Below are 57,671 nucleotides of genomic sequence, written 5' to 3'. Positions count from 1 at the left end.
CAGATACCGATTCCGGCTGTATTGTATAGGCAAATGGTAGTGTATATTCAAAAACATCGAATAGGGCCGGAGGAATTTGTTTTTCATCGGAAGGATGGCAGAGCCTATCATGTGGGAACTTTTTGTGTACAGGTAAAGGCGTTATGTCAGAGGTATGGGATTTCCTGTGGAGACTACATTTTTCGTTCACATGACTATCGGCATAGGATGGGGACGAAGTTGTATGCGGGAGGTGCCTCAGTGCAAGCGGTCAGGGATTATTTGGGGCATGTACATGAAAATATGACCCGGCAGTATCTGGATTTGATTCCGGAGACGATTGATCAGGCGAATGAAAACTATTTTCAAAAAGAAAGTAGTTTAGGAAATCAATTTTTGATGAGGAAAGAATTATGAGCCGAATTTATGTAAAAGATCTGGCATGTTATAAAAATGCGAATGCGGGACAACGTCGGGCAGCATTAAAACGGCTCTCGCCTGACAATTATTTTGATTTGGATTTGCTTCCAACGGAGGGTCTAAAGGAGGAGTGGAGAAAATATCTTACGTTTCGAGGTGAGCAGTTATCACTCGGTAGTATTCGGGCGGAACTCTGGCCATACCATGTGCTTTGTCGTTTTCTAAAAGAAGTATATCCAGGATTGGAAAGATTTCTGGATGAGGAATTACTACAAATGCAGAAACAGTTAAAGAAATGGATGATGAAAAACGGGTATAACCTGACGCAAAGCAGATATCGCCGTGAATTGGGGAAAAAGATAGTGGAGCGGTCGCAGATTCCCCGATCTCTGGATAGCATATATGATTTTTTATCAATAGAAGAAATGATTGAAACGGAAAAGGATGTCTGGAATTTGGAGGAATTGGGATTTCCGGTCCGGAATAACCCGGTGCACCGTTTGCAAAGTCTAAATTTTCGTGGAATTGCACAGAAAGGAATCCGTGTTGAAGTAAAACGTGCTGCAGCAGCTACTTTGCATTATCTGGCCGCTGCGACGGTTCAGCAACAACTGCGTGCAGTGAAACGTCTGGCAGAGTTTTTGCAGGTGAGGTATCCGAAGGTTCAATCTTTGTTAGAGATGACAAGGGATCAATGGGAAGATTATCTTGTGTTTCTCAATACGGAGGTAAGTGGAAAAAAATCGTTCCGATCAGAATTATCGAGCTTAAAGAGCTTAATCGAGACAGTTGGGAAAGTTTATGAGAACTCTTCGTTATCGCAGGTGATATTGGCGGGGGACATACCGGCCAGAGAAGGGCTAACACCAAGGAATGGATATACGGATCGGGAATTGCAGAAGCTAAACGAGGAAATCACGCAGCTGCAGGAGCAGATTGCCAGGGTGCTGATTTTACATCAGATACTTGCGAATCGAATATCCGAAACCTTGACTTTAAAACAAGATTGCCTGGTGAAACGAAATGGTCATATGATGGTACAGATTTTTGAAGTTAAAACACAGCGTACCTGCTATAAACCGGTCAATCAGGATACCATTGCATTATTGCAAAAAGCAATAGAATATACGAGACGTAAATATGGGAACACCGAGTATGTTTTTGTGAATGATAGACATCCGAACGAACCTATGAATTATGCATATATTCAGTATCATTTGATGAAAATGATACAAGAAAAAGACTTGAAAACGGATCAGGGACAGCTGTTTGGCGTGTGGACACATAAATTCCGCCATAGTTTTGCAAAGCGGATGACAGAGATGCATGTGGACGATTGTACAATAGCTGAATTGCTGGGACATAGGGGGACGCAGGCAGTGCGCTATTACCGTAAGTTTGGAAACCAGGCGTTGGCGGATGAAACCAGAGAGGTCAGAAGTTCCATAGACGATATATTATCAATTATTGTAAAGGACTGGTAGGGATATGGGAAATAAATACGATGAAATGGTAGCCGTGAATCAGGCGATAAGTGAGGAAAAAACGAGACTGGCTTTGCAGGTCATTCAGGAGATGGTGCAGGAAAATGCGGAGATTACAATAAAAGAATTACAGGAGCGAACCGGGTTATCCAGGGCATTTTTTTATAAAAATGGCAAGGTGAGAAGAGCATTGGAAAAAGCGCGGCAGGAGAGCGATCAGGTTCCGGCCATGAAGCCGCAACAGGTAATTTTAAACCGCGCAATGGAGAAACAACTGCAAATTATGATGCGTCGGATGAAGCAGCTTCAGGAAGAAAATGAAGCGTTAAGAGTGGAAAATATGCTTTGGAAGGCAACAATCGAAAATGCAAAAATAGGGCACTAATTGGGTTATACATAGAATAAGGTTCAGAAATTTCTTTAACTTCATACACAGTGTGTATTCTGTAAAAACATATTATATCTGTTATTTTTTCCATTGAGGTAAATATATTGGTGGTGTTGATTGGACTGGTAGTGATTTTTAAAAAGCAGCTGACTACTCTTGTTAAAAACATCCTGTCGAAGGTTACGAATCAAAGCAACGGCATCTGATCTCAGAAGGGGGCGCGCTATATGCGAGAGTTTTCTATGAAACGGAGTTCTAGCAATCAAGGCAGTATCACGATATATCTCTGCCTGGTGCTTTCCGTACTTTTGTCGCTGATATTTGTAGGCCTTCATTCTGCCTGTATCGCCGCTGGCCGGACAGCGCTGGCCAGCGGACTGGAACAGGGATTGTATTCACTCTTTGCGGGATATGACAGAGAGATGTTTGATACATATGGGCTTCTTTTTATGGATGGCGGATATGGAACCGGGGATCTGAAGCTGGAAGAAATCTACAGGGAGGTACAGGAAGCGGCGGAAGCAGTCGTTGATCCTGACAGGCTCCTGGACATTAAACTGGAAAGAGGGAGTCTGGACGGATATATTCTGGCGACGGATCAAGGCGGGGCAGCCTTCCGCAGGCAAATCTGCGCGGTAATGGAAAAGAAACTGGGAATTTCGGGAATACAACTGCTTTCAGATACTCTGGAAGATCAATTTGGCATCATGAAAAGTCAGGAACAGCAAAAGGAACAGGCTGGAACGGAGGAGGCAGAGTGCGATTATGAAGAACAGAAAAAAACAGCCGCTGAGACCGCGGAAGAAAGAGAACAGGAAAGGAAGGATGTGGAGGTTCCGCCCGATTTTGAAAACCCGATAGAAGTAATTCAAAAGGTGAGAAAGATGGGGATTTTAGGGCTGGTTATTTCCGACATTTCGGATTTGTCAGGATATACCCTGGGAAATGAAGAGCTGCTGGAAGACAGGGAGCTCCAACAGGGCATGGGTGTCGTGTCTGAAACTAAAACCGGGCTGGGGGAAAAGCTCCTTCTGCTGGAGTATCTGAGTGAGTTCTTCCCCTGCTATACCAGCGGGGAACAGAGAGAGGGACTGCGCTATCAGATAGAGTATGCCATTGGAGGCAAGAGGGATGATATGGAAAATCTGAAAAGTGTCGTTTACCGCCTGTTGGCCGTCCGGGAAGCTTCCAACCTGATGTATTTGTGCGGAAGTCCTGCCAGATGTGCCGAAGCAGATGAAATGGCTTTGATTATCAGCACCATACTGTTCATTCCGGAGGCTTATGCGCTGGTTTCTTTCGTCTTGAAGATCTGCTGGGCGTACGGAGAAAGCATACTGGATATCAGAGAATTGCTGGACGGTGGAAAGATCCCTCTGCTGAAAGATGATACGTCCTGGCAGTTATCGCTAAACTCTCTGTCAGGGCTTTTGATACAGGGGGATGAAGAGCGGCACAGCAGTGAAGGATTAGATTATCAATGGTATCTGAGACTCTTGCTGCTGATGAAAGATGAAGACTCACTTACACGCTCGCTGATGAACCTCACGGAATATAATATGAGAATACAAGGCGGAAATCCCGGGTTTTGCCTGGATACCTGTGTGGAATCGGCGTCGGTTACGCTGTCTGCCAGAATACGCAGCAGTAGTTTTTCCATAACCCGGAGCTATGGATACGACATGGATCAATGAAGAAAGGAGGTGCGGAAGGGTGCCCTTTTATCTGACTGCAAATAAAAATAAACTCTCATATCCTATATCAAAAAAATCTAATAAAAAAATCTCTCTTCCAAATGCAGCAATATCCAGAAAAACTTTTCCCTCCCCGAGGGGAAATAACAAGAAGTCCGGTAAAAGGGTAGCCTTCCGCATCTTCCGGAAAGGAAGCTTTACTGTTGAAGCTGCCTGGGCTGTTCCCTTGTTCTTCCTTACGGTGCTGGCTCTCGCAGGTCTGATGGAGATTTACGGTGTTTATGTGAGAAATATGGTCCGGCTTCAGGAAGAGGTTGAAAAACAGGGAATGTATGCGGCTGCTGCCGGAAGTGGTGAAGAGCTGATGATAGACAGGACCGAAACAGTCTATTATCAGCCGCCCTGGCTACCTTTTGCGGTTCCGGGTATTAAGATCACTTGCCGCGGAAGGGTAAGAGCCTGGACAGGACGAAGTGCAGAGAGAACAGAAGCAGAAAACCTGCGGGGCCATAACAAGCTGGTTTATGTTACGGAATATGAGAGTGTATATCATACCACCTCCCGCTGCAGCCATCTTTCACTGAGCATACGCCAGGTAGCTTTTTCTGGGGTAGGCAGCCAGAGGAACAATGGCGGCGGGCGCTATCAGCCCTGTGAAAAATGTATTGGAAAAGGAGGCATCAGCGAATTTGTATATATCACTGACCAGGGAGAATGCTACCATAACTCACTGGAATGCAGCGGATTGAAGCGCCGGGTAAGATTAGAGGAACTCTCTTCGCTGGAGGGATTAGACTGCTGCAGCCGCTGCCAACAACTGGAACGGGAGGGAGGAAAATGAAACCTGAGGAATGGGCAGTTTTGGGGATACTGACGGTTAATGGGTTCCAGGACATCCGGTGTATGGAAATTTTCCCGGTTCCTACGGCAGCAGCGGGTATCGCAGGACTTTTGTGGGAGCATCTGCGCGAAAATATTCCGGTTCCGGTTATTCTGTGCTGCATGCTTCCGGGACTGTTTCTGATTGGGCTGAGCCGGTTGACAGGGGGAAAGCTGGGGATGGGAGACGGGCTCATTGTCTGGGCTGCTGGCATCTGGATCGGTTTTTTTGAACTATTAGAAATGCTGGTTTGGGGATTTTTGCTGGCAGCTGCAGCGGCTTGTCTGCTATTCAAAAAGAGCGGTAAAAAGGAAATGCCGTTTGTGCCGTTTCTTCTGGCAGCATTCCTGGCGGAAAGGATATTTGGATGAATGAATGGAAAAAGGGAAGCTTTACAGTAGAGTCCGCCTTTTTAATCCCGATGGCGGTTATGCTTACGGCATTATTAATTGTATTTACATTTTATGCGCATAACAAAGTTTGGTATACGGCCGCGGCATATGAAGCGGCTCTGGCAGGCAATGGCAGAAGGGAGGGAAATGAATGGGATGCTTCGGCTTCAGCGAGGGAAAAAGCAGAAGAACGGTCAGTGCAGCAGGTAATGCCCGGATCGAAGCCTGATATTTATGCGGGAAGCAGTCCATGGGGAACTGAAGTCCGGTACAGCGGGCAGAGATTTCCGATGTTTTCGGAACATTTGTTTACATATACTGCGGAAGCGAAAGTAGAGAAGGTCAGGCCGGTTAAATATCTTCGTGCCCTTTGGCTGATGAAAGAGCTGGAAGGCAGCATCAGCAGCGAGAATCCGGAATAAGTGGCAGAAAGGAGAACGTAAAATGCAGATCGACTACCGCAGAGACATCCACCACAATTATCTGATCCTGTCGGGAGACGATCCTCCGGATACTGCCTCTTATCAGGTGAGGATGCTGATGGCTAATCAGATAGAAGGATTTTTGCCCTGCAAAGTACATCAGATTGACCAGAAGATGCTGTTTTATTATGATATCACATCCAGACAGCCTTTAAACATGCTGTTGGAGCATCAGCAAATTCAGAAGGACACTTTGGAACTACTGCTTTCCCAGCTCGCTGAGGCGCTTGAGAACATCAGAAATTATCTTTTAGGGCTTAATGGATTCCTGTTGAAACCAGAACTGATATATCTGGATGCTTCTAAAAAGCAGATGTGGTTTTGCTATTATCCTGGAAATAAGATTTCTTTTCAGAATCAGTTGAGAGAATTGAGTGAGTACCTGTTGCCTAAGCTGGACCATGAAGACAGAGATGCGGTTATGATGGGCTATGTATTTTACCAGAAATGCGTGGAAGAGACTATGACGGCAGATGTTTTAATGGAACTTCTGCACCGTGTTTCCACGTCTCAACCGGAGTGGGAGACGAAGGAAGCAGAGAGACGGTTGCAGGAGGATTATGGAGAAAAAAATATTAAAGGCCCTCAAGGGAAAATTCCTGAAACCAGAGAGGAGCTTTTAAATTCCTTTTTTGAGCCGGAAGAAAAAACAGAAAAGGTTCATTTGAGCTGGAAACAGAAAGTGATTGGGGTGGGTGCAGTAGCAGGTCTTACGGGTATTTTGGCAGGGCTCCTAAGAGCTGGGCTTCCGGTTGAAGGATGTCTTCTCGCGGCAGCGGCAGCTGGTATCTGCCTGGTTTGCTGGATAGTCAGAAGAAACATACAGGAAGGGAGAGAACAAGAAGAGGAAATGGAAAAATACCTTCAGCAGAACTGGTTGACCGGTGAAAGTAAAAATGTGGAGGAGGGAGTCCGGAATATACAGGAGGAAGAAGATGAAAAGACCGCCTATCTCGGCCTGGGTAGCTTGATAGAAAAGACGGATGAAGCCAGAGCATGGTTGATTCCATCCGAACCATCCGGCGGGGAACCTGTCACTTTGGAACGGGATGTCTGCCTGATAGGAAAGGGAAAAGCCGCGGCCGATGTTCTGCTTGTCTCACCGGCTGTCAGCAGGCTGCATGCCAGGCTGACATGGGATGGGGAGACATACTGTATTTCAGATTTGAATTCTAAAAATGGGACTTTTATAAATGATAAGCTTTTGTCCGTAGGAGAGACGTATGCCTTGAATGCAGGAGATAAAATTCAGTTTGCTGATTTGACGTATCGCTTTCAAAAGTAGTATACTGATTCTGACGAATATCCAGCGTTGCCGTGGCGGCGTTGATAAAGGAGAACAGACCGAATGCAGAATACGCCGGAGTGGAGATATAATCCAGATGAAGATATTATTGACCGGATGAGACACCGCAGACAAAAGAGTATTGTCAATTATATAATTGTAGCGGCAAATATTCTGATTTTCCTGATTGTGGAGATGACTGGAGGCTCTGAGAATGCGGAGCATATGATACGCTGCGGGGCGTCTTATACACCGTATGTTCAGGCGGGGGAATATTACCGGCTGTTTACGAGCATGTTTCTTCATTTCGGATTGAGGCATTTGCTGAATAATATGGTGCTTTTATTTTTCTTGGGTGACTATATGGAACGTTTCCTGGGGAAAGTCAGATATTTGATTTTATATTTGGGCGGAGGACTGCTGGGAAATGTTTTTTCCTATTGGAATGAGGTGCAGCAGGGAGATAACGTAGTATCAGCCGGGGCTTCCGGAGCAATATTTGCTGTCCTGGGCGGAATGGTAATCCTTCTGCTCATGAACAGAGGGAGACTGGAAGATCTGAGCCTGACGCGTGTACTGCTCATGGCGGTTTTATCTCTCTATGTGGGATTTCAGTCATCAGGAGTTGATGGATTCGCACATCTGGGAGGATTTTTGGGCGGAGCGCTTCTGACAGCAATTATAGGATTGCTGCAGAAGGCTGGAAACCGCCGGAATTATTAACTGGATAACGGCAGCAGAATTGTAAAGACTGTATTGCCGCCGGAAGAGGAGACAGATATACTGCCCTCGTGAGCCTGGATAATTTCCCGGCAGATCGAGAGGCCAAGGCCTGTTCCCTCTTTTTTGTGTGTTACGAAAGGTTCGAAGAGATCCGGCAAATATTCAGGCGGTATGCCGGGGCCACGATTGGCCACATTGACTTGCAGCTCAGTTTCATGTAAAGTCAGAGTGATGCGGATGTCGCCGCCATCAGGCATGGCTTCTGCAGCGTTGCGGATCAGGTTATAGAAGACCTGAAGGAGTTTGGTTTGGTCCAATAACAGGTGTGGGATGTCAGTGTTAGCGTTCACTGTTATGTGAACATTTTGCGGAACCAAAACCGAGTTTCCAGAATCTGCAAGCCCTGAAAGAAGGGCACAAAGATCCGTTTCTTCCCTGTGAAGTCTTGCGGCGTTGTTAAAGCGGGACATTTCATCAAGAAGACGGGTCAGTAAAGTCATATTTTCATTGATCTTTTCATAAAATGGGTAGGAGCTGATCTCAGGGTGTTCTTTCACCAGAAGCTGCAGAAAGCTGTTAATTAAAGTAACAGGATTGCGGACCTCATGTGAAAATTTGGACAACAGCAGCCGGCATTCTTGTTCATTCATAGTATTTACCTCTTTATGGATTGAGTTTAACACCGGTTTTTTTAAAAATCAAATAAAAAAGTGTTGCATGTTTCGACAAAATTTGACAGAATATGTTTAAGCGATGAATTAAATGGAAAATTATTCCATTTTAGAAGGAGGAACGTTAAATGAGTTGTATTTTTTGTAAAATTGCAGATGGGGAAATAGCCTCTGCTACGATTTATGAGGATGATGAGTTTCGGGTAATTCTGGATCTGGGTCCCGCCACAAAAGGACATGCCCTGATCCTTCCGAAAAAACATTATGCCGACCTTTATGAAATTCCGGCTGATCTGGCGGGGAAAGCTATGATCCTTGCTAAAAAAATGGTGAAAGTGATGACTGAAGCGCTGCATTGTGACGGATATAATGTGGTTCAGAACAATGGTGAAGCGGCAGGACAGACAGTCTTCCATTTTCATGTGCATTTGATCCCAAGGTATAAAGGAGACCAGGCAGGCGTCACATGGGAACCCGGGACCTTAACAGAAGAGGATAAAAAGGATATTCTCGAGAAGGTATCCCAGCAAATGTCATAATACGGGCAGAGGATAGAAAATGAATAAATCAGACTTTAACTACGTTTATTACAGATATGTCGACTTGGCACATTATGTTGCAAACAGTGTGGTACATGATTACCATCTGGCGCAGGATGTCTGTCAGGAAATATTTATAAAATTGTATCTCAACATCAACGGCCTTGATGAGGAACGTGTTAAAGGATGGATATTAGTCACAGCAGAGAATACAGCTATAGATTTCCTGAGGAAGCGCGACCGTTTGCGGGAATGCCCAGGCGACGACGGCGGAAATTTATATAAAGGAAAAGTGCCTGATCTTGATGAGATGCAGAGAAGCATTGAGGTAAAAGAATTCGGTCACCGGTTATTTTGTGCATTGCATGAGAAAAATCCGGATTGGTATGAAATTGTTATGGGATTAGATGTTGCTGAGCTTCCGGCGAAAGAAGTGGCGCGGAGGCTTGGCATCTCAATAGCGAATCTGAGAGTTAAGCACCACCGCGCCAGGGAATGGCTGAAAAATAATTTCGGCATAGGTTACCAAGAACTGCTCTGACTTTATTGACGTTCACATTCCTGGATTAAAGAAAGAATTCTGCTGATGGAATCTGTGTGGCTGCTGTTATTCATGGCAGCAATAAAGGTTTCACGGTTTTCATAAAGCTGACGGACAGATTGCAGCAGTGATTCCGGCGTAAGCTCTTCTTCTTCTAGTACCATGCTGTATCCTTGTTTTTCAAAAGAACGTGCGTTGAGAATCTGATCTCCCCGGCTGGCTTTTGCTGAAAGGGGAATCAGAAGATTTGGTTTAGCCAGAGAGCTGATTTCACAGATTGCGTTTGCGCCTGCTCTGGATATAACTACATCAGCGAGAGCGAAGAGGTCAGCCAGTTCTTTTTTAATGTATTCAAATTGTGCATATCCTTCCACACGATCCAATGAAGGATCAAGTTTATCCTTTCCGCAGAGGTGGATGACCTGAAAAGCTTTTAAGAGCTCGGGCAGAACTCCGCGGATCGCATCATTAACCACTACAGACCCCAAACTTCCGCCAATTACCATCACTACGGGTTTATTGGCAGTAAAACCGCAGAATTTCAGGGCGGCCAGCTTATTACCGGACATCAGTTCCTGGCGGATAGGGGTACCGGTCACCACCGCCTTTTTCTGTGGGAGATTTGTGAGAGTCTCAGGGAAATTGCAGCAGACGATAGAAGCGGCAGGGATACATATTTTATTGGCCAGGCCGGGAGACATATCTGATTCATGGATGATTACCGGTATCTTACGGCTTTTAGCAGCCAGAACAACAGGAACGGATACGAAGCCGCCTTTGGAAAAGACGACATCCGGATTCAGTTCTTTCATAAGTTTTTTTGCTTCGCCGATACCCTTCAACACGCGGAAGGGGTCAGAGAAATTCTTCGGATTGAAATACCGGCGGAGTTTTCCGGAGGAAATGCCATAATAAGGTATGTGCATATCCTCGATCAGTTTCTTTTCGATTCCATCATGGGAGCCGATATAAGAGATTGTATATCCCAGCTCCTGAAGGCTGGGGATCAAAGCAATATTGGGGGTGACATGCCCGGCCGTGCCGCCTCCCGTAAGTACAATATGTTTCATAAGTGTCCTCCTGTAGTGCAGATTTCGCATTCTGTTTTTATTATTAGTCGAACTGCTGAAAAAGTCAAGGCGCTATCTGAGAACTGGACCACCAGAGGACGGGCCGGGAACAGACGGAAAAGTAAATTGCGGGGCGCTCAAACGAGCTGAACCATGCGGAGCCGAATAATATGCTCCATTGCCCGGAAAGCCTGCATAATATCATAAAGTGCAGGGATGGAAAGGGTGAGAGGAAAATATATGAGTGAAAAACAAGCAGAAAAAAAAGACAAAAAATTATTAGATGCCCTGCAGGAAGAGGCAAAAGAAATTGAAAAACGTGCAGAATCCTATCAGGGGCAACATCTCACACAGGATGATAAAGATGACATGTATCTGAAAATCATGGAACGATTGAAAGAGATGGGTGAGCTGGAAAAAGACGAAGAAAAGGAATCCGAAGCTACAGGGACAGATGGCGCCGTTGTTATGCCGATGCCTAAGAAAAAGCCTGTCAAAAAACCACTGTGGAGGCAAATTGTAAAATGTGCCGGAATATTACTGGTAGCCGGAAGTGTTGTATTTGCCACGTCGTTGATTAGTGAAGGTAATCGAATGTACTGGATGGAAAAGTGGCAGAGTTTATTTCCGGGGAGTAAGGTTGCTACTTCTGATAATGATGAGGATAGGGTTTTAAAGGATATAACAGAACAAGAGGCTAAGTCGAAAATTGAAACTATATTAGGAATTCCTATGCCAGAGTTTTTTTATTTGCCTGAAGGGACCAAATTTGATGAAGCTGTAATTTCGGTTGATGGCCAATATGCCAGATTAAAATATCTGTGGAAAGAACAGATAATTTATTTACAGGTTACAGGTAATGCAATAGATACATCCGAAGGTAAAGCACCTAATATTGAGAAAGAAGAGACTGTTGAAATCGATGCACCAATGGGTGAGATATCTATATGCTTAATTAAAGATGATACAGGGCGAAATGAAACAGTGGTATATAGAGGGGAATGGGATTACTATAACTGTAAATATGAAATTAGTAGTACTATTGATAAAGAAGAAATACTAAATATTTTAAAAAAAATGCATTACAGTGTGTAATTTTTTGATGTTTTCTGTCGTATTCTTAATGTAGTATAGGGAAATAAGTTGAAAGGAGAGGTATATTGGATAAACATTCACTGAAAAAGCTGGCAGTATTTTTGGGAAGTAGTATATGTGTATTACAAATAGCCGTTATTCCAGTTATGGCAAATGTTTCGGAGGAAAATAATTATCTTTGGAAAAGCTTGGCCCCAGAAGGGGAAACAAGCGTTGAGGATACTGCCACACCGCGCGCACGTGGCGATATTCTAAACAAAGGTTATGTAAGGTTAAGCAATGTTGATGGAAAAGCTGCGATATATGGAGAAACTTTAGGTAATTTTGTTTCATTGGATGAGGTTGGCCTGGAATTATATTTAGAAAAATACGATGGCACTACATTCAATAGTTATAAAGACTGGAGTTATGTTGATTACAATACTTCAGATATTGCAGCAACATTTCTAGAAACCGTAGAAAAAGGATACTATTATTGCCTTCGAGGTTATCATTATGTAATAGATGACGATTTGTATGAAGCAGTAAGTACTACGACCAACGGACTGCCAATAAAATAGCAACTCGTAAACCTGTCCCTAATTGCCGTAATAAAAAAATCTTCCTTATACTACTTACGCAATTAGGGATTCTCAAAGAAAAGCTTATTTTCCATTGGATGGAAAGTCCGGGCATTCTTTGTGTAGCTTTTTATATTCCAGATCAATTTTAATATCGAACACTATGGTAACACCAGGACTGCTATCCCGACGGGCATCGGGATAGCGGTTTTTTTCTGGATTTTACCCTCTTCCGGGCGTATAATAGAATCAGAGGTTAAATAAAACGGCAAGGGGGTTTTTATATGAAGCTTATGTTCTCAGGCGCAGCCCATGAAGTGACAGGCAGCTGTTACTATTTAGAGGCGGCGGGTAAGAGATTTCTGGTAGACTGCGGGATGGAACAGGGGCCTGATTACTACGTGAACCAGCCGGTTCCGGTTCCAGCATCGGATCTGGATTTTGTTCTTCTGACGCACGCGCACATTGATCATTCCGGGAATCTTCCGGCGCTGTATGCAAAGGGGTTCAGGGGGCCGGTTTATACAACGGAAGCAACAGCGGATCTATGCAATATCATGCTCCGTGACAGCGCTCATATCCAGATGTTTGAAGCTGAATGGAGAAACCGTAAGAACCGCCGGGCCGGGAAAGAAGAATTTGTGCCTGCTTATACGATGGAGGACGCGCTGGGATTAATCCGCCAGTTGGTGGGGGAACCATATAATCAGATAATTTCCATTTGTGAAGGAGTGAAAGTGAGATTTGTGGATGCGGGCCATCTGCTGGGATCGGCCAGCATTGAAATCTGGCTTGAAGAAGAGGGTGTGGAGAAAAAAATTGTATTTTCCGGAGATATCGGGAACATTAACCAGCCCTTAATTAATGATCCCACCTTGTTGGAGTCTGCAGATTATGTGGTTATGGAATCTACGTATGGAGACAGAAGCCATGGGGAAGTGCCGGATTATGTGAATGCGCTGGCGGAAGTGATCCAGAGGACCTTCGACCGGGGAGGGAATGTTGTGATCCCGTCCTTTGCTGTCGGCAGGACGCAGGAAATGCTTTACTTCATCCGGCAGATTAAAAAGGATCAGCTGATACATGGACATGACGGCTTTTCTGTGTACATTGACAGCCCTCTTGCAATAGAGGCAACCGGCGTTTTTGATGAACACTATAAGGACTGTTTTGATAAGGAAGCAAAAGAACTGATTGAGCTGGGGATTAATCCGATCCGCTTCCCGGGACTGAAGACTTCCATCACCAGTGACGAGTCTAAGGCGATTAACTTTAATGAGCAGCCGAAAGTAATTATTTCAGCCAGCGGAATGTGTGACGCCGGACGTATCAAGCACCACCTGAAGCATAATCTGTGGAGGCCGGAATGTACGGTGCTCTTTGTGGGCTATCAGGCAGTGGGTACGCCAGGGCGTTCTCTGGTAGACGGCGCGGAGCAGATCCGGCTGTTCGGAGAAGAGATTCAGGTCAGGGCTGAGATTAAAGTACTTCCGGGGGTCAGCGGCCACGCGGATAATCAGGGCCTGCTGCGATGGGCGGCTGCATTTAAAGAGAAGCCTCAAAAGGTATTTGTTACACATGGAGAAGATAAGGTAACAGAGATATTTGCCGAACGTTTAAAGGAAGAATTGGGATATGATGCGTCGGCACCCTTCAGCGGAACAGTCTTCAATCTGGCAGCCGGAGTGGTGGAAGCATCACCGGAACCTGTGAAGGTGATGCGAACGGCAGAGAAAGCAGGGGCCAGGCGGGCCAACACAGTGTTTGAGAGATTGTTAGCGGCGGGCCAGCGCCTGTTGACAGTGATCCGCCATAATGAAGGCGGGGCCAATAAGGACCTGGCGAAATTCACGAATCAGATTAACTCGCTCTGCGATAAATGGGACAGGTAAAGGCGGATAAAAGGAAGCAGTTATCTGTTTTCAAAGAAAAAGGGCGTCCCTCAAGCCAATTCAAGACTTTTGGGATGTCCTTTATTCTGTCTGTTACAATGCTTCTTTTATTGCCTTTGCCAACTGATCCGGGCAGGAGGTGGATTTAAAACCGCAGCGGATGCCTTCCAGCTTGGAAATCACCTCGTTTGCGTCCATTCCTTCAACCAGGGAGCAAATACCCTTTAAATTTCCGTTGCATCCTCCGACAAATTTTAAATTATGAATTTTACCATCCTGCAGGTCGAAGGAAATCTGCTGGGAACAGGTACCATGAGTCTTATATACCATGCTGCACTTCTCCTTTCATGAGATAGACTGCCGTTCGTTCCGGAACCAGTAACGTGCACTACGATGCATATAAATACATGTTTAACAGATTCCGGAATTTCAACGGCCTGGACAACTATGTATTTTGCCACACAATGCTTCGTATAGTGGAGGCGGAAAACGGTTAACTGGGATAGCACATATAGAAACGTAATCAATTTGACGTTCCCTGTCCTACCGTGATATTATAACAAATATGGGAATAATATTCCACATCGAATTACAGGAGGAACAATCAATGAGTTTAGTCGGGATTATCGGGGCCATGGAGGAAGAGGTCAGCAAACTGAAGGAACAGATGATCGATGTGAGCGTCAAAGAAAAAGCCGGTATGGAATTCTTCAGGGGCACGCTGAGTGGGAAACCGGTGGTAGTGGTGCGCTCAGGAATCGGAAAAGTCAACGCGGGTATCTGCACTCAGATTCTCGTGGATGATTATCATATAGATTACGTAATCAATACAGGAATTGCCGGCAGTTTGAAAAGTGTCATTGACATTGGAGATATCGTGGTGTCAACAGATACGCTGCAGCATGACGTGGATGCTATCGGCTTCGGATATCCGTTGGGGCAGATTCCCCGGATGGATACGCTGTCCTTTCCGGCCGATCAGAGACTGGTGGAGCTGGCGCAGGAAGTCTGCAGAGAAGTGAATCCCGAAATCCATGTATATGCCGGAAGAGTGGTCAGCGGTGACCAGTTCATATCTGATAAAGGTGTAAAACAGAGAATCATAGATAACTTCGGAGGGTACTGCACAGAGATGGAAGGGGCCGCAATTGCTCAGGCTGCATATCTGAACAGGGTGCCTTACGTGGTGCTCCGCGCTATTTCTGATAAAGCGGACGACAGTGCTACCGTCGATTATCCAACATTCGAGCGGCAAGCCATACGCCATTGTGTCAATCTGGTGCTGAATATGGTGAAACGTCTGTAAAATCGAGAAAATACACTTAATTTGACGAACGGTTTTTGTTTACAAATCCGCCGCGTTGGGTATATCATGACCTCACAAAAACAAGGAGGTAGTGATTATGCTGCAAGCGATCATGGATCAAAAACTATTCTTATACGGCATGATAGTAGCAGGTATTGTAGGAGTGTGGTGCCTGTTTTGGAGTAATCGCTTTTATCATATTGCAATTAAAGACATGAGCCGGCGGAAAAGTCCCAAAGGTAAATGGACAAGCCAAGTGATGGAATTATACAACCGGCGGGAAACCCCTGTATCAAATTCTCAAGCCTTTGTCCGGGCTCATCTGCAGGAAGGACGGATATTGAAAATGCGGGTTGGGTCTCTTATGAACGGAGTTAACCTGGCTGTGAGCGTCTGCGGAGCCTTCCTTCTCCTGGGAATGTGGTGTATCTTCCTGTTCCAATATGAGCGGTATGTTCTCTATCAATATTTAATGCTGTCGGGTACTGTGATTTCAGCCCTCCTTCTGCTTCGGTTCAGTCTGAACATGAAAGGAAAAGAGCAGCGGCTTGTGGACGGATGGGTAGACTATCTGGAGAATCCCGAGACTCCTAGAGCCGAAAATGAAACTGTCAATGTTGTAACTCTGGATCAAAAACGGAAAACCCGCGGAGAAAAGCGGTCTGAGCAGGAAACGGCGATTACCCAGGTTGAGCAGAAAATACGGGAAAAAGCCGGCCCGAAAAGCAAATTTGCCGAGCTTCTGAATCCAGAGGATGAGAAGCTGATGCGGGAGGTCATTCGGGAATATTTGACTTGAATCCGTGATATTGATTTGATAAACTGGTAACTAAATAGATGTAAGGATTTGTGAAATAATTACACAAAGGAGATAAAAGAAAAATGGGAACAAAAGTGACATTTGATTTTTCCAAAGCAGCAGGTTTTATCCGTGAGCATGAGGTTCAGGCCTTTGAGGGAATTGCGGACGCGGCAAAAGAGGTGCTGGTATCAAGAAGCGGACTGGGCAGCGATTATCTGGGATGGATTGATCTGCCGGTTGACTATGACAAAGAAGAGTTTGACCGCATCAAGAAAGCCGCTGCGAAGATTCAGAGCGATTCCGAAGTCCTGGTGGTCATTGGCATTGGTGGTTCCTATCTGGGGGCCCGTGCGGCCATTGAATTTTTAAGGCACGGATTCTACAACAATATCAAGAAAGACCAGAGAAAGACGCCGGAGATCTATTATGCCGGCAACAGCATCAGCAGCAGCTATCTGCAGGGGCTGATCGACGTGGTTGGAGACCGCGATTTCTCTGTGAATATTATATCAAAGTCCGGTACTACTACCGAACCTGCCATCGCATTCCGTGTGTTTAAGGAAATGCTGGAGAAGAAATATGGCAAGGCAGAGGCAGCCAAAAGGATTTATGCCACGACGGACAAGGCCAAAGGGGCTTTGAAGCATCTGGCAGATGAAGAAGGATATCAAACATTCGTCGTACCGGACGATGTTGGAGGCCGATTCTCCGTACTGACTGCAGTTGGTCTGCTGCCCATCGCAGCCAGCGGAGCTGATATAGATGAATTAATGAAAGGTGCAGCTTCCGGAAGAGAGCTGGCGCTGAATAAGCCCTTTGCGGAAAATGACGCCATGCAGTATGCTGCTGTCCGCAACATCCTGCACCGTAAGGGCAAGTCCGTGGAAATTCTGGCCAATTACGAGCCAAGCCTCCACTATGTATCCGAGTGGTGGAAGCAGCTCTATGGTGAGAGCGAAGGCAAGGACCAGAAGGGAATTTATCCGGCATCTGTGGATCTGACTACAGATCTGCATTCCATGGGACAATTCATACAGGATGGTTCCCGGATTATGTTCGAGACAGTCCTGAACGTTGAAAAATCAAGAGTGGAACTGACAATTGGGGAAGAGCCTGTAGATCTGGATGGACTGAATTATCTGGCAGGGAAAACTGTCGATTTCGTCAACAAGAGCGCCATGAACGGCACAATTTTGGCTCATACCGATGGAAATGTTCCGAATCTCCGGGTGGACATACCGGAACAGAATGAATATTATTTAGGACAGTTATTCTATTTCTTTGAGTTTGCCTGCGGAATCAGCGGATATGTATCCGGCGTGAATCCATTCAACCAGCCGGGCGTAGAAAGCTACAAGAAAAACATGTTTGCCCTTCTGGGAAAACCAGGCTATGAAAAAGAGAGAGAAGAGCTGTTGAAGAGGCTGTAAACTGACCAAAACAGCTCGAAATATGAAAGTGTAAATAGAGCATCTCCATGAAGCGTGGTAGAAATCACGTTCTATGGAGATGCTCTTGATTATGCCCAATCATTCTTCAATAACCTGTATTTCCAGAAAATCAAAATCAATAGCTTCAATGAAATTATCCTGGTAAAAACGTGCCTTCTTGTGGCGCTGAAACTCCTGAATCGTAGCATCCAGCCAGATGGGTTTCCCCAGATCCCAGGCATAACAAATATCCTCCAGCGCCCGGAAGATCTTGTGGGTCCGTGTGTCCTCACTCTCTTCACAGACAGTCATATCCTTAATCATGTGATTATTGTACATTAACTTACCCCATAGACGAAACATGACAGTTGGCCTCCTTCAAGCGGTTTCTCCTTCTACTATACCCTATTTTGTCCAAATAAAAAAGAGCAGAAAACAAAATTACGGTTTTGTGGCGAGGTGGGGGTGGATACCCGGACGAAAAGCAGCGGGGGACCTCCGGCGGTTGTGGCCTGCCAGGCAGACTGGGCTTCGGGTTGAAGTGATTCTAAGACTTCCGGAGGCCACTCTCCAGGGGTACCGGGGAAAGTCCGGTGGAAGGCTTGATGCCTTCCATCCTCCGTTCCCCTCGCCCGCCGTGCATGAGGCACAGCGGACGCCCCCTGGAGAGCGGCCTCCGGAAGTCAAGAATCACTAACAACCCTGCAGAGGTCTGCCTGGCAGGCCACAACCGCCGGAGGTCCCCCGCTGCTTTTCTGGCTGTTCCAGACGGTACAATGGCTCTCGCCAGGGGTGGAACCCCGATAGTCTCAGGCGGTAGATTTCGATATTTAATAAAGAAATACTGGCGCCAGTCGGCCGCGATAAGCCAGTGATTACTGTCTGAAACCATTCTGATGACACTTTCGGAGAACTTGGGTGAAGAGTTTTAGATCACCAGAGAGGCGGGGTATCCAAAACGCCCTCCCTTCCCCGACCAATTGGAAGCAAAACCATAATTGTCTTAAGATATGTGGAAAGGATTTTGTAAAAATGGTATACTAAACATATTAGCGTCCGCCTGACGGTGCCGCTTTTAGAAATTCTTAACTTTTTTCATAACTACAAATAAAGATTTCTTTGTTATGCTTTGATCGTAGCAGGAAAATATGGATCAGGAGGAGGCCCGGCAGGGTTGTATGCGCGGCAAGGCATTGGAACAGAGAATGAGGAGAGGGAACGTATGAATATTTTAGTATGTGACGATGACAGAGAGATTGTAGAAGCGATTGAAATTTATTTGTCTCAGGAGGGGTATCATATTCTGAAGGCATATGACGGAATGCAGGCGTTGAAGGTTATGGAGCAGGAGGAGGTTCATCTTCTGATCATCGATGTGATGATGCCGAAGCTGGACGGTATCCGTGCAACGCTGAAGATCAGGGAGAAGAGCAGTATTCCAATCATTATTCTGTCAGCCAAGTCGGAGGACGTGGATAAGATCCTGGGCCTCAACATCGGCGCTGATGATTATGTGACAAAGCCTTTTAATCCTCTGGAGCTTGTGGCCAGAGTGAAATCACAGCTGCGCAGGTACACCAAGCTGGGTAATATGCAGAATGAGAGTCAGAATACGTATCAGGTTGGCGGCTTGACCATTAATGATGACCTGAAGGAGGTCACTGTGGACGGGGAATTGGTGAAGATGACGCCGATTGAATACAATATTTTACTGCTGCTGGTGAAGAATCCCGGGAAGGTATTCTCCATCGAACAGATTTATCAAAATATATGGAATGAGGAAGCGATTGGAGCGGACAATACGGTGGCCGTGCATATCAGGCATATCCGTGAGAAAATTGAAATTAATCCCAAGGAGCCCAGGTATCTGAAGGTGGTCTGGGGAGTGGGATATAAGATTGAAAAGCTCTGATAAAAGCTTCCCTGGAGAGGAGGTAAATAATGGAGACAGAGGATAGGAAGAAAAGGCTGTATTCAGCTCCTGCGAAAGTAACCGTCACTGTCCTCCTGTTTCTGGGTGCGCTGCTGTGTACGATTTTTGGAAGCGCTTTTTTACGGCTGGCAACGCTGGGAAGCGGTGATCCCACTGCGAGGATGGAGGGAGGCCAATACTATACAACGGCGGGCTGTGCGATCAAAATGCATATAGATCTCAGTCAGCTGTCGGATTATCTGAGCACCCGGAAGGTTTTTGATGTGAATGGGCAGTATGATCCGACACAGCTTGTAGATGTTACGAAGGATTACCACAATGGGATTACGGGAGTAGAGGTAAACAAATATACATCCTATACGTTGGAAGATATGTATCAGATGTATGTGTCAGGCTGTGCGGACAATCTGGACGCAAACGCGGATGAATCGACATATATACAGGAAGATGAGGCATTGGCCAGTGAAAGTTCAGAGGCGGCGGGTTACGGATTATCAGGAGACAGGAGTGATTTGACCGTAGCGTCAGGCTCTGAGTCGGAAGAGCTTGTGCCGCAGGCGGACCTGGAGAATATTGCGCTGGAGTATATGTCTGAAGATACCTGGAAGCATCTGCAGTCGGTAGGAAATTCCCGGAGCTACAGCAGGCAGTTCCTGTATCTGTATGGCTGCGGATACCCGAATGAGATCAGTTACGGCATCAAGACTGCCGCCGGGTCTACTCTCGCGGACTACGCGGCCGCCAATCCGGAGAAGGTCTCTCTGTACGATCTTTACCGGGCGCTTCCTGATCTGGCATCCCAGGTTTCCAGCTATGTCTGGGCAGAGGAAAGCCAGGAACAGTACCTGGGCCGGAATTCCAATCTGCGCTACTATGTGAAAGACGAGACACAGGTATATACAAATATGCAGGACTGGGAGGCGTTAAGTGAAGAAGAGATTCAGAACATGCTGGAATCCTGGCCCATGTATGTGTCGTATACCAGGGAGAATGGAAGGATGGTTGAAGGCCATTTTCCGGAAACAGCCGCCGGATACCGGCTCAGCAGCTACCTGGCGTCGGAACAGATCCTTTCTGGTAATGAGAGAGTATATATCGGCCTAGATACAGCTTATCCAATTGATGACGATTATAAGGAAGCGGCCAGATTTTACGACAGCCTGGCTCCGTATGCGCCTGGTATACTGGCCATTGCAATTATTGGCCTGGTGATGGCGATTGCAGCCTTTGTGATCTGTACCATTCAGGCGGGGCGCAATCAGAAGGATGGGACGGTACGGCTGTACGGTTTTGATTCCTTGCCCACAGAAGTGGCGATGGCGGTCGGGGTTATTCTGGGTATTTTGCTGATTGGCTATTTCGGCTATATAATTGCAATTAATATGTCGGATATGTCAGGGTTCTTCATGGTATTTCTCGGACTTTATGTCTGCATGAGTGTCGGATTGTTTATGCTGTTCTATCTGAGCCTTGTGAGAAGGATTAAGGCACACAATCTCTGGGAAAAGAGTATTCTGCGTGCGGTGATTCATCTGGGAGGCAGGGTTTATGAAGCAAGGCAGGAATCCTCAAAGCTGATTATGGCCGCTCTGGGATTAATGCTGCTGCATTTTATCTTCCTGCCGACGACGGGATTTTTCGGAGTTATGCTCTGCCTTGTTGTGGATATACTGGTGCTATTGTATATGCTCAGGGAGGCAACCGGAAAGAGGACGGTTATAGAAGGCTTACGTCAGCTGGGGAGCGGCGATCTGGATTATAAGGTGGATACGACAGAACTGAAGGGTAATAACAAAGAGCTGGCGGAGGTGGTCAATTCTATGGGTGACGGCCTGAAGACAGCTGTGGAAGTGCGGATGAAAAACGAACGGATGCAGGCCGACCTGATTACGAACGTATCACATGATATTAAGACGCCGTTGACTTCGATTGTTAATTATGTGGATCTCCTGAAACGTGAAAATATTGAAGATCCAAAAATCAAAGGCTATATTGACATCCTGGAACGGAAGTCCCAGCGGCTGAAGCAGCTGACAGAGGATTTGGTAGAGGCGTCGAAGGCCAGTTCAGGCAATGTGAATATGGAATTTGTGACGCTGAATCTGAATGAACTGGTCCAGCAGGTGAATGGGGAATTTGATGAACGCCTGTCAGGCAGGGAGCTGGATATGATTTGCAGCCTGCCGCCGGAACCGGCGCTGGTGCGCGCGGACAGCCGGTACCTGTGGCGTGTGATTGAAAATCTGTATGGAAATGTGGCAAAATATGCGATGCCTGGATCCAGGGTATATGTGGACGTAATCCGCAGAGAAGGCAGCGTTGTCTTCATCATGAAGAACATGTCGGAACAGACGCTGAATATCAGCCCGGATGAGCTGATGGAACGGTTTGTCCGCGGAGACAGCTCCAGAACAACTGAGGGAAGCGGACTCGGATTGTCAATTGCCGAGAATCTGGTGAAGCTCATGAAAGGAACCTTCGAACTTTTTGTGGACGGCGATCTCTTCAAGGTGGAGGTAACCTTCCCGGAGGTGAATAGGGATGTGTTTCGTCAATCTGTCTAAAGAAAAAATGGAATTTTGGTAGATTTGACGGCGTATATTTTAAAAATTAAATAAATCTCATGCAACCGCCGAAAACCCGTTGGGATGTTTGTGGAAAAGTGGCCTGGAAGAAAATGAGAAGGTCCTTTATACTGGAAGCAGTAAAGGAGGAATTCTTATGGCAAGCTTATCACTGGAACACATTTATAAAAAATATCCCAACGGGTTTGAGGCGGTTAAAGATTTTAACCTGGAAATTGCGGATAAGGAATTTGTTATTTTTGTCGGCCCTTCCGGATGCGGAAAATCTACGACGCTGCGTATGATTGCAGGATTGGAAGAAATATCAGAAGGAACACTGAAGATTGATGGAAAAGTGGTAAATGATGTAGAACCAAAGGACCGGGATATTGCGATGGTATTCCAGAACTATGCGCTGTATCCTCATATGACTGTCTATGACAATATGGCCTTTGGCTTGAAGCTCAGGAAGGTTCCAAAGGATCAGATTGACAAGATGGTGAGGGAGGCGGCCAGGATTCTGGATCTGGAACATCTGCTGGAAAGAAAGCCGAAAGCGCTCTCCGGCGGCCAGCGTCAGCGTGTCGCCATGGGCCGTGCGATTGTCCGGGATCCTAAAGTATTTCTCATGGATGAACCTCTGTCCAACCTAGATGCGAAACTGCGTGTACAGATGCGTACGGAGATCTCTAAGCTCCACGAACGCTTGGGGGCGACCATCATTTATGTGACGCATGACCAGACGGAGGCGATGACACTGGGCACCAGGATTGTTGTCATGAAGGATGGCGTGGTCCAGCAGGTAGACACTCCGCAGACACTTTATAATGCTCCGGACAATCTGTTTGTGGCAGGTTTCATCGGATCACCGCAGATGAACTTCATGGACGCTGAGGTGAAGAAGAAGGGCGAAGACGTATATTTGAAGGTGGGAAGCCATTCCTTGCTCCTTCCGCCCGGAAAGGCAAAAGTCCTTCTGGAAAAAGGCTATGAGGGAAAGGTCGTGACTGCGGGCATCCGTCCTGAAAATGTCAGCGATTCAGAGATCATGCTGAGTCAGTATGAAAGCGCGTCCTTTGAATCAGAGATTAATGTATATGAGCTTCTGGGCGCTGAAGTATTTTTGTATTTCGAACTGGAAGGTTTTTCTATGACGGCGCGCGTGGACCCAAGGACGACAGCGAGAACGGGAGATATGGTCAAATTTGCACTGGATATGGAACACATCCATCTGTTTGATAAGGAAACAGAGCGCAGCATTGTTCATTAAGCTTGTTAAAAACGCTGGTTTCGGGCAGTCTGTAAGAAAAAGATTGCTTTACAGGGGTTGTGAAAAATCGTGAAAGGAGCCAATTAGTGGGTTCTTTCACGATTTTTTGCGTACCTCAATTGATGTAGATCATAAAGCAGATGCGTTCTTCCCCTCTGCCCGCTGATTTTTGGCAATATAATTATAAAATGCGGTTTTACCTTGTAAATACGGCGTTTTCCGTCTGTTAGTGTATAGTGTTTATATCGCCAGTGAAACACTTATTTATTTTCTAACGCATTCTTTTTCTTCCATACTGCTAAAATAGTGATACATAATACACTTATTGCGAATAAAGATGAGTATAAGCCTACATTTGTCTGGTCGCCTGTTTCTACTCTGCCTTTATCATTGCTGGGTTTATTCGCATTCGGTTTTTCTGGAGTTGATGGTATTATTTCTTTTTTGGCATTCACAACTACTTTGATTACTTTTCTAGATGAAGCTCCCTCTTTATCTGTTACTTTGTATGTTACTTGATATGTTCCTGGCTTTAATGTATTAACCGTATTTTCTAAGATTTCAATTATTTCAGTCAAATTTCCATCTTCGTTATCTATTGCGGCCACATATTTTCTAGGATCAAATTTATCTCCGACTGTTAATGTAATATCATCCGCCTTGATTATTGGAGCATGATTTAATGTCTCTTCCTTAGGATTTACTGTGACTATACGTTTTACAGTTGTAGTGTTTCCAGCCATATCGCTTACAGAATATTGTAATTCATAAATACCAACAACATTTGTATCCACTGATGGCTGCCCGTTAACTGTTACCCGAATATCTTTGATTGCGCCACACTCATAATCATAAGCAGATACGCCTTCCAGAGGGTCAAAATTTGAACCTTGTACTAAACTAATATCTTTTACACCTCTTATTTCTGGAGCCTGTTTGTCAATATTTTTTACATCCACTTTGATTTTATTTGAGTTTCCTGTCATATCTGTAATTGTAATGTTTTCAAGAGTATTATCCGCATAAACTTTTGTAAATGTCTGTTCATCTACTTTTGTCCATCCCCGGATGTCTTCTATAGGCTCGCTAGTTGTGATAGTTACTGTTACATCCTCATTTGTCCAGTTTCCCTCATGTGAATAAACAACTTTAGCTGTTGGAACTTCATCAACTACAATTGTTGCATTGTCTTTTACCACATCACCATTTACTGTGATATCATTTCCGGTTTTATTTTCAACTGTTACACCATCAGGAACTTGAATTTCTGTAACATTTTGAATAATAGCAATTTTGTCCCCTTTCATTACATGATCTAAAGCTTCTTTGACTTTTTCTTTTCCAATATAATAATTAGTATCATTATTTTTTGTTACAGCAATGGATTCTTTAACTTCAACCACTTTATTCGTAACATCTAAGTCAAAAGCCCCACCATTGACTTGAACATTATTTGTGTTATTGAGTGTTGCGTCTGTTAAACCGCTGAAGTTTCCGCCATTAACAACAATACTTTCTATTCCTGTATTTGTTTTGGCTAATAAGTCACCGTTAAATTCACCATTATTGACAATAATATTTGCAGGGGTATTATAAGTTCCCTTATCAACATCCGCCCTTAAAGCAGCTGTCGTTCCTGAAAAACTTCCTCCTTCAATATTTACTGTTCCTCCTGAAGTATAAATGTATACACCATAACCTTCATTTTCCTTCATAAATTCAGAATCAGCGTGATATTTGCCACTCTTAATTGTTACGTTGGCGCCATAACCAACACCAACTGCAGTTCGTGCCCAAGTGTATCCGCCCTCATAATTACCTGTTACAGTCCAATCATTGTTTGATAAAACTGTATTACCGCCTGCTACTTCAATAACAGGTCCTCTCGCGATAACTGCCTTGGTGTTATCAATTGTGATAGTACTTGTTTCAGCAGTATCAATAATATCAAAATACATTGATCTCATGCCTGTGTAAAATTCAGAATTTCTAATTGAACCACTGTAATTTGTATAAGTTCCATTGTGCCCGATAATTTCATTGTTCGTATTTACAACAATGCCGTCAACATTTATAGTTCCTGTTTTACTCTCAGGAGTATTAATTCTAAATAATCTTCCGTTGTCAGTATTTCCTTGGTATTTACCACCTAAAATAGAAAAATTATTAACATAGGCTTCAACGAATCCATAGGCTTGGTTATTTGATTCTGGAATTACCATTCCGCCATTATTAGCCTTGATTGTAAAATTTTCTGCGCGAACTACAAATGGTCTTTTTGCGGCATTATCTGTAATTGTAAAGTCTCCTAAATCTAAAGTTGTATCTTGTGTAATTTCAATAATTTCATTAACAGATACATCTTTTAATAATGTTACTTCACCACCAACCATTAATGCTTCTTTTAACGTAGCATAAAAAGTTTCACCAATCTTAGCTTCATATGTTACTTCTTTTTCTTTTTTAGTAACACTATTCATAATTTCTTTTTCTACTGCATGATTTGCATTTTCTTCCTGCATTAAGTTTTCTGTTTTTTCAACATTTTTCTGTGCTTGTTCATCATCTACTGATTTACTTTCTACAAAATCTGATTGTGAATTATTTTCAAGTTCTTCAGATAAATAATTGTTTTCGTTCGGAACTGCATTTTCTTCTGCATATGCAGTCGTTGAAAACATCGTCATTATCAAGGAAAAACTTAAAAAAATCCCTAATAATTTCCGCACAAAAATCTCTCCTTTCTCTTTATAAATTATCTGTAGCATTGTGTGTGATAAAAATAAAATCAATGGTTCAAACACACAAAAGCATACCGTGTAATAGTCTACTCCTTCCCACTCACGATTTCAATAGGTAGAATAGAAAATGACTTAATATATAATTTTTTCTTCTTTCCTCAAAAAAAGGAGCCCTTGCTCCAGCAGTTAACTCATCTGCTTTTGCAAGAGCCCCTTCTCCACTTTTCGAAATCGCATATAGTAAGTGGTTTAGAAAAATAATAACCCTGGACCATTTCACAATTGGCTTTACGGAGAATATCTATCTGCTCCTGAGTCTCGATACCCTCGGCAACCACGTGAATACCCAGGTCCTTAGCGAGCCTGATGAATCCGGAAATAATTTTCTGAGCCTTGGTATTTGTAATATCACTGAAAAATTGCCGGTCCAGCTTAATGGTGTCCACATCGAAATCCTTTAGAAGTGCCAGCGCGGAGTACCCGACTCCGAAATCGTCGAGCGAGCAGCCGAATCCATATCTGTGCATCTCTGTTATGGAATCCCTGACCAGACGCCGCTGAAACGTATCAAAAAATATTGATTCTGTCAATTCTATCTCGATGAGGCCGTCAGGAATCTTGTATTTCTTTTTCAATTTCCAAAAAGCCTCAAGAAAGTTAGGGTTCCTAAAATGTACCCGTGAGAGGTTCACGGAAACTGGTATCAGATCTTTTTTTTCTTGTATGCATCGGTTCAGGTATATGCATACTTTCTCGAAAATGTATAGATCCAGGGAACAAATCTTGCCGTTTTGTTCAAACAGGGGAATAAAATCTGAAGGGAAGATCAATCCCCGCTGTGGATGCATCCACCGGACCAGAGCCTCTGCTCCGGCGGTTTTTTCGTCTGACAGGCGGACTTTTGGCTGCAGATATACCTGAAAATCCTGATTTTCCAGTGATGCTTCAAAAAGTGAATTGAGTTCATACTCTGTCTTCATCTTTAATGTCATTTCAGAGCTGTAAAAGACGCAGGAAGTATCACTGTTTTGCTGCCGGCAGGCCGTCCGCGCCCGGTCCTGGACGATTGTTACGTCCAGGGAAGGGTCGTCGACCAGATACACACCCTGACGAATGGTAAGGTTATAAGTGGTATCTGTCCCTTTATTGTAGGAATTAATATTTCCAACAAGTTCCTCCAGCCTGGAACGAACCTTCTCGGGACGGTCTTCCAGAAGGCAGAGGAAGTAACAGTCAGAGGCTGTCTTGGCAGCCAGCTCTCCCGGCCGTATCTGCTCCTGAAGTTTTTGATAGATATACCTGAGAGTCTGATCCCCTGTATGGGTGCCGAAATTCTCATTGATCAGCCGGAAACCTTTTACGTTCAGAAATACGACAGCACAGGCAGGGGGCTGTGGCTGTTCCATCAGCCGCTGGTATCCTATCTGAAAAGCGGCTTCATTCATACCCCCGGTCAGCTGGTCTGTAAAAGCGAGTTTCTCCAGCTGTCTGCGGTTTGCTCTGTAAAAATTAACAATAGATATCAAAAACAGTGTAAATACAATTGTGATTCCTGCGATGATTAAAAAAGTCCGGAATACATAACTGTTTGCCTGGCTGGAAATCAGGTCGGCGGGAACCAGGGTGAGAAGAGACCAGTTGTTGATGTTCAGAGGCTGGTAGGACATAACCAGATGCGAGCCATCAACGGCCTGGAACTGAAAAGTACCGGATTTTTGCTGCTGCAGGTCTTCCTTCATCTGTATCAGAGCATTGCGCGCGGCAGAATTAGAATCAGACTGAAAGATGCTGTCCAGCTGCAGAAAGGGCTTCAGCTCTGTGGGTGAAATGACCACATTGGCGGATGCGTCTACGATACAGGACAAACCGGTGCCCATAAAACTTTTGGGCTGGATCAGCGCCTGGACATTTTCTTTAGTGCTGAGTCCTGCCAGAACCCGATTGATTTTATTGCCTTCATAGACCGGGACTGAAAAAAGGAGATTTTGCCCCTCTGTGTAAACTACGGAGAATTCTCCGTTGAAGGAATTCCGGATTCCCGATATGTCATGCAGCTTCTGAAGGTCAAAGGTTCCGGGAAATGCCGTCCCGTCTCTGCAGATCACAGCCAGTTGATCATAATTGAGAAGCTCTGTTGTGTCTTCAAGAAATTCCTCCAGGCTGGAATCGTCTGGAAGAAAAGGAACAGATTTGGACAGAAGCGTCAGCGTTGTTTTGAGGGACTCGATATGCGCGGAAATTTCGCCTGTCAGCTGGTTAGTGACATCTAAGACATATTCTTCCGTGCTGGTATCCAGGGCCTTTTTCAGGCCTGAAGTGTTCCAGATCATAAAACATATAATAGAAATTAATATGGCGGCAATTACAGCAGAGCGGGGTCCCCAGAGGCTGTGCTTATGTTTGCCGGGCAAAAGCTGGCTTGTCGTTTTCATAATAACCTCCTAACAGATAAGAGAATAATATCATTTCTCAGACGGCGATGCAATATTTATAGGATAACTTAATCGGCACATCCCAATGGCTAGATTGCGGACCATGGAAACAGCACAGCCGTTCTATTATAGTGACAGCTCCTCTGTGCCGCAGCAATCTTTTCTTGATAATTTGGGTAAAATAATATATTATAATGAAAGAGTCAGTAAGTCAGTCGATGGCATTCTCTGCCGGAAAGGAAGTGGACAGAGTGGTTTCAGCCCAGATGCTGAAAAAAGTACTGAAAGAATTACATGAGATTATGCGGGTGGATCTTTGTCTATGGGACAGGAAAGGTTCCCTGATAGCTTCCACATTTTCCGGAGATGATCTGTCAGGCTTGGAGATTGATGTCTTTTTTTCTTCTGCCGCCGACAGCCAGGTTCTTCGGGATTTCCACTTTTTTAAAGTATATAACGGCCAGGTACCGGAATGTGTTCTGGTTGCGAGAGGCAGTGATGCGTATATGGCAGGCAGAATTGCTGTCAGTGAGATTCAGAACCTGATGCTGGCGTATCATGAACGGTTGGATAAGAACCATTTTATTCAGAACCTGCTGATGGACAATCTTCTTGCCACTGATATTCAAGAGCGTGCGAAAAAGCTCCACATCGAGGAAAACGCCTGCCGGGCCGTCTATCTGGCGGAGACGAAGGGGCACAGGGACAGCGGCGCCCTGGAGACAGCCAGGATGCTGTTCGGCGCTGATACGCGAAATTTTGTTGTATCGTTGGATGAGCATACGATAGTCATCGTGAAGGAGCTAAAAGGCGCGATATCCGACAGCAGCTTGGAGCAGACGGCACATATGCTGGTGGATACATTGAACGCAGAGGCAATGACTTCGGTCCGGGTGGCCTACGGGAATCCGGCTAAGGCACTGAAATCGGTGTCACAGTCTTTTAAAGAGGCCAGGATGGCACTGGAGGTCGGGAAGATATTCTATACCGACAGAACGGTAGTATCCTACGGCAGGCTGGGTCTGGGAAGGCTGATTTATCAGCTTCCGGTGCCGCTCTGTGAATTGTTTATGAAAGAGACCTTCAAAGAAAACATATTTCAGGAGCTGGATGACGAAACGCTTATGACGATCCGCCGTTTTTTTGAAAACGACCTGAATATATCGGAAACGGCCAGGCAGATGTATGTTCACCGGAATACTCTGGTGTACCGGCTGGAAAAGCTGGAGAAAACGATCGGCCTGGACATCCGTAAATTTGAAGAAGCTCTGACCTTTAAGATTGCCATGATGGTAGAAAGCTACCTGAAATATACCAGAGAAAATCCCTAGGTTTAACCTCGAAGCGAGGAATGCAACAAGGCAGATACAAAACATGAAGGAGGATATAGAAATGATACAGTTGTTAAACGGAGGCGCCTACCTGGTCGACGGGAAGCAGGTGATCCCGGCCGGCGGAGAAGCCGCGGCTAAACTGAAGGCAGCAGCCGGTGTAAGCCCTGCGCCTGAAGAAGCCAAAAAAAATACCATTGCATATGGAATCCTGAAAGCCCACAATACGTCGGGTAATATGGAGGATCTTCAGATTAAATTCGACAAGCTGACATCCCATGATATCACTTTTGTCGGAATTATACAGACCGCCCGCGCTTCGGGGCTGGAGAAATTTCCGGTTCCCTATGTGCTGACCAACTGCCACAATTCCCTGTGTGCTGTGGGTGGTACGATTAATGAGGATGATCACATGTTCGGACTGACCTGTGCCAAGAAATACGGCGGGGTTTATGTTCCGCCGCATCAGGCTGTCATTCACCAGTTTGCGCGTGAGATGCTTTCCGGCGGTGGCAAGATGATTCTGGGATCGGATTCCCATACCCGTTACGGGGCTTTGGGAACCATGGCTATGGGAGAAGGCGGGCCGGAGCTGGTGAAACAGCTTCTGAACAAGACCTATGATATCCCCATGCCAGGCGTGGTCGGAGTTTACATGACAGGAGCGCCAGTGCCGGGCGTAGGGCCGCAGGATGTGGCTCTGGCTATCATAGGCGCTGTATTTGCCAACGGGTATGTGAAAAATAAAGTGATGGAATTTGTGGGACCGGGTGTGTCGAGCCTGAGCGCAGATTTCCGGATCGGCGTGGATGTCATGACCACGGAGACCACCTGCCTGTCTTCTATCTGGAGAACTGACGATGAGATTAAGGAATATTACGAGATTCACGGCAGAGGCGGGGAATACAAAGAGCTGAATCCGGGCGCTGTAACGTATTATGACGGCATGATCCTGGTAGAACTGGACAAGATCAGGCCCATGATCGCGATGCCGTTCCATCCAAGCAATACGTATACAATTGAAGAGGTGAACCAGAACCTGATGGATATCCTTGAAGACGTGGAAAAACGTGCCCAGGTGTCCCTGGATGGCAAGGTTCCCTATACTCTGAAGAATAAAGTACATGACGGAAAGCTGCTGGTTGATCAGGGAATTATCGCCGGCTGTGCCGGCGGCGGGTTCGAGAATATCTGTGACGCGGCCGACATCCTCAGAGGCCACAGCATAGGAGCGGATGCATTTACTCTGAGTGTCTATCCGGCCAGCACACCGATTTACATGGAACTGGCGAAGAATGGTATCCTGGCAGATCTGCTGGAGACCGGGGCGATTGTGAAAACGGCGTTCTGCGGGCCTTGCTTTGGTGCAGGTGATACCCCGGCCAACAACGCGTTCTCTATCCGTCATTCCACGAGGAACTTCCCTAACAGAGAAGGTTCCAAGATCCAGAATGGACAGATATCCTCCGTGGCTCTCATGGATGCGCGTTCCATCGCGGCTACTGCGGCCAACAAGGGGTATCTGACTCCGGCGACTGAATACGCGGGAGAGTACCGCCATCCGGTGTACCATTTTGACAGTAATATCTATGCGAACCGTGTCTTTGACAGCAAGGGCGTGGCGGATCCCTCTGTTGAGATCCAGTTTGGCCCGAATATAAAAGACTGGCCGACTATGCCTAGGCTGGCTGAGCATCTGGTGCTGAAGGTAGTATCGGAGATTCACGATCCGGTTACCACTACAGATGAGCTGATTCCCTCCGGCGAGACTTCTTCTTACCGGTCAAATCCTCTGGGCCTGGCTGAATTTACTCTTTCCAGGAAAGATCCGGCCTATGTAGGGCGTGCAAAAGAGGTGCAGAAGGCGGAACTGGCCATCGAGTCCGGGAAAAACCCTGCTGAAGCACTTCCTGAGATTCAACCGGTGTTAGCGGCGATTCAGAAGGAGTTTCCGTCGGCAGACAGTCCGAATCTGGGAGTGGGGTCTGCGATCTTCGCAGTGAAGCCCGGCGACGGTTCTGCCCGTGAACAGGCTGCTTCCTGTCAGAAGGTTCTGGGCGGCTGGGCGAATATCGCCAATGAATATGCGACCAAGAGATACCGTTCCAACCTGATTAATTGGGGGATGCTGCCATTCCTGATTCCTTCCGGGGAGCTTCCCTTTAAGAACGGGGATTACCTCTTTGTCCCCGATGTGAGGAAAGCAGTTGAGGAAAAGGCTGAAACAATTACCGCCTATGTGGTGGGAGACAGCCTGAAGCAATTTGAGATGAAGCTGGGAGACCTGACAGACGATGAAAGAGAAATCATACTGAAGGGCTGCCTGATCAATTATTACAGAGGCTGACAGCTGAGTTTGCTGTAAGCTTACACATGAAATCAGCGCCGCAGGTGAATAACATCTGCGGCGCCGTCTGTTAACCATTTAGAAACTGTGGCTTAGAATATGCTGTTCATTGAAAAGTAATCCAGGTACCATTTTCCTTTGACTTTAATGGTATTCAGCTCAGCCTTTTCTTTATTCTCTTCCCCATCCTCAGTGGAATAGAGTGAAACCTTAATTGTATAAGCCTCGCTTATTTTCAGATCGACATCAATATAGTCGCTGTACTGCTCCTCCAGGGTTTCAATATCATCAGAATCCATCTTTTTGGTGCCGGTAATTTTATAGGACGGGTTATATTCTGAGATATCATCCGCCATATCTTCTAATTCACCTGCCAGTTCCTCAACGAATTCTCTTTCCGTATCATATGCGCCATAGTCCTCTATCATGGCGTCTATCACAGGGTCAGGAATCTGATCTACCATCTTCTGGGCGGTTTTCATGTCGTATTTTCCGCTGATCATCGTATCCAGCATGACCTTGACCGGTTTCTCATAGGCTGCGCCTCCGCATCCGCGCAGGAGCAGAACGATAACAAGTACAACTGCAGCAGCAATTCCGATCAAAATGAATAAAGGCGCTTTTGATTTATTCGGCGCGGTCGGGACCGGCTGGCTGAAGTTCGTCGGCTGATAGTCGGAAGCCGGCTGTGATACCGGTTCGCCGCACCGGGGGCAGAATTGTGCACCCGCATTCAGCTGATTGCCGCATTTCTTACAAAAACTCATGTAGAACCTCCTGAAATATGTTCGTCTTAATTATAAACTGAACAGGTCCAGATACCAGCTTCCATCGATCTTGATCACTGTCAGGGAGAGAGATTCAGATTCCTTCTCACCGTCAGCCTTGAAATCCACATCAAGATCTAAATCATATGCGTCGGTGATATCGAGATCCACATCCAGATTATAGGAATAATCATCAATCAGATCATCAATCTCATCATCGTCGAGCTGTTCTCTATCTGTCACTTTGTAAGAAACCTTAATGCTGTCATAGTCTTCAAAATCACTGAAGATATAGCTGGCCAGATCATCTGCCAGTTCTTCTTCATCCTCGTAGTATTCCAGCTGCAGATCTACAATCTCATCAGGAAGGACATCGACGACCAGCTGTGCGTCCTGATCTTCTATCGCGTTCATCAGCTTCTGTACAGGCTTCTCGTAAGCCGAACCGCCGCTTCGTCCCCCGCCGAGAATCCCGGTGGTGAATAAGAGGATTAATATTACAGCTACAATAGCCACAATAGCGATCACCAATATCAGCACCAGCTTACCGGAACCCTTCTTGCCAGGTTCATAGCTGGGGCCGCTATAATCGCTGCCGCCTGAGCTTCCATACTGATTGTAATTAAAAGGCGCCGGCTCAGGCTGCGGTGCCGGATCTACCGGTGGGAATTCACCGGTCACGCCTGGATTCGGAACGCCTGGTTCCGGCGAATTCACCTGGGAAACCATGGGATTCCCGCATTTCGGACAAAACTTGGACCCATCGGGTATGGATGCTCCACATTTTCCGCAAAAACTCATAAATATACCCTCCTTATGCAGAATATGACGGGAGTATTCAGATAAAAGCCCGAATGTAAAACAGAATAACCTCCCTCAAAAAACCTCAATTTGATTATAGCACGGGGCAAAAAGGGAAGCAAGTCAATTCTCCGCAGGCGGTGCGGTACTGCCGTGAATCCTGAATATCCTATTTTTTCAGTTCACCGGCCGCTTTAATCTTTACTTTGTTGGTGTTTCCGGCATAATATTGAAGAGGTACATCCTCTGCCTCGATTATTTCTACGGTTTCCCGGAGTGCGCCGGCTGCAACTGCCAGATCTATGGCATCTGCTTTTGCCTGCTCCAGGGCCTGTTCTCTCGGTATTTCATCATAGCTGATCAGCTGTTCAAAGGTTCCGGATACCTTGGAGATAGCAGAGCCTATGGCATTTGCTATGCCGAAGTGTTCCGGCTTCATCACTGATTTCGCACCGGCCAGCTGAGTGGGGAGGATGATGGAGCCGCCGCCTACCAGGATCAGATCTATATCCTGGCTGGAGACTTTCATGGCGTCTATGGAGTCTTCCACCAGTGTCCTGATGGCGTCCAGAGCCTTGCGTGCGAAGGTTTCATCAAGGCTGGCTGCTTTAGCCGGATCGCCTATGGCAGCCATTCCCAGGCGGACGGCTATGTCAGTGGCGGTGACGGTGTTTCCGCCAAAAACCAGCGCTTTTTCCGTGATTTTATAGCCGACGGAATCCGGGCCGACCGTAACTGTGCCGTCAGGCAGCTGCCGCACAATCGAACCGCCCCCGAGGCCGATGGATACCACGTCCGGCATTCGGAAATTGGTGCGGACTCCGCCGATGGTTACTGCCAGGCTGGATTCTCTGGGGAAGCCGTTCTGAATGAAGCCCAGGTCGGTGGTAGTTCCGCCGACGTCTACGACAATTGCGTTTTCCAGGCGGCTTAGATAAGATGCGCCCCGGATAGAGTTGGTAGGGCCGCAGGCGATTGTCAGAATCGGATATTTCCGTGCGTTCTCCATGGTCATTAATGTTCCGTCATTCTGTGACAGATAAACATCCGCATTTGTAACACCTTCATCATTCAGGCTTTTTGCGAAACCTTCGGTAAATCGTTCGGCCACCCGGTAAAGGGCGGCGTTTAAAATCGTCGCATTCTCACGTTCAACCAGCCCCATGGAGCCTATTTCTGAGGAAATTGACACGTGCACGTCACTGCCCATTATTTCCCTGCAGAGCTGGGCAGCCCGCAGCTCGTGATCATTGCGGACGGTGGAAAATACGCAGGAAATGGCGATGGAATGAATGTCCTTCGCTTTCATGTCCTCAAAGAAGGTTCTGGCGGCCTCTTCATCGAAGGGGGTCAGCTCTTTTCCGTCGTATTCAAAGCCGCCGCCTATGATCTGGCTCCCGGCAGCTATTTTACGTATGTCGTCGGTCCAGTCAGCCATGGGCGGTATGCCTTGGGTAGCAGGAGCGCCGATCCGCAGAATGCCCACGCGCGCCAGGTTTTTTCGTTCCACGATGGCGTTGGTACACTGTGTGGTACCCAGCATGGCCTGGCGGATTTCAGTTCTGTTGATTCTGGACTGGTCCAGCAGCGTGCGGACGGCGCCCATGATTCCTTCATAGATATCACCGGTGGTTGGGTTCTTGATTTCGGCCACCACACGGCGTTCTTCATCAATCAGTACGGCGTCGGTATTTGTGCCTCCTACATCTATACCAAGCTTATACATATTCAGCAGCCCTCCTTTGCGCGTTGTTCGATGGGGATGTAATCAGTATCAATTCCGAAGTAACGGGGGCCGACAAGCTCAAGCCCTTCGGGGGTTCTCCAGAGAGGAAAGCACTGAAGGCCTATTACCATCACACGTTTGCCGTATTTCAGGGCGTCGGTAGGTATGGGGGCAAAGGTTTCTGTGTCTACCAGGCAGATCAGGTCTGGAGTGGTTCCGACGATTTTGCCGTCCACCTCCGCGCAGAGGTTTTCATTCTGGAAGGTGACGGAGGCCTGATGCCCCTTCGCGCTGCCAGTGCCGTCCAGCATCACGCGGCCGAAATTAAAGGCGCCGCGGGTCTCTCGCAGAACATCGGTGATTTTTCCTTTAAACAGGCGTATTCCCTGCGAGAACTCCAGAAAATTATCCTCGGGAGTGCCTTCCTGTATTTCTTTAACTTTGCGGATGGCCGCTCCCAGCCGTTCACTGCGGGTGACAATCCCGTGAACGCCGTACTGTTTCATCTGCTTTCCGTTCATGGTGAACAGGGATACGGATACGGAACCGCCGCATGCCATAGTGACCGCCCGGGCCAGTTCTTCGGTCCACTTATTCGTTATGGTGCGGAAAATCACATGATTGCCCTTTTCATCAGTCAGAGCCATAGGTGTTGCTGAAAGTCCGCCGATGGTAAAGGTCACCATCTGAAGCTCCGGAAATGCCCGTCCCATGCCGTCCACGTCCACCAGAGGAAGGTTCAGGCGGGCGGCTGCGGCTATGGGGAGCATGGAGTTGACGCCGCCGGCCTCTATGGGCATAAACGCGTAAACGGGCTTGCCATAGAACTGAGAAACGGTGTCATACAAAACCTGATATTCTTTTCCGCCGATTCCTTTTTCGCTTAATATGGTAGGCGCTCCCATCATGGCGATGGGGACAATCAGAGCGTCGTCCGGCACTTCTTCAGGGCTGAGCAGAGTGACAGGTCCGCATTCACGGATCGCACTCATGGCCACCAGCTTGCCGATGTAGGGATCGCCGCCTCCGCCTGCGCCCAGCAGGGCGGCGCCGAGGGCGATGTCTTCAATTTCGTGTAAACCAATCTTTCTCACTGTGTTCCTCCTTTTTTAATGAGCTTTGCTAAAATAATATATATAATAAAGGATACGGCAATACCGTTGATGGGGCCGACAAAAAATGGTAAGTTCAGCCAGGGAGCCGCTGTGGTCAGCACCGGGAAAGCGGCAAAGGTACCGCCGGTGATGCAGGCAATGAAAGCACCTGCGAGATAAGCGGCCAGACCGGGGCCGGAAAGTCCTTTTTTCAGCTCGAAGTTTTCTCTTTTTCCTTTCCCAATAACCCAGTAAGCTGCTATGATAACTCCTGCCAGTGGCGGAATAATCGCTGACATCAGGGACAGGAAGGACTGGAACATATTCAGAAGCCCTATAGCTGCCAATACCGTTCCTGCGCCTCCGGCTACAGCTGTGGTGACTTTGAAACGGCTTTCATCAAAGCCTAACAGGTTACTCAGGGCAAGGCCTCCGGAATAGGCGTTGGTAACGTTTGTTGTCCAAGTGGCCAAAACCAGGGCTATAACTCCAATAACCGGAACGCCAAGGCTTGCCAGAATAGCGGAGATATCGTATTGCCCGGTGACGATGCTCATTACTGCCCCCATGAGCAGCATGAACAGGCCGGCCGGAATTACGCCGATGATGGAAGATTTCACGACATCCCGCCGGCTCTTGGCAAAACGGCAGTAATCTGCTGATATCACGCCGCCCAGAGCGAAAGAAGCGACTGTCATGGAGATTCCAAACACCAGTCCTGCCGACTGGGCCGGTGCATAGGCGGCCAGTACCGATGCGCCGTCGTTGCTGATGAAGCTGGCGACGACTCCGTAGATGCATACAATCACCAGAAGAGGTACGGCGATATAATTAAGCCATTTCAGTCCCTTAAAGCCGAAACAGGCGGTAGCCAGCATGATAATGCCCCAGATGAGAGTACAGACGGCAGTCATGACAGGGCCGGCCGTTCCAATGCCCAGCATTCCGGCTACCATAGATGCGAAGGCCGCTCCGCAGGTAGCGGACTGGATGCCGAACCAGCCGATGCATGCGATTGCCAGAATCAGGCTGATGACATATTTTGAACCTTTCTCTCCCAGCGCGCCGGCCGCCATGACGGATACCGGAAGGCCTGTATCGCAGGCCTGCATTCCAATACAGATCATATAGGCGCAGATCAGGCCGTAACCGATCAGGATCGACACCACAATCTGTCCGATGGACAGGCCGCCCTGTGAAAGGACTCCGCCTACCATCAGGCAGGGCACGCAGATCATTCCGCCGGCCCAAACCATAGCGATGGACTGCCAGCTCTGCCGCTGTTCGGGTTTGATTTCAAAACCTGTATTTGTAGTTTTCATAGTATTCCCCCTTCATCATAAAATTTAATTCATTATATAAGAACGAGAAACCCCGGAACAACAGAAGAAGGGACAAAAAAACACCCCTGTCGTTGTCTCTTGGGACAAAGACCAGAGGTGTTGCTATACATCAGCTGATCAGACGGCACAGTGCTGCAGCCCGGTAGAGGGCCATGGTCTCAGGCTGATGTCCGATGTGAAAGCCACATGATTCCGAACAGCGCTGGAGGCGGTATTTAATCGTATTCTTGTGAACAAAGAGACGGGCAGCCGTCCGTGTGATGCCTGATTGTGCGTCCAGAAGATAGGTGCTGAGGGTTTTGAGTAATTCTTTCCCCTCAGGAATATCCAACAAGGGGCCGAGCACAGCGGTTTCCTCCCGGATTGCCAGTTCCCCCTGGTTCAAAATATCCCGGCACTGTTGTGCGAACCGTATTTCAGACAACTGAAATACTTGCTGAGACGGAAAGATTTTCCCGGCGTCTTCCAGACATTCCTGATTGAGAAGAAATGCATTCCTTGCATCTACCGTATGCTCCAGATGGTTGCAGCATGTCATAACAGCGGAAATCTTCCGGGTCTCCAGGGAATTGAGGATTCCCGAACGGATCGATTGCTCTTCCGTCAGAGACTGGCGGCCATCCATGAAGAGGACAAGTACATCCTCGTATACATCGATCAGAACGGAAGCGCTGTAAGGAGAAAGCAGCCGCTGCAGTTCGGCGGTTAGTTCCTCGCATACCCATTCGGAAGCTTTTTGGCAGGCGCTCAGTATCCACATGGTATGGATGGACGCAACGTCTATATGAAAAATATCTGCCAGACGCCGCATCTTGGCAGGTTCATCCTGGAGAATCGCCCGCACAAGTTCGCGGGTGGCAACTTCACCGTGCCTGCGGCTCCAGAGGTTCACTGATAATTGTATGACGTCTGTGAACTGACGGAGTATATTTTGCTCTAAGGGCTTGCCTGTATGGAAGAGATAGAGGTTCATGGGAGAATAGTCTGCGTTGATTACGTAACTGTATATCAGCAGGCCGTTCTTTCTCAGGGGAGTACCCGGCTGTCCGGACAGGCTGAGGGTGGGAAGCAGGGTTTGCAGCTCTCCGGCACGGCTTCGGGGCCAGGCGGCTTCATTCAATATGCGTCCGTCGCTGCCGGTCAGAATGATAGAGACATGCATGCGGTCAGAGAGCATTTTCAGCACAGTATCTATTGTCCGCTGATGTTCGGCCAGCGCGGATACCCGCTCCAGGATCTCTGTTACAAGGGATATATTGCTTTGCTGGTCCTGGAATATTGCTTCCATCACTTCACAGATTACTTCACTATACCTGAGATCCATGCGGTTTTCAGGCATCAGAATCAATGTAAAATCCAGTTCGTCGGCCAACGCGGCCAGGCGCGCGTCCACCCTGGGCATCAGGATGCCTACATAATACAGAATAATTCCCACCTCGCCGGCTTCTGCCAGCCGCCGGATATTATTACACTGTGCGTCAACATCGTCCTTAATATTGGCAAAGGCGGTGATAACGATCTCATTACCGTAGAATTCAATGTGGTCAAAGAGGGCATTTTGTGTGAAAGTAGGATCGGCATATTCCAGAACAGATACAGAAGACAGTATCCGGGTCAGGCCTTTTCGGCCAGCTATTATCTTAGCGCCTTGCAGAGAAGGCAGCTTCATCATATCTGCGACCGTTACACTCATATGGATTCCTCCTGTTTCAAACATTTTTATTCTACCATGAACAGATGGTGGGTTCAATAAATACCCTGGAATGAATAAAAGAAAGTAAATGACAAAATTGGTCAAATTATCTGAATAAAACAGGAAATATATAAAATTAAATGTTAGAATAATCTGAAAATTTTCATAATGGGAAAATAATGAATTTTTTTAAGAAATGTATTGACAAAGATGGGGTAATCTGCTATTATACAATCACAGATAAAAAATACAAAGAACCTGATACAGAAGATCAGGTGAAAGAAAATAAAGAAGGAGGTAAAGTCCAATGGGACAGACAGAATCTAACCTTCAATATGAGAGTGGTATTGCATAGCAGTTCCCCGCAAGAAAGACCTTTTATAAGAGAGAAAAAAGGAAGATCATCATCAATAAGAATTATGATGAATTTAAAATGAAAGGTAATATGAAGCTGGCACTCATATTGAATACATACCACACAGATAATAAAAAGGTTTTTCAGTCCGTGTGAAGAAACGGAATGAAAAAAGCTCTTCCGTTATATGAATCAGAATTGCAGACAGAGGTTGATAAAATTTTAAAAAGTATTAATCCAATATCCGTTAGTAGAAAGAAAAGTCGAAAAGGATCTGCATGAAGAAGCTATATAACAGGAACGGCTGGAAGATTATAAGACGAGAAATTATAATTTGAAACTTTTTATTATTATATAGATCTGCATATGTACTTTCTAAGTAAGAATTCAGATTCTGCAGCATAAGCATTAACAGCAGAAGAATGAAAAGTACTTACGAGGCAGGGAATGAACAATTCATTGAGAGATGAAGATAAAATTTAGAGAAAGAGAACGAGGAAAAAATTGAATAAAGAAGAACATTAGAACAGCCGTTTTATCAGGTATTATCCGATAGGACGGCTGTTAACGTGTGGATTTTCCGTTGACAAGGCGGCAGGATTGCAGCATACTTCTTATGAGATTATAACTGGGAGGAAGATATGCGGATATTTGATAAAAGAAATATTATTGCGGAGGATGAACAGATACTTGTAGTCTATAAACCGTCCGGCATAGCTGTTCAGAATAAGGGGGCGGGCGAGATGGATCTGGAGCATATGCTTCTCAACTATCTCGCATCAAAACTAACGGGAAGGGAGAGGGAGATCCCTTATCTGGCTGTAGTACACAGGCTGGATCAGCCGGTGGAGGGACTTCTGGTATTTGCGAAAACAAAGAAAGCCGCCGCCGTTCTTACGCGCCAGATACAGGAACATATGCTGTATAAAGAATATTTGGCTGTTACGGACGGGGCTCCGGCAGCGCCCATGGGAATCCTGACAGATGAACTGATCCGGGACGGCCGTTTGAATACCTCACGGATTGCCAAAGAGGGAGAAAAGGGAAGGAGGAAAGCCATTCTGGAATATGAGTGTATTCAATCACAGGCGTCCGGGCGGTCACTGATCCGGGTACGGCTGATGACCGGCCGCCATCATCAGATCCGGGTACAGCTTTCTCATGCAGGGATGCCCATCGCATGCGACCGGAAATACAATAAAACCGCAGAAGAAAAAAAAGAATCAGGCCAGCTGGCCCTGTGCGCCAGCCGGCTGATCCTGTATCATCCTGAGACCGGGGAAAAGCAGGAATATCATATAAAACCTAGGGGAGAATATTTTCAGCCGTTTGATTGTCTATGACCGCACCTATTTATATAAATATTTCTGATTTTCTTCCAGTTCCATGTTGCTTTTATCGATCCACTGATAACCTGGATCGATATAGGCATCTACCGTCTGATGGGCTGCAGCCCGCAGGGCTGCTACAACGGATGCGTAACCCATGCCATAAGGATTCTGGCAGACCGTCCCGTACTCACTTCCGTCGGCTATAGCTTTGATTTGCTTTTCCCCGGCGTCAAATCCGACAATTTTCAGATCGTCCCTTTCGAGGTCCAGCGCTATATCCAGCATTTTTTCTGTCATGCTTTCATTCGTACAGAAAATACCCTTAAGATCCGGGTGCGCTTCAAGAAGGGACAGCACCATGTTTTCTATTGTTTCTTCTTCATTTTCATAAAGCACTTCAGCCAATTCAATTTCCGGATGGTTTGCTGTAAGTTCCCGCCGGAATCCTGCCACGCGGTCGGCGCTGGTTTCAGAACTCTGAATATGGGCGATGACGGCTACTTGGCCTTTATCCCCAACTGCCTCGCACAATTTTTTAGCTGCTTCTGCCGCGGCCGATTGATTGTCGGTGATGCAGGAACTGACTGCCAGATCGCTTTCTACCCCTGAATCCAGCATCACAACAGGTATTCCGTTATCCTGGGCAGTTTCCAGCTGTGGCTGACAGGATTTCATATCGATGGCGGCTAGGCACAGAGCAGTTGGATTCTCAGCCAGCACCGCATCAATTGTATTAATCTGTGAGTCTACGTCACTATTATCACCGGGGCCTTCAAAGGTCATACGTATCTCATGGTCCCCAGTGTAGCCCAGTTGTTCGTTAAGATCCTCTATTGCCCGGGATGCTCCTTCCTTAACAGCATCCCAGTATCCGCTGTCCAGGCCCTTGGCAACTACGGCCAGATAGGCTCCGGCTTCAGCGCGGACTCCTTTCACAGTCGTGTAATCCACAGCGAGCTCCTGCTCTTCAGGCAGCGTGATCTCCGGCTCGTCATCCTGGCTGTTTCCTGACGGTGCAGACGATTCCTGATTTTTTCCCGTCGGCAAAGCGCTTCCGGCGGCGTTCACTTCCCCCCTGCTGCAAGACGCAGATATGGCCGTCACCAGGCTCAGTAAAATCGCTCCTGCTAATTTCCTTTTCATGACACATCCTCTCATTCTTTACATGCTGTCATACATTCTTTAATGAACTAGAAATAAATGTAACAGTTCTGTCCTCTGCAATCCTGAGATATACAACTGTGTATCAATTTCCAATAATCATTATACACAAACTTGTAGATTAGTCTATAATACTTCATATAATTTTCATAACTTTGTAAAATTTATCAGCAGTTCGCAGGCTGTTTGGCCGTGAAGCGTCCATTCCCCTGGCTTTTGGTCAGAGGACCGTAATAATCGTACTGCCAGGCAGGGCGGTTTATTCCTTTGATTCTTCTTGTTGTTTTTGGTAGATTTCCGCCACTTCCTGTGACAACTGGCTGCGTACATCAGAGAAGTCCAGGGGATTGGATTCCGGGAAGGCGCCGCTTGTTGGCGCAGGGGTGCCTTCTGACGCTGCGGCATCTGAACGTTCGAGAAAATCAGCATGAGCGGAAGAATCCGCGTATCCGGCGTGGCTCTTGTGTGCGGCAGAATCTATGTTTGTGTCGTGGTCAAAACGTGCGTCGTAATCAGAGCGTGCGGCAGAATCAGAGTGTACAGAAAAATCTGAGCGTGCGTCAGCCGGCTTGTTTTGTCCGGAAGGCTGCTGGTTCTGCCGTCTGGACGATTTTCCACGCCGGTCGTCCTGGCGCTTCTCTTCTCTCTGGTCTTGACGGCGGTTTTCTTTGCGGTCTTTTCTTTTGCGCTTCCGGTTTTGGCGGGCCTTTTTGCGTTTGGCTTTTTTCTTTTGGGCACGGCGCTCACGTTGTTCTTTTAATTCCTGCCGGTTTTTTTCATCCTCTGAATTCCAATATTTCCGATCCTTCCATGGCTTCAGCTGAAGCATGATACCAAGAAGGGACAGGGCGATCGTGATAAAGATCAGCAGTATCAGTTGGTGATGCCCGGTCAGCTGAGAAAAGAACCAGGCGGTGCCCCAGGCGCCGCCTATGGAGGTGGCAAGGGAGACAGTCAGACGTTCTTTGGCGAGGGCAAGTACTCCAACGACAGCCCCAATGACCAGATATACAATCAGGGCAGGTCCCGTATGGAAGGGGAGCAGCTGCCACAGGAAAAAGGCAGACAGTCCGGCGCACAGGAAGAACAGTCCCAGGCGGTATAGCAGGAATGCTAATAGGGCAAAAAATATACCAATGGCAAGGGCCGCCACCAGGGCAACTTTTCCTGATTGTTTTAAGTAAAACGCGAGGCCAAGACCAGCGGCGGCTCCCACGAGGAAGCCGAAGAGCACGCCCCAGAGCTTTCGCAGCTTGTAACCGAACAGACAGTTCAGAAGTGCCAGAATCAGACCAGCTGTCCAGATATATTTTCCATAGGTGTCAAAAAATGCGTCTATCAGACCTAACTGTTTTGCCAGTTCATAGATCGTCGTAATATTTTCCATCATTTCCTCCAATAGTAATTCTGTGTGTTACCGTTCAGAAACCATGTTCCGAGGGGTGTTTCCACGTGAGCATAGCGGAAATCTCAGCAGCTTCTGCTTTACGGGTGATTGTAAACCCCGGAAATAGTTTTGGCAAGGTTCTTCACAGATTTTTAAGAAAATCCACCCTTCACAAAAGCGGCCGGTATGGCATATCATATAGAGAAAACAACGGATAGGAGCCTATCAGATGTTCTATGAGAAGCCAATGCCATTTTACATGGCTTATCCAGTCCCTTACCTGTTTGACCAGGAAAAGGAACAGGACAGAGATCTGCAGGTGATGAAATCCTTTTATTCGGAAACGGCCGCACAGGTACAGGAACTGGTGGAGCAGGAGTGTGACCGGATGGAATATGATGGAAGCATGATGTTTGACGATTATCCGGACAAATTGATGATGCGGCAGATTTGCCGGCGGATTGAGGAAAAGCTGCCGGGAGATGGTAAAGAGATGGAAGCGATGAACCGGAACCGGGGAGAGGGACTAAGAGACCTGATCGGGGTGCTGCTTTACAACGAAATGTACCGCCGGAGATGCCGGCGCAGAAGATGTCGGAGATTTTTTTAAATTTCTGGTTGCCGATTTTACGTAAACCGATTACAATAGAAGCAAGCGAGAGATAGATGCCATAGGTTAGCAGAGGAAAAGGGGAGTCCTTTGTCAACCTATGGTGCTTAATGATATACAGGGGAGCAGTATAATAATGAAAAGATTTCTTATAAAAGCAGGGGTTCTTATCGGCGTTTTTATTGCCGGTGTCATTTTATTTTCCAATATTTTAAACCGAAAAGAGACGGCGAATACGAAGGGGATGGAGTATCCCACGCTGCCGGTCATGTATATGGTGGAAGCGGAAACTACAGTCAACCGGATGTTCGGCTACAGGCAAGAGGTTGAAGAGCGGGCAGAGAGAGAAAGCCTGACGCTGCTTCCGACAGACCGTACGCTGACCCTGCAGCTGCAGCCTTTTGACTGTAAGGTTCAGGGGATCAGCTATCAGGTGACTTCTCTGGAGGATGGATCGCTGGTCGAAAATGGCAAGGTGAAGAATCTGACAGGAGATGGAAGCCTGCAGTTGGCTTCTTTTAAACTGGACACGCCAATTCTCATGAATCAGGAATACATGCTGCGTTTTACGGTGGATATAGGAGCAGAGACGCCGGTATATTACTATACCCGCCTGGTTCAGAGAGGCGGCCTGAATGTGGGCGAATATCTGAAGTTTGTTCAGAATTTCTATGAAACCTGTCTGAATAAGGAGATGTCCGGGGATCTGGCGTCTTATCTTGAACCCGACAGTTCTGCCAGCAACAGCAGCTTCCATAATGTGACAATACATTCCAGCCTGGATCAGGTGACGTGGGGAAGCCTCGGGCCGGAGCTTGTGAAGAAAGCTGTTCCCGTCATCAAGGAGGCCAATGAGACGACTGTCAGTGTAAGCATGGAATATCTCATAAGCGCAAAGGACTCGGAGGGAAATACGGAATACTATGGTGTACAGGAATTTTACCGGATGAGGAATTCACAGGATCAAATCATACTGCTGGATTTCGAACGCAGCGCGGAGCAGGTGTTTGACGGAACTCTTCCGGTTCTGACTGATACGGGGATTAACCTGGGCGTCACCGGAAAGGACGTTCAATACGTCAGCAACCAGAGCGCGGATATCGTGGCATTTGTAACCAGTGGTGAGCTGTGGTCTTATAACAGAAGTGCCAATAAAGCAACGAAGGTTTTTGGTTTCCGCAGCGCCGGAACTCCGGACGAGAGAACAGAGAACCTGAATCATGAGATTAAGATTTCCAAAGTAGCGGAGACGGGAGATATCTCGTTTGTGGTCTTCGGGTATATGAGTGCCGGTGACCATGAGGGAAGGCTGGGAATCTCAGTCTATAGCTACAGCGCGGAGCAGAACGTGGCGGAAGAGAAGATGTTCATCCCTGTCAGTACGAGCTGGGAGGTGATGCAGCAGAGTCTGTCAATGCTCTCTTATGTAAATGGGGCGGACATGCTGTATCTGTATCTGGGAGATTCCCTGTATCAGATCAATCTGCAGGATGCTGTCTGCACTGTTTTGCAGGATGATATGAATCCGGATTGTTTCGTTGTGTCGGACAGCCAGCAAAGCGTCGCCTGGATGGAGGAGATGGATGAAAACAGCTCTTCCCATGTGACGGTGATGAGTCTGGAGACAGGAAAGACGATGGAGGTTTCAGCTCCGGCGGGAGAAAAGGTTAAAGCGCTGGGATTTATAAACGAGGATTTTGTCTATGGGCTTGCCCATGATACAGATATTGTCTCAGATGTGGCTGGCAATATCACCTTTGCCATGTACCGCATTTGCATTCAGAATATTGATGGGGAGATAGCCAAGGAGTATCAGAAGGATGGAGTATATGTGACAGCTGTGAAGCGAAAAGAAGGTCTTCTGGAGCTGGAGCGGGCCACCCGCACCGGCGGGGGATTTACGCCGGCAGACAGCGATCATATCATGAATAATATTCAGAATACTGAAGAAACTGTATCTATCAGGCTGAATGTCAGCGAACGAAAGGGGACACAGGTCGCAATTGTATTTACAGTAAATGGCAAGACCAAAAATCTTCTGGTGCTGAAGACCCAGTACATCGATAAGGAGACGGTGCCGGAGGCGGTGCTTGAGCTTCCTGCCATGAGCGAGGATGTGTATTATGTCTATGGCAAGGGAAGGCTTCAGAATATCTTTACAAAGGTAAATGATGCGGTGAAGGAAGCGGATGAACAGGTGGGAGTTGTTCTGAACGGCCGTCAGCAGTATGTATGGGAACGAGGTAATACAAAAAGTTCAGTCAAGCTGGAGACATCCGGGATACCTGAGGGAATTCTTCAGGCCCCGATCGATGAGGCCTCTGTGCAGCAGTCTCTGGGGGAAGGTTATACCGTATTAAATCTGACAGGCTGCTCTCTGGACAACATTTATTATCAGATCAGCAACGGCTATCCGGTAATCGCGAAGATATCCGCTGAGGAAACGGCCGTGATTATAGGATATGATATATACAATATCTGGTTGTTTACTCCTGCGACGCAGGAGGTGAAGCCTGTGGCATCCGACGATGCGGAGACACTGCTGGCCTCTCTGGGCAATGTATTTGTCAGCTACAGAGAAGACAGTGATGGCTGAGCTGTTATAAAATTTATTTCCGAGGGCAGCAGGCCAGGCGGGCAGCATGAAGGGATGGAGCCGGCCGCATGACTGGAAGGTCTGCGGCCGGCTCTTAAGCATCTGTATGCAACATTATAATGAAACAGGAGGAAGAATTATGGACATAAGAATTCAGGAGCTGGCGCATAATCTGGTCAGCTATTCCTGCAGAGTGGGTAAAGGCGATCAGGTATACATTAATTATATAGGGCGGGATACCAAAGAACTGGCAAAAGCCCTTGTGAGGGAAGTCTATGACGCAGGCGGAATTCCCTACCCGCACTATGAGGAACCAGAGATCCAGCGGGAGGTGCTGTTACATGCCACAAAAGAACAGATGGAACTGATGGCGGCTGCGGACGCGCTTCAGATGGGAAAGATGGACTGCTTCATCGGTGTGAGGGGAAGTGATAATGTGTCGGAACTCGCGGATGTTCCGGCAGAACGGATGAGCCTTTATGAGAAGTATTATTCTACGCCTGTGCATCATAAAATACGGGTACCCAAGACCCGCTGGGTGGTGCTCCGTTATCCCAATAGCGCCATGGCGCAGCTTTCCGGTACAAGCACAGAAGCCTTTGCTGATTTCTATTTCCGCGTCTGCAATCTGGATTACTCCAAGATGGCCCAGGCGATGAAAAGCCTGGTGGATTATATGGAGAAGACTGACCGGGTGCGGATGACAGGCCCAGGCACCGACCTGTCTTTTTCTATTAAAAATATTCCGGCAATCCCATGTGCTGGACATATGAATATTCCCGATGGTGAAGTATATACAGCTCCGGTCCGGGATTCAGTCAACGGAACGATCAGCTATAACGCTCCGTCTTTGTATCAGGGGTTTTCATACGAGGATGTGAAGCTGACTTTTGAGAATGGCAAGATCGTCAAAGCCACAGCGAACGATACCCGGAGGATTAATGAGGTTTTTGATACCGATGAGGGCGCCCGCTATATTGGTGAATTTGCAATCGGTGTGAATCCCTACATCCTGGAGCCGATGAAGGATATATTGTTTGATGAAAAGATTCAGGGTTCCATACATTTCACGCCAGGGAATTGCTATAAAGATGCCTATAATGGAAATCAGTCGGCCATCCACTGGGATCTGGTGTGGATCCAACGGCCGGAGTACGGCGGCGGAGAAATCTATTTTGACGACGTACTGATACGGAAAGACGGACGTTTTGTGGTGTCGGAGCTGGAATGTCTGAACCCGGAGAATTTAATTTAATTGAGGGTCGGCGGTGAAACGGCCGGATCTTTGTGTATAAGCGCGGTACCCGGCCCGGCGGCCTTGTCAATGGCGGCCGGGCCGGGTACGTGATTTTCAGTATCTTTTGCAACAGAGTTTATTATTTTGGACACTGTATGGATGAACACCGAAACAGGAACGCGTTCTAAGAGGGGTGATACAATGGATAACTATCTACAACTGGTTGAAAGGGCCAGAAATAGGGATGCGCAGGCATTCGCAGCTTTGTATGCGCAGGTTTATCAGGATCTGTACCGGTTTGCGCTGTATACTCTGAAAAATACTCATGACGCGGAGGATATGGTCAGCGATACGGTGACGGATGCCTTTGCCTCTATACATAAATTGCGCAGCGCGGAGGCTTTTCGCGGCTGGATCTTTAAAATATTATCAAATAAGTGCAGGATGAAACTGAAGGAATATGTGAATAAAACGGCGGAGCTCCCAGACGACCTGGCTTCCGAGGGGGGCGATATGCTGGACCATATGGAAGTGAGACGGGCCTTTGCCAAGTTGGATGATGAGGAAAGGTTGATTATTTCCATGCATCTTTTTTCAGGCTATAAAAGCCGTGAAATTGCGGCGGCGCTGCATATGAATGAAAATACGGTCCGCTCAAGGGAAAGCAGAGCTTTGAAAAAGATGGGAACCATTCTGGGAGAATAGGAGGTGCCGGAAGATGGATGAAAACAAATTGTTAGAACGGATTCGGGCTTCTGCACAGGACGTCCAGGTGCCGGACTGCCTGAAACCGGAGGAGATAATAAAAAAAATGAATGCTGCAGAACAGTGCGGCGGCGGTACAGGAAACAAGCGCCGGAGCGTCTGGAAGAAAAGTCTTGTCAGCGCTGCTGCCGTGCTGCTATGCATTGGAATTGTGGCGGCTGCCGGAAGATACCTGATGTCCGGGAGCAGTTCTGGAGACGCGTCATCAAAGGCCAGCGCACCTATGGAAAGCGCAGCGGCAGAGCCAGAGAGCGGGGAGGGGATATCTGGAAGCACAGCAGGAACACAGGACAGCGCACAGGCGTCTGGCGGCCAAAGTAAAAGCGGCGGCATGGCAATACAGGCGGAACGCATTTCTATGAACAGCTTGTATACGCAGGCACAGGATTATGGAGAAATCTATGACAGCCTGAAGGCCGGCGAGATGAAAGAGGAGCGTGCGGCTGATGACATGAAGATGGAATCTGAATCTTCAGGTTCAGACGGGGGGCTTACCTCCGGCACAGGCGCAACCTCCGGCGGGGCAGATGGAGCTGAAAGCGTATGCTACGGTTATTCTTCTACGAATGTGCAGGTGGAAGGGGTTGACGAAGCAGACATTGTAAAAAATGACGGAAGCTATCTTTATATACTGAGCGGCCGCATGGTTAAAATTGTCAGAACCGAGAACGAGCAGCTGGAATTGGTATCGGTAACAACACTGAAGAATCTTGGCTCAGCCGCGGCCGCTTACGACATGTACGTGAACGGCGATATCCTTCAAGTAGTGGCAGGCAGCAAGGACGCCGTTCGTGTTAAAGAGGATTCATCAGAAATATATAGCCTGGAAAGCAGGGAAAAAACCCTGCTGCTGACCTATGATATATCCGACCGGACCAATCCGGTGCTGAAGGGTAGCATCACCCAGGACGGCGCCTATCAGACATCCAGAAGAGTCGGTGATTATGTCTATCTGTTTACAAAAGAATATCTGGGAGTGCCGGAGGGAAGCAAGTCTGTATATGAGAAAGAAGAGACTGCACCCGAATGGCTTCCAGAGGTAAATGACGAACCGATTTCCGCCGGCAGCTGCTATCTGCCGGCAGGAGGAGGGAACCTGGCATGGATTATCTCTTCAGTCAGTGGGGATAAGCCAGGAAAAGCGGCGGATACGAAGATGATACTGAGTAATGGTACTGACGCTTATATCAGTACCGGAAGCATAATTTTGCAGGAAATCAGTTATGGATATAATGGAGATGCAACTAATCTTGCAAAATTTACATTCCATGAGGGGAAGATCAAAGCAGAAAGCGCGGCAGCAGTTAACGGGACGATCCGGGATGTATTTGCGATCAATGAACAGGAAGGCTTCCTGCGCGTGCTGACAACCTCCATGGATCATAGTTCCGGCCAGGAAAAGAATAATCTGTATATATTAGAGGAAGATCTAAGCCTTGCCGGCTGCATTGAGGGAATGGCTCCCGGTGAGAGCATATATTCGGCCCGTTTTATGGGGGATACCGGATACTTTGTCACATACCGGAACACAGACCCACTGTTTTCAGTAGATCTGTCAGACCCCTATCAGCCGAGGGTGATCGGAGAGCTAAAAGTGACAGGCTTCTCAGAATATCTCCATTTTTGGGGAGATGATCAGCTATTGGGCATAGGATACGAAACAGACCCGGAAACCGGAAGGACGCAAGGGCTCAAGCTGTCTATGTTCGACATCTCCGATCCGGCAAACATGAAAGAAGTCAATAAGTATGTGCTGGAAGATTTCAGCTACAGCCCTGCCCTCTACAATTACAAAAGCGTGCTGGCCCATGCAGAAAAGAATGTGATCGGATTCGCGGCCCAGGGCGACGCAGAAAAAGGAGGAAAAGACAGCTATCTGGTATTCTCCTACAGCCAGGAAGAAGGCTTCACCTGCGAATTAAAGGAGAATCTGTCTGAAGAAGCCGCAGGCGGGCAAGAAAATATCCGCGGCATATATACCGGCGATAGCTTCTACCTGGTATCGCCCGACTCCATCAGCTCGTACAATATGAAAGAAGGGTACACAAGCATCGCAACATTAGGCCTCTCATAAATTATGGTTTTGCTTCCAATTTGGCCGGTGAGGGGGGGGAGGCGGTTTGGATACCCGGACGAAAGGGTGGGGGGAGGCGGGGCGGAACAGGGACGGGGCCATGGAAGGCTTCGGCCTGAAGTTCTGCTAAACGGCCATCAGCACCTACAGGGAGGTACCAGGGCAAGTCCGGTAGAAAGACTGATGTCTTTCTATCCTCCGTGCCCTTCAGGTATTGTGCGTGAAGCACAATACCTGCCCTCCCTTCCGGCGCTGCTGCCCGCTAAGCAGAACTAATCAGGCCTGCAGAAATCCATGGCCCCGTCCCTGTTCCGCCCCGCCTCCCCCCACCCTTTCTGGCAATCTAAAACGCTTCACCCAAGTTCTCCGAAAGTGTCATCAGTATGGTTTCAGACAGTAATCAGCGGCTAATTGTGGCCTACTGGCGCCAATATTTCTTTATTGAATACAGAAATCTACCGCCTGAGACCATCGGGGTTCCACCCCTAGCGAGAGCCATTGTACCGTCTGGAACAGCCAGAAAAGCAGCGGGGGACCTCCGGCGGTTGTGGCCTGCCAGGCAGACTGGGCTTCGGGTTGAAGTGATTCTAAGACTTCCGGAGGCCGCTCTCCAGGGGGCGTCCGCTGTGCCTCAAGCACGGCGGGCGAGGGGAACGGAGGATGGAAGGCATCAAGCCTTCCACCGGACTTTCCCCGGTACCCCTGGAGAGTGGCCTCCGGAAGTCTTAGAATCACTTCAACCCGAAGCCCAGTCTGCCTGGCAGGCCACAACCGCCGGAGGTCCCCCGCTGCTTTTCGTCCGGGTATCCACCCCCACCTCGCCACAAAACCGTAATTTTGGGCTGGCGGGGGTCTTTGCGTATGGTATAAAACATGGTAAAATATATAAAATACGTTTATGGAGGCTGCATAATGGAGCATTTGACGACGGTACGGGAAATTTACAGGGACAGGGAATGTTTTCTTGGGAAAGAGGTTCAGGTTGGCGGCTGGGTCCGCAGCGTTCGGGATTCTAAAAGCTTTGGATTTCTTGTATTACATGACGGATCGTTTTTTGAGACTCTTCAGATTGTATATGAAGATAAAATAGATAATTTCGCGGAGATTTCCAGACTGAATGTGGGAGCTTCTGTGCTGGTCAGGGGGACTCTGGTGCTGACGCCGCAGGCGAAGCAGCCTTTTGAGATCCAGGCGGAGGAAATTCGAGTGGAAGGGGCTTCGGCTCCTGATTATCCCCTTCAGAAAAAGCGCCATTCGCTGGAATATCTGAGGACGATTTCTCATCTCAGGCCCAGAACGAATACTTTTCAGGCGGTTTTCCGCGTGCGGTCGCTGACAGCGTATGCCATCCACCGTTTTTTCCAGGAACGGGGGTTTGTCTATGTTCACACTCCGCTGATTACGGGGAGTGATTGTGAAGGGGCGGGAGAAATGTTTCAGGTGACCACGCTGGATCTGAATGATCCTCCGCGCACAGGCGACGGGGCGGTGGATTATTCTCAGGATTTTTTCAGGAAGATGACGAATCTGACTGTCAGCGGGCAGCTGAATGGGGAGACATTTGCCCAGGCTTTCCGGAAGATCTATACCTTTGGCCCCACATTCCGGGCGGAGAATTCCAATACCACCCGCCATGCGGCGGAGTTCTGGATGATTGAGCCGGAGGTGGCTTTCGCGGACCTGGAGGATAATATGGAGCTGGCAGAAGCCATGTTGAAATATGTGATCCGCTATGTGCTGGAGGAAGCGCCGGAGGAGATGAATTTCTTTCATACGCTGATTGACCGCGGGCTTCTGGAACGGCTGAATCATGTGGTGAATTCTGAATTCGGCCGTGTGACGTATACGGAGGCGGTGCGTCTCCTGGAAGAGCATAATGATGAGTTTGAATATAAGGTAGCATGGGGCTGCGACCTGCAGACGGAGCATGAGCGCTGCCTGACGGAGAAAATCTTCCGGAGGCCGGTCTTTGTGACGGATTATCCGAAGGAAATTAAGGCATTCTATATGAAACAGAATCCGGATGGAAAAACGGTGGCGGCCATGGACTGTCTGGTTCCGGGCATCGGAGAGATTATTGGCGGGAGCCAGAGAGAAGAGAACTATGAAAAGCTTCTGAAGAGGATGGAAGAGTTGGGGCTTGAAGAGAAGGATTATGAATTTTATCTGGATCTGCGCAAATATGGGACCACCCGCCATGCGGGCTTCGGACTGGGCTTTGAGCGCTGTATTATGTATTTGACCGGAATGGGCAACATCCGGGATGTAATTCCCTTCCCCAGGACGGTTAACAACTGTGAGCTGTAGTTGGAGGTAAAAATGAAAATTATTCATACGGCAGATATTCATCTGGGAGCTTCGCCGGATCTGGGATATCCCTGGAGCAGGAAGCGGAAGGAGGATATCTGGAATACATGGAAAAGGCTCATTGAAAGAGTGCGGCTGGAGAAAGCGGATCTCCTGCTGGTTTCGGGGGACCTGTTTCACCGTCAGCCGTTGGTGCGGGAGCTGAAGGAAGTGAATTATCTGTTTTCCACCATACCGGATACAACGGTGGTGCTGATGGCGGGAAATCACGATTATATTAAGAAGGGGTCTTATTATCCGGAATTTCCCTGGAATAAAAATGTGATCGGACTCTGGAACCGCGAATGTGTCCGGGTATCCATCCCGAAGAAAAATGTCTGTGTATACGGCTGCAGCTATTACAGCCGTGAGGTGACGGATGATCTCTATCAGAATGTCCGTCCGTCCGGGCGGGAGGCATTTCATATCCTTCTGGCCCATGGCGGGGACGAAAAGCACAGCCCTGTGAACAGGGAGAGGCTGGCGGAGGCAGGATTTCAGTATGCCGCGCTGGGGCATATCCATAAGCCCCAGGTTCTTTTGAAAAACAGAATTGCATTCTCGGGGGCGCTGGAGCCAATTGACAGGAATGATACCGGCCCGCATGGATTCATGAAGGTGATCTGCACGCAGGAAGGGACAACGGCAGAATTTGTGCCGTTTGCGTCCTGCTCGTATCTGGACCTGGATTTTGACGTGAAAGAAGAAACCACACAGTTTGAACTGGAAGAGTGGGTTCATAAGGCCATCAGGGTGGCTGGGGAGGACAACATCTACCGTGTGAGGCTTCGCGGGCTGAGGGACGTGAAAACAGAGTTTTCTGCCAGAAGACTGGAACAGACCGGAAATGTGTCAGAGGTGGTGGATGAGACGCGCCCCGCCTATGATTTTACAGAATTGTCTCAGATCTATGAGGGCGGGCTCATTGGGGAATATGTGGATTGTTTTGCGGGAAGTGAAGATCCGGTGGAGCAGAAAGCTCTGTTTTACGGGATTGAAGCCCTGCTGGATGCGAAGAGGGAGCTATGAAATTAAAAGAGTTAAACCTGAAGAATTTCGGAAAATTCCATAATCAGACCATCCGGCTGGGAGAAGGGCTGAACCTGATCTCCGGAGAGAACGAGAGCGGTAAATCTACCGTACATACATTCATCAGAAGTATGCTGTTCGGGATGAGGAAGCAGAGAGGAAGGGCCTCCAGGAATGATTGCTACAGCCGCTATGAGCCATGGGAAGAGCCGGCACACTATGCGGGGACCCTCCGGTTTGTCAGCGGAGGGAAGGATTTCCGGCTGACGAGGAATTTCTACCGGAACGAGGTGTCGGAACAACTGGTGTGTGAATCTGACGGCGAGTGTCTGTCCATAGAGGACGGAGATTTGAAGATGCTGCTGGGCGGAATCGGCGAAAATATTTATGATAACACGGTTTCTGTGGGACAGCTGAAGAGTGTGACGGATGAAGGACTGGCCATTGAGCTGAAAAATTATATGGCCAATTATCAGGGAAGCGTGGACGGGACGCTGGATCTTCAGGCCGCGGCAGACCATCTGAAGAGCAAGAGGAAAGAGCTGGAGCAGAGAATCAGGGCCAGACGGGAAAAACAGGAGGTTAAGAAGCAGGAGCTGTATTCCAGAATGGAATATGTGCAGCAGGAATGTGAAACGCTGAAGGAAAACCTGAAGACGGCAGAGGAGCAGTTGAACCAGGAGATCTTCCACAGGGAAATCCCTCACAAAGAGGTGAAGGAAGCGCTGAAGGAGTCCATTGAGAAATCAGGCCATAAGTGGGTCAGGACCGCGGGAATTTCTGCAATTATTTCATTTCTGACGTTTTTGGCGGTTCTGCTGTTCCTTAAGGTTTCGTCATTGATCATCCGGACGGGCCTGGCTGTATCTATCCTGGCGCTGCTGTGCCTGGTAGCCTATGACCTGAAGCACAGGAAACAGTCTGTCATTGTGGAAGAGACGGATGAACTCAGTGAGAAAATCCAAAAACTTCAATGGAATGTGGAATATCTTCAGCAGGAAATATTGGGTAAACAGACAGACGCGGAGAATCTTGAGCAGGAATACCAGGAGTTTTGTCTTGCCTGCGGCGGCAGGGACAGTCTGGAAGCGGACCTGGCCGGCGTCAACCTGGCGCTGGAAACCCTCGCCCGGCTCTCGGCAGACATGCAGAAAAAGGTCGGCGCAGACCTGAAGAACAGAATGTCAGAGATCCTTTTTCAGATCACGGGAGGAAAATATCTGTCCGTATCTCTCGACGATGATTTGAAGATGGGACTTTATACGAAGGATTATTATGTGCCTCTTTCACAGGTGAGCAGGGGGACCATGGAACAGGTTTATTTCGCCCTGCGTATGGCGGTTACGGATATCCTCTGTGCGGAAGAGCCGCTGCCGGTGCTGCTGGATGACGTCTTTGTCATGTATGATGACCGCCGCCTGGGGCAGGTACTGAGATGGCTGGGAGCGCTGGGACGGCAGGTGCTGGTATTTACCTGTCAGGGGAGGGAAGAACAGCTATTGCTGCGGCTTCAGATCCCTTTTCATAAAATCACGCTGGGGCAGGAAGCGAAAAATACGGGAGAATAAAAGATGTTTAAGATTGGAAGCCATTTATCGTCTTCAAAAGGATTTTTGCACATGGGGAAAGAAGCGCTCAGTATCGGAGCTAATACCTTTCAGTTTTTTACCAGGAATCCGCGGGGATCGAAGGCAAAGGAAATAGATGAAAAGGACGTGGCTGCGTTCAGGGAATTTGCGGAGGAGAATGGAATCGGGGTCATTCTTGCGCACGCGCCCTATACGCTGAATGCCTGTTCCAAAGATGAACACACGAGAGAATTTGCGCGTATGACCATGGAGGATGATCTTCGGAGAATGGAATATCTGCCTGGCAATTATTACAATTTTCATCCGGGGAGCCATACGGGGCAGGGTCCGGAAGAAGGCATCCGACAGATCAGCGGGTTGCTGAATGAACTGTTAAGGCCAGAGCAGACTACGACAGTCCTGCTGGAGACTATGGCAGGAAAAGGAACGGAGGTTGGCCGGAGCTTTGAAGAGCTGCGTGCGATACTGGACGGTGTGGAGCTGGAAGGGCATGTGGGCGTATGCCTGGATACTTGCCATGTATATGACGCGGGTTATGATATTGCGGGAGACTTAGACCGGGTCCTGGAAGAATTCGACAGGGTGATCGGCCTGGACAGACTGAAAGCGATACATATCAATGACAGTAAAAACCCCTTCGCGAGCCATAAAGACCGCCATGAAAAAATCGGGGAAGGCAGTCTGGGGCTTCAGACTTTTGTGAATCTGATCAATGATCCGAGGGTGAAGGAGCTGCCGTTTTACCTGGAGACGCCCAATGATCTGGAAGGCTATGGAAGAGAAATACAGCTTCTGCGGGAACAGAGCCGGTAGAGGTTTCGCAGGCTGTTATCCCCGGCATATTTCCAGTACCTTCTGAAAGGACAGTTCACCTCCGAAGAGATCCAGGGCGCTCCCTATAGTGACATCCAGGTGATTGCAGCCGGCATTCTTTAACAGGATAAGATCCTGATAGCTTCCCACGCCTCCCGCATATGTGACGGGGAAATCCTCCAGGCGGGCTAACAGTCTTACAAGTTCTGTTTCGATGCCGGAGGCCTTGCCCTCTACATCTACGGCGTGGATTAAAAATTCATCACAGTGAGAAGAAAGTTTCTCCAATACCGGCAGGTCAATTGCGACGCCGGTAAAGGTCTGCCAGCGGTCAGTGACAATATAGTAGCGGCCGTCTTTTTTACGGCAGCTCAGATCCAGAACGAGACGATCCCTGCCAACGGCCCGCACCAGACGGTTCAGGTTCTCTGTGGATATCTGGCCGTTTTGAAAGACATAGGACGTGACGATCACATGACTGGCTCCTGCATCCAGAAAGCCCCAGGCGTTGTCAGCGGTTATTCCGCCGCCTATCTGAAGGCCGCCGGGCCAGGCGCGAAGAGCTGAGAGCGCCTGAGAACGGGTATCCGGATAGTATTCCGAAGTATTCGGATTCAATAGGATGATATGGCCTCCGTCCAGGCCGTGTTTCCGGTACAGGCGGGCGTAATAGGCGGCATCCTGTTCAGACACAAAGTTTTCG

The 57,671-nt window shown here is 47.6% G+C and carries 48 protein-coding genes and 1 pseudogene (2 of these 49 cut by a window edge); 34 read left to right on the top strand and 15 right to left on the bottom strand.

Annotated features, from left to right (window positions below; genetic code table 11):
• From H9Q79_RS13210 to H9Q79_RS13165, 10 genes and pseudogenes are all read left to right on the top strand, one after another.
• A protein-coding gene (locus H9Q79_RS13210; RefSeq protein ID WP_249328488.1) for a tyrosine-type recombinase/integrase crosses the window boundary here: on the top strand, positions 1–396 show its final stretch. The gene continues 1,413 nt to the left of window position 1, outside the view; only the last 396 of its 1,809 coding nucleotides appear in the window; its start codon lies off the left edge, out of view; its stop codon occupies positions 394–396.
• On the top strand, positions 393–1,883 hold the full coding sequence (locus tag H9Q79_RS13205; protein ID WP_118646635.1) for a tyrosine-type recombinase/integrase: 1,491 nt from the start codon (positions 393–395) through the stop codon (positions 1,881–1,883). Before H9Q79_RS13210 ends, H9Q79_RS13205 begins: the two co-directional genes overlap by 4 nt.
• 4 nt (positions 1,884–1,887) lie before the next feature.
• A complete protein-coding gene (locus H9Q79_RS13200) occupies positions 1,888–2,268 on the top strand; it encodes a DUF6262 family protein (RefSeq protein WP_118646637.1) in 381 nt (126 codons plus the stop codon).
• Positions 2,269–2,372: 104 nt separating this feature from the next.
• Positions 2,373–2,477: pseudogene (locus H9Q79_RS13195) on the top strand (Flp1 family type IVb pilin); the annotation flags it as partial.
• Between the two features lie 36 nt (positions 2,478–2,513).
• Positions 2,514–3,965, top strand: coding sequence for a DUF5702 domain-containing protein (locus H9Q79_RS13190; protein ID WP_249328487.1), 1,452 nt, complete (start codon positions 2,514–2,516; stop codon positions 3,963–3,965).
• A gap of 262 nt (positions 3,966–4,227) precedes the next feature.
• Positions 4,228–4,806: a hypothetical protein gene (locus H9Q79_RS13185; RefSeq protein ID WP_249328486.1), complete on the top strand. Its 579-nt coding sequence runs from the start codon at positions 4,228–4,230 to the stop codon at positions 4,804–4,806.
• Entirely contained in the window at positions 4,803–5,216 is a 414-nt protein-coding gene (locus H9Q79_RS13180) for an A24 family peptidase (RefSeq protein ID WP_249328485.1), read from the top strand. Before H9Q79_RS13185 ends, H9Q79_RS13180 begins: the two co-directional genes overlap by 4 nt.
• Positions 5,213–5,659, top strand: coding sequence for a TadE/TadG family type IV pilus assembly protein (locus H9Q79_RS13175; RefSeq protein ID WP_118646647.1), 447 nt, complete (start codon positions 5,213–5,215; stop codon positions 5,657–5,659). Before H9Q79_RS13180 ends, H9Q79_RS13175 begins: the two co-directional genes overlap by 4 nt.
• A gap of 22 nt (positions 5,660–5,681) precedes the next feature.
• Positions 5,682–7,004: a DUF6382 domain-containing protein gene (locus tag H9Q79_RS13170; RefSeq protein WP_118646649.1), complete on the top strand. Its 1,323-nt coding sequence runs from the start codon at positions 5,682–5,684 to the stop codon at positions 7,002–7,004.
• A 63-nt stretch (positions 7,005–7,067) separates the two neighbouring features.
• A complete protein-coding gene (locus H9Q79_RS13165) occupies positions 7,068–7,727 on the top strand; it encodes a rhomboid family intramembrane serine protease (protein ID WP_249328484.1) in 660 nt (219 codons plus the stop codon).
• Here the strand turns inward: H9Q79_RS13165 and H9Q79_RS13160 are convergent.
• Complete coding sequence (locus H9Q79_RS13160; protein WP_118646651.1) at positions 7,724–8,377, bottom strand: ATP-binding protein; 654 nt, start codon at positions 8,375–8,377, stop codon at positions 7,724–7,726. The two genes, H9Q79_RS13165 and H9Q79_RS13160, sit on opposite strands and share 4 nt — an antisense overlap.
• Positions 8,378–8,526: 149 nt before the next feature.
• On the opposite strand from H9Q79_RS13160, the gene H9Q79_RS13155 reads away from it, so the two are divergent.
• Positions 8,527–8,937: an HIT family protein gene (locus tag H9Q79_RS13155; protein ID WP_118646653.1), complete on the top strand. Its 411-nt coding sequence runs from the start codon at positions 8,527–8,529 to the stop codon at positions 8,935–8,937.
• Between the two features lie 19 nt (positions 8,938–8,956).
• A complete protein-coding gene (locus tag H9Q79_RS13150) occupies positions 8,957–9,478 on the top strand; it encodes an RNA polymerase sigma factor (RefSeq protein ID WP_118646655.1) in 522 nt (173 codons plus the stop codon).
• 2 nt (positions 9,479–9,480) lie between these two features.
• On the opposite strand, the gene H9Q79_RS13145 is transcribed toward H9Q79_RS13150, so the two are convergent.
• Complete coding sequence (locus tag H9Q79_RS13145) at positions 9,481–10,548, bottom strand: undecaprenyldiphospho-muramoylpentapeptide beta-N-acetylglucosaminyltransferase (protein ID WP_118646657.1); 1,068 nt, start codon at positions 10,546–10,548, stop codon at positions 9,481–9,483.
• Positions 10,549–10,788: 240 nt separating this feature from the next.
• On the opposite strand from H9Q79_RS13145, the gene H9Q79_RS13140 reads away from it, so the two are divergent.
• The 3 genes from H9Q79_RS13140 to H9Q79_RS13130 all read left to right on the top strand — a co-directional run bounded on the left by H9Q79_RS13140 (position 10,789) and on the right by H9Q79_RS13130 (position 14,095).
• The gene (locus H9Q79_RS13140) at positions 10,789–11,643 is read left to right on the top strand and encodes a DUF4367 domain-containing protein (protein ID WP_249328483.1); all 855 of its coding nucleotides are present in this window, start codon (positions 10,789–10,791) and stop codon (positions 11,641–11,643) included.
• A gap of 65 nt (positions 11,644–11,708) precedes the next feature.
• Entirely contained in the window at positions 11,709–12,203 is a 495-nt protein-coding gene (locus H9Q79_RS13135; protein ID WP_249328482.1) for a DUF6147 family protein, read from the top strand.
• Between the two features lie 284 nt (positions 12,204–12,487).
• Positions 12,488–14,095 (top strand): MBL fold metallo-hydrolase RNA specificity domain-containing protein, encoded by a 1,608-nt coding sequence (locus H9Q79_RS13130; protein ID WP_118646663.1) that lies wholly within the window; start codon positions 12,488–12,490, stop codon positions 14,093–14,095.
• Positions 14,096–14,188: 93 nt separating this feature from the next.
• On the opposite strand, the gene H9Q79_RS13125 is transcribed toward H9Q79_RS13130, so the two are convergent.
• The gene (locus H9Q79_RS13125) at positions 14,189–14,425 is read right to left on the bottom strand and encodes a TIGR03905 family TSCPD domain-containing protein (protein ID WP_118646665.1); all 237 of its coding nucleotides are present in this window, start codon (positions 14,423–14,425) and stop codon (positions 14,189–14,191) included.
• Positions 14,426–14,702: 277 nt separating this feature from the next.
• Between H9Q79_RS13125 and H9Q79_RS13120 the strand changes: the two genes are divergently transcribed.
• From H9Q79_RS13120 to H9Q79_RS13110, 3 genes are all read left to right on the top strand, one after another.
• Positions 14,703–15,401 (top strand): 5'-methylthioadenosine/adenosylhomocysteine nucleosidase, encoded by a 699-nt coding sequence (locus tag H9Q79_RS13120; RefSeq protein ID WP_249328481.1) that lies wholly within the window; start codon positions 14,703–14,705, stop codon positions 15,399–15,401.
• A gap of 97 nt (positions 15,402–15,498) precedes the next feature.
• Positions 15,499–16,200: a hypothetical protein gene (locus tag H9Q79_RS13115; RefSeq protein WP_118646667.1), complete on the top strand. Its 702-nt coding sequence runs from the start codon at positions 15,499–15,501 to the stop codon at positions 16,198–16,200.
• Positions 16,201–16,283: 83 nt separating this feature from the next.
• Positions 16,284–17,633 carry a glucose-6-phosphate isomerase gene (locus H9Q79_RS13110; protein WP_118646669.1) on the top strand — a complete coding sequence of 450 codons (1,350 nt, stop codon included), beginning with the start codon at positions 16,284–16,286 and terminating at the stop codon, positions 17,631–17,633.
• Positions 17,634–17,732: 99 nt separating this feature from the next.
• Here H9Q79_RS13110 and H9Q79_RS13105 read toward each other — a convergent pair whose 3' ends face one another.
• Entirely contained in the window at positions 17,733–17,996 is a 264-nt protein-coding gene (locus H9Q79_RS13105) for a hypothetical protein (protein ID WP_118646671.1), read from the bottom strand.
• Between the two features lie 859 nt (positions 17,997–18,855).
• Between H9Q79_RS13105 and H9Q79_RS13100 the strand changes: the two genes are divergently transcribed.
• From H9Q79_RS13100 to H9Q79_RS13090, 3 genes are all read left to right on the top strand, one after another.
• On the top strand, positions 18,856–19,545 hold the full coding sequence (locus H9Q79_RS13100; protein ID WP_118648347.1) for a response regulator transcription factor: 690 nt from the start codon (positions 18,856–18,858) through the stop codon (positions 19,543–19,545).
• A 29-nt stretch (positions 19,546–19,574) separates the two neighbouring features.
• The gene (locus tag H9Q79_RS13095; RefSeq protein ID WP_249328480.1) at positions 19,575–22,130 is read left to right on the top strand and encodes a sensor histidine kinase; all 2,556 of its coding nucleotides are present in this window, start codon (positions 19,575–19,577) and stop codon (positions 22,128–22,130) included.
• Between the two features lie 157 nt (positions 22,131–22,287).
• Complete coding sequence (locus H9Q79_RS13090) at positions 22,288–23,400, top strand: ABC transporter ATP-binding protein (protein ID WP_118648329.1); 1,113 nt, start codon at positions 22,288–22,290, stop codon at positions 23,398–23,400.
• 260 nt (positions 23,401–23,660) lie between these two features.
• Here the strand turns inward: H9Q79_RS13090 and H9Q79_RS13085 are convergent, their stop codons facing one another.
• Together H9Q79_RS13085 and H9Q79_RS13080 are read right to left on the bottom strand one after the other, a co-directional pair.
• A complete protein-coding gene (locus H9Q79_RS13085) occupies positions 23,661–26,129 on the bottom strand; it encodes an immunoglobulin-like domain-containing protein (RefSeq protein ID WP_249328479.1) in 2,469 nt (822 codons plus the stop codon).
• A 203-nt stretch (positions 26,130–26,332) separates the two neighbouring features.
• The gene (locus H9Q79_RS13080) at positions 26,333–28,573 is read right to left on the bottom strand and encodes a bifunctional diguanylate cyclase/phosphodiesterase (RefSeq protein WP_249328478.1); all 2,241 of its coding nucleotides are present in this window, start codon (positions 28,571–28,573) and stop codon (positions 26,333–26,335) included.
• Between the two features lie 251 nt (positions 28,574–28,824).
• On the opposite strand from H9Q79_RS13080, the gene H9Q79_RS13075 reads away from it, so the two are divergent.
• Together H9Q79_RS13075 and H9Q79_RS13070 are read left to right on the top strand one after the other, a co-directional pair.
• Positions 28,825–29,904, top strand: a complete 1,080-nt coding sequence (locus H9Q79_RS13075; RefSeq protein ID WP_118648349.1) for a PucR family transcriptional regulator — start codon at positions 28,825–28,827, stop codon at positions 29,902–29,904.
• Between the two features lie 61 nt (positions 29,905–29,965).
• Positions 29,966–32,251, top strand: coding sequence for a hydratase (locus tag H9Q79_RS13070; RefSeq protein WP_118648333.1), 2,286 nt, complete (start codon positions 29,966–29,968; stop codon positions 32,249–32,251).
• A 92-nt stretch (positions 32,252–32,343) separates the two neighbouring features.
• Here the strand turns inward: H9Q79_RS13070 and H9Q79_RS13065 are convergent, their stop codons facing one another.
• The 6 genes from H9Q79_RS13065 to H9Q79_RS13040 all read right to left on the bottom strand — a co-directional run bounded on the left by H9Q79_RS13065 (position 32,344) and on the right by H9Q79_RS13040 (position 39,675).
• Positions 32,344–33,018: a zinc ribbon domain-containing protein gene (locus H9Q79_RS13065; protein ID WP_118648335.1), complete on the bottom strand. Its 675-nt coding sequence runs from the start codon at positions 33,016–33,018 to the stop codon at positions 32,344–32,346.
• 30 nt (positions 33,019–33,048) lie between these two features.
• Positions 33,049–33,819, bottom strand: coding sequence for a zinc ribbon domain-containing protein (locus H9Q79_RS13060; protein WP_118648337.1), 771 nt, complete (start codon positions 33,817–33,819; stop codon positions 33,049–33,051).
• A gap of 169 nt (positions 33,820–33,988) precedes the next feature.
• Complete coding sequence (locus H9Q79_RS13055) at positions 33,989–35,545, bottom strand: hydantoinase/oxoprolinase N-terminal domain-containing protein (protein WP_249328477.1); 1,557 nt, start codon at positions 35,543–35,545, stop codon at positions 33,989–33,991.
• A gap of 2 nt (positions 35,546–35,547) precedes the next feature.
• A complete protein-coding gene (locus H9Q79_RS13050) occupies positions 35,548–36,639 on the bottom strand; it encodes an S-methyl thiohydantoin desulfurase family protein (RefSeq protein ID WP_249328476.1) in 1,092 nt (363 codons plus the stop codon).
• Complete coding sequence (locus H9Q79_RS13045) at positions 36,636–37,961, bottom strand: cytosine permease (protein ID WP_249328475.1); 1,326 nt, start codon at positions 37,959–37,961, stop codon at positions 36,636–36,638. Before H9Q79_RS13045 ends, H9Q79_RS13050 begins: the two co-directional genes overlap by 4 nt.
• Before the next feature lie 130 nt (positions 37,962–38,091).
• Positions 38,092–39,675, bottom strand: coding sequence for a PucR family transcriptional regulator (locus H9Q79_RS13040; RefSeq protein ID WP_249328474.1), 1,584 nt, complete (start codon positions 39,673–39,675; stop codon positions 38,092–38,094).
• Between the two features lie 179 nt (positions 39,676–39,854).
• Between H9Q79_RS13040 and H9Q79_RS13035 the strand changes: the two genes are divergently transcribed.
• Both H9Q79_RS13035 and H9Q79_RS13030 read left to right on the top strand, forming a co-directional pair.
• Positions 39,855–40,112, top strand: a complete 258-nt coding sequence (locus H9Q79_RS13035; protein WP_118648343.1) for a hypothetical protein — start codon at positions 39,855–39,857, stop codon at positions 40,110–40,112.
• A gap of 559 nt (positions 40,113–40,671) precedes the next feature.
• Positions 40,672–41,373, top strand: a complete 702-nt coding sequence (locus tag H9Q79_RS13030; protein WP_249328473.1) for an RluA family pseudouridine synthase — start codon at positions 40,672–40,674, stop codon at positions 41,371–41,373.
• Positions 41,374–41,379: 6 nt separating this feature from the next.
• Here H9Q79_RS13030 and H9Q79_RS13025 read toward each other — a convergent pair whose 3' ends face one another.
• Positions 41,380–42,504, bottom strand: a complete 1,125-nt coding sequence (locus H9Q79_RS13025; protein WP_249328472.1) for an ABC transporter substrate-binding protein — start codon at positions 42,502–42,504, stop codon at positions 41,380–41,382.
• Positions 42,505–42,781: 277 nt separating this feature from the next.
• Positions 42,782–43,912: a TMEM198/TM7SF3 family protein gene (locus tag H9Q79_RS13020; RefSeq protein ID WP_147371526.1), complete on the bottom strand. Its 1,131-nt coding sequence runs from the start codon at positions 43,910–43,912 to the stop codon at positions 42,782–42,784.
• A gap of 226 nt (positions 43,913–44,138) precedes the next feature.
• On the opposite strand from H9Q79_RS13020, the gene H9Q79_RS13015 reads away from it, so the two are divergent.
• The 9 genes from H9Q79_RS13015 (at position 44,139) to H9Q79_RS12975 (ending at position 56,968) form a co-directional block, all read left to right on the top strand.
• Positions 44,139–44,519 (top strand): hypothetical protein, encoded by a 381-nt coding sequence (locus H9Q79_RS13015; RefSeq protein WP_118648754.1) that lies wholly within the window; start codon positions 44,139–44,141, stop codon positions 44,517–44,519.
• Positions 44,520–44,655: 136 nt separating this feature from the next.
• Positions 44,656–47,115: a cysteine peptidase family C39 domain-containing protein gene (locus H9Q79_RS13010; RefSeq protein WP_118648752.1), complete on the top strand. Its 2,460-nt coding sequence runs from the start codon at positions 44,656–44,658 to the stop codon at positions 47,113–47,115.
• A 139-nt stretch (positions 47,116–47,254) separates the two neighbouring features.
• The gene (locus H9Q79_RS13005) at positions 47,255–48,370 is read left to right on the top strand and encodes an aminopeptidase (protein WP_283245081.1); all 1,116 of its coding nucleotides are present in this window, start codon (positions 47,255–47,257) and stop codon (positions 48,368–48,370) included.
• Between the two features lie 183 nt (positions 48,371–48,553).
• Entirely contained in the window at positions 48,554–49,057 is a 504-nt protein-coding gene (locus H9Q79_RS13000) for an RNA polymerase sigma factor (protein ID WP_118648750.1), read from the top strand.
• A 13-nt stretch (positions 49,058–49,070) separates the two neighbouring features.
• Positions 49,071–51,191, top strand: coding sequence for a beta-propeller domain-containing protein (locus tag H9Q79_RS12995; RefSeq protein ID WP_249328471.1), 2,121 nt, complete (start codon positions 49,071–49,073; stop codon positions 51,189–51,191).
• A 912-nt stretch (positions 51,192–52,103) separates the two neighbouring features.
• Positions 52,104–53,498, top strand: coding sequence for an asparagine--tRNA ligase (gene asnS / locus H9Q79_RS12990; RefSeq protein ID WP_118647462.1), 1,395 nt, complete (start codon positions 52,104–52,106; stop codon positions 53,496–53,498).
• A 12-nt stretch (positions 53,499–53,510) separates the two neighbouring features.
• A complete protein-coding gene (locus tag H9Q79_RS12985; protein ID WP_118647464.1) occupies positions 53,511–54,566 on the top strand; it encodes a metallophosphoesterase family protein in 1,056 nt (351 codons plus the stop codon).
• The gene (locus H9Q79_RS12980) at positions 54,563–56,134 is read left to right on the top strand and encodes an ATP-binding protein (RefSeq protein WP_118647466.1); all 1,572 of its coding nucleotides are present in this window, start codon (positions 54,563–54,565) and stop codon (positions 56,132–56,134) included. The genes H9Q79_RS12985 and H9Q79_RS12980 overlap by 4 nt, the downstream gene beginning before the upstream one ends.
• 3 nt (positions 56,135–56,137) lie before the next feature.
• A complete protein-coding gene (locus H9Q79_RS12975) occupies positions 56,138–56,968 on the top strand; it encodes a deoxyribonuclease IV (protein ID WP_249328470.1) in 831 nt (276 codons plus the stop codon).
• A 15-nt stretch (positions 56,969–56,983) separates the two neighbouring features.
• On the opposite strand, the gene hisA is transcribed toward H9Q79_RS12975, so the two are convergent.
• Positions 56,984–57,671: the 3' portion of a phosphoribosylformimino-5-aminoimidazole carboxamide ribotide isomerase gene (hisA, locus tag H9Q79_RS12970; protein ID WP_118647468.1), read on the bottom strand. The gene runs 89 nt beyond the window's last position; only the last 688 of its 777 coding nucleotides appear in the window; the start codon falls outside the window, past its right edge — the gene reads right to left on this strand; its stop codon occupies positions 56,984–56,986.

This window comes from Wansuia hejianensis, assembly GCF_014337215.1.
GTDB classification, from domain to species: domain Bacteria; phylum Bacillota; class Clostridia; order Lachnospirales; family Lachnospiraceae; genus Scatomonas; species Scatomonas hejianensis.
The sequence above is the reverse complement of the archived record's forward strand: the minus strand, read 5'-3'. Positions and strand labels throughout refer to the sequence as shown.

Excerpts from the sequence above, each read along its gene's own strand:
- H9Q79_RS13205 (WP_118646635.1), top strand. The coding sequence starts at position 393 with ATGAGCCGAATTTATGTAAAAGATCTGGCATGTTATAAAAATGCGAAT.
- H9Q79_RS13065 (WP_118648335.1), bottom strand. The coding sequence starts at position 33,018 with ATGAGTTTTTGTAAGAAATGCGGCAATCAGCTGAATGCGGGTGCACAA.
- H9Q79_RS13140 (WP_249328483.1), top strand. The coding sequence starts at position 10,789 with ATGAGTGAAAAACAAGCAGAAAAAAAAGACAAAAAATTATTAGATGCC.
- H9Q79_RS12985 (WP_118647464.1), top strand. The coding sequence starts at position 53,511 with ATGAAAATTATTCATACGGCAGATATTCATCTGGGAGCTTCGCCGGAT.
- H9Q79_RS12975 (WP_249328470.1), top strand. The coding sequence starts at position 56,138 with ATGTTTAAGATTGGAAGCCATTTATCGTCTTCAAAAGGATTTTTGCAC.
- H9Q79_RS13010 (WP_118648752.1), top strand. The coding sequence starts at position 44,656 with ATGAAAAGATTTCTTATAAAAGCAGGGGTTCTTATCGGCGTTTTTATT.
- H9Q79_RS13080 (WP_249328478.1), bottom strand. The coding sequence starts at position 28,573 with ATGAAAACGACAAGCCAGCTTTTGCCCGGCAAACATAAGCACAGCCTC.
- H9Q79_RS13180 (WP_249328485.1), top strand. The coding sequence starts at position 4,803 with ATGAAACCTGAGGAATGGGCAGTTTTGGGGATACTGACGGTTAATGGG.
- H9Q79_RS12980 (WP_118647466.1), top strand. The coding sequence starts at position 54,563 with ATGAAATTAAAAGAGTTAAACCTGAAGAATTTCGGAAAATTCCATAAT.
- H9Q79_RS12995 (WP_249328471.1), top strand. The coding sequence starts at position 49,071 with ATGGATGAAAACAAATTGTTAGAACGGATTCGGGCTTCTGCACAGGAC.
- H9Q79_RS13095 (WP_249328480.1), top strand. The coding sequence starts at position 19,575 with ATGGAGACAGAGGATAGGAAGAAAAGGCTGTATTCAGCTCCTGCGAAA.
- H9Q79_RS13145 (WP_118646657.1), bottom strand. The coding sequence starts at position 10,548 with ATGAAACATATTGTACTTACGGGAGGCGGCACGGCCGGGCATGTCACC.
- H9Q79_RS13170 (WP_118646649.1), top strand. The coding sequence starts at position 5,682 with ATGCAGATCGACTACCGCAGAGACATCCACCACAATTATCTGATCCTG.
- H9Q79_RS13000 (WP_118648750.1), top strand. The coding sequence starts at position 48,554 with ATGGATAACTATCTACAACTGGTTGAAAGGGCCAGAAATAGGGATGCG.
- H9Q79_RS13200 (WP_118646637.1), top strand. The coding sequence starts at position 1,888 with ATGGGAAATAAATACGATGAAATGGTAGCCGTGAATCAGGCGATAAGT.
- H9Q79_RS13190 (WP_249328487.1), top strand. The coding sequence starts at position 2,514 with ATGAAACGGAGTTCTAGCAATCAAGGCAGTATCACGATATATCTCTGC.
- H9Q79_RS13045 (WP_249328475.1), bottom strand. The coding sequence starts at position 37,961 with ATGAAAACTACAAATACAGGTTTTGAAATCAAACCCGAACAGCGGCAG.
- asnS (WP_118647462.1), top strand. The coding sequence starts at position 52,104 with ATGGAGCATTTGACGACGGTACGGGAAATTTACAGGGACAGGGAATGT.
- H9Q79_RS13185 (WP_249328486.1), top strand. The coding sequence starts at position 4,228 with ATGGAGATTTACGGTGTTTATGTGAGAAATATGGTCCGGCTTCAGGAA.
- H9Q79_RS13115 (WP_118646667.1), top strand. The coding sequence starts at position 15,499 with ATGCTGCAAGCGATCATGGATCAAAAACTATTCTTATACGGCATGATA.
- H9Q79_RS13100 (WP_118648347.1), top strand. The coding sequence starts at position 18,856 with ATGAATATTTTAGTATGTGACGATGACAGAGAGATTGTAGAAGCGATT.
- H9Q79_RS13150 (WP_118646655.1), top strand. The coding sequence starts at position 8,957 with ATGAATAAATCAGACTTTAACTACGTTTATTACAGATATGTCGACTTG.
- H9Q79_RS13005 (WP_283245081.1), top strand. The coding sequence starts at position 47,255 with ATGGACATAAGAATTCAGGAGCTGGCGCATAATCTGGTCAGCTATTCC.
- H9Q79_RS13160 (WP_118646651.1), bottom strand. The coding sequence starts at position 8,377 with ATGAATGAACAAGAATGCCGGCTGCTGTTGTCCAAATTTTCACATGAG.
- H9Q79_RS13070 (WP_118648333.1), top strand. The coding sequence starts at position 29,966 with ATGATACAGTTGTTAAACGGAGGCGCCTACCTGGTCGACGGGAAGCAG.
- H9Q79_RS13060 (WP_118648337.1), bottom strand. The coding sequence starts at position 33,819 with ATGAGTTTTTGCGGAAAATGTGGAGCATCCATACCCGATGGGTCCAAG.
- H9Q79_RS13130 (WP_118646663.1), top strand. The coding sequence starts at position 12,488 with ATGAAGCTTATGTTCTCAGGCGCAGCCCATGAAGTGACAGGCAGCTGT.
- H9Q79_RS13020 (WP_147371526.1), bottom strand. The coding sequence starts at position 43,912 with ATGATGGAAAATATTACGACGATCTATGAACTGGCAAAACAGTTAGGT.
- H9Q79_RS13120 (WP_249328481.1), top strand. The coding sequence starts at position 14,703 with ATGAGTTTAGTCGGGATTATCGGGGCCATGGAGGAAGAGGTCAGCAAA.
- H9Q79_RS13110 (WP_118646669.1), top strand. The coding sequence starts at position 16,284 with ATGGGAACAAAAGTGACATTTGATTTTTCCAAAGCAGCAGGTTTTATC.
- H9Q79_RS13175 (WP_118646647.1), top strand. The coding sequence starts at position 5,213 with ATGAATGAATGGAAAAAGGGAAGCTTTACAGTAGAGTCCGCCTTTTTA.
- H9Q79_RS13090 (WP_118648329.1), top strand. The coding sequence starts at position 22,288 with ATGGCAAGCTTATCACTGGAACACATTTATAAAAAATATCCCAACGGG.
- H9Q79_RS13055 (WP_249328477.1), bottom strand. The coding sequence starts at position 35,545 with ATGTATAAGCTTGGTATAGATGTAGGAGGCACAAATACCGACGCCGTA.
- H9Q79_RS13035 (WP_118648343.1), top strand. The coding sequence starts at position 39,855 with ATGAATTTTTTTAAGAAATGTATTGACAAAGATGGGGTAATCTGCTAT.
- H9Q79_RS13165 (WP_249328484.1), top strand. The coding sequence starts at position 7,068 with ATGCAGAATACGCCGGAGTGGAGATATAATCCAGATGAAGATATTATT.
- H9Q79_RS13030 (WP_249328473.1), top strand. The coding sequence starts at position 40,672 with ATGCGGATATTTGATAAAAGAAATATTATTGCGGAGGATGAACAGATA.
- H9Q79_RS13105 (WP_118646671.1), bottom strand. The coding sequence starts at position 17,996 with ATGTTTCGTCTATGGGGTAAGTTAATGTACAATAATCACATGATTAAG.
- H9Q79_RS13155 (WP_118646653.1), top strand. The coding sequence starts at position 8,527 with ATGAGTTGTATTTTTTGTAAAATTGCAGATGGGGAAATAGCCTCTGCT.
- H9Q79_RS13015 (WP_118648754.1), top strand. The coding sequence starts at position 44,139 with ATGTTCTATGAGAAGCCAATGCCATTTTACATGGCTTATCCAGTCCCT.
- H9Q79_RS13125 (WP_118646665.1), bottom strand. The coding sequence starts at position 14,425 with ATGGTATATAAGACTCATGGTACCTGTTCCCAGCAGATTTCCTTCGAC.
- H9Q79_RS13025 (WP_249328472.1), bottom strand. The coding sequence starts at position 42,504 with ATGAAAAGGAAATTAGCAGGAGCGATTTTACTGAGCCTGGTGACGGCC.
- H9Q79_RS13040 (WP_249328474.1), bottom strand. The coding sequence starts at position 39,675 with ATGAGTGTAACGGTCGCAGATATGATGAAGCTGCCTTCTCTGCAAGGC.